Source organism: Microbacterium sp. SA156 (assembly GCF_049065455.1).
Lineage (GTDB): Bacteria > Actinomycetota > Actinomycetes > Actinomycetales > Microbacteriaceae > Microbacterium > Microbacterium barkeri.
Window position 1 is genome coordinate 1 of record NZ_JBAKGU010000016.1, and the last position, 55,153, is coordinate 55,153.

A 55,153-nucleotide genomic window follows, 5' to 3' on the forward strand; every position below is an offset into this window, starting at 1 on the left:
GGAAACGCCCGGCCACATTCCGAACCCGGAAGCTAAGCCTCTCAGCGCCGATGGTACTGCAAGGGGGACCTTGTGGGAGAGTAGGACACCGCCGGACTTAACCTGAACGAAAGGCCACCCAACGCCGGGTGGCCTTTCGTGCATCACACAGCACTCACCCGAACACCGCCTCGCGGCAGTCAGCCGCGCGGCGGGTCGAAGCTCAGCGGCGACCACTCGCCCGCGTGGGGCAGCTCGGCGTACCGCACGTCGGTCGTCTGCGCGGAGACCGATGCCACGCACGCCAGGAGAGACTGCGTCGGGTAGCCGTGTGGGCGGTTGTCGCGGATGATCGCGCGGTCGTCCTCCGGGCTGAGCTCGGCGCTCTGCGCGAGCACCTTCAGCCATGGCTCCCACCATCCGCTCGCATCGCCATCCGTCGACGCGGCCTCGAAGGCCGCGTGCCATGCCGCGATGCGCGGCGTGGCCGGGTCGTCCGCATCGGTGTGCGCGATCATGTGCGTGCCGGGGGACAGGCGTTCGCGTCGCAGCTCCTGCCCGTCCCACGAGACGACCGACGCGCTGTCTCCATCGACCTCGACGAGGTTGAAGCCCAGGGTGCGGAGCTCTCCCTGCGGGGTGGCGCCGCCGACCGCGTCGAGCACGATGCCCCCGCGCGAGGCGATCTGAGCGGCGGGGAGATCCGGTTCGCCGGCGCGGTTGAGCAGCACCGCGAGGCGGCCCGGCCGGGCTGCGAGCCATGCGCCTCCCGCGAGGCGATCCTGCACACCGACGACGTCCGGCAGCTGTGGCCACCACGAGCCGAGCGGGTTCCACGGGCGAGCCGGGTCCTCGTCGCGCACGGCGAGAAGGCGGATGGGCTCGGCGGTGGCGCCGGGCTCGGGAATGCGGATGACGACGGTGCACATAGCGATCCCGATCAGCCTACGGCCGCGCGGAGAGGTGCCGGGCGGCCAGACGGATGGGAGAATCGCACTCGATGAACATCGTCGTGGGAGTGTCCGGCGGCATCGCCGCGTACAAGGCCGTGCACCTCGTGCGGCTGCTCGTGAAGGACGGTCACGACGTGCACGTCGTGCCCACCGCTGACGCGCTGCGCTTCGTCGGTCTGCCGACCTGGGAGGCGATCAGCCGCCATCCGGTGACGACATCCGTGCATGAGGACGTCGCGAGCGTGCGCCATGTCGCGCTGGGCCAGGCGGCCGACCTCGTCGTCGTGGCGCCTGCCACCGCGAACACGCTCGCGCGGATGGCCGCGGGCATCGCGGACGACCTCCTCGGCACGACGCTGCTCGCGACGACGGCGCCGGTCATCGTCGCCCCGGCCATGCACACGGAGATGTGGCGGCATCCCGCCACGGAGGCGAACGTCGACACCCTGCGCCGCCGCGGCGTGCTCTTCGTCGGCCCGGAGTCGGGGCAGCTCACGGGGGACGACGTCGGGCCGGGTCGGATGGCCGAGCCCGAGCGGATCCACGAGGCTCTGCGCGCGATCCTCGCGCGACGCCAGGATGCCGCCGGGCTCCGTATCGCCGTCTCCGCGGGTGGGACGCGCGAGCCCATCGACCCCGTCCGCTTCCTCGGCAACCGCTCGAGCGGTCGCCAGGGCGCGGCCATCGCGATCGCGGCCGCCGATCGCGGGGCTGAGGTGACCGCGGTGCTCGCGCATGTGGACGAATCCGTCCGGAGCGCCCTCGAGGGCCACCCCGGCATCCGGGTGCGCGTCGCCGGCACGGCCGCCGAGCTCGCCGCGGAGATGCGCGAGGTGGCGCCCGGCGTCGATGTCGTGATCATGGCCGCGGCGGTCGCCGACTACCGCGTCGCGTCGGTGTCCGAGAGCAAGCTCACGAAGGAGGCGGCCGGCGGCGTGCCCCCGACGCTCGAGCTCGTCGAGAACGAGGACATCCTCGCGGGACTGGCCGCCGACCGGAGGCCGGGCCAGACGGTCGTCGGCTTCGCCGCCGAGACGCCCGCGGAGGGGGAGACCCTTCTCGAGCGCGGGGTGCGGAAGCGTCGACGGAAGGGCGTCGATCTCCTCGCGGTGAACGCGGTCGGATGGTCGGAGGGCTTCGAGCAGGCCGACAACGCGCTCACGATCATCGACGCGCAGGACCAGGTCGCGGCATCCGTCACCGGCTCCAAGCGCGAGGTCGCCGATGCGCTGATCGACGCCATCCTCGCCGTGCGGAGCTGACCCCCTCAGTCGTCGCTCGAGTGCAGTCCCCGTCGGACGGACAGGAGCGTCACCTCGGGGTGCTCCTCCGCGAGTACGCGCTCGGCGCGGTCGAGCACGTCGCGCACGTGCGCGAGGTCGGCGCCCACGACCGAGAGCCCGATCGCGGTCCGCCGGTGCAGGTCGTGCGCACCCACCTCCGCGGCGGCGGCCTCGGTGCGGCGGGAGAGGTTCGCGATGAGCGGCCGGATGACGCTCCGCTTCTCCTTGAGGGAGTGCACGTCACCCAGCAGGACGTCGAACTCGACCCAGCCGATCCACATGGCGCCAGTGTCGCATGGCCGCCTCGGCGCGCGTGAGCGCGCAGCGGATGGATCCACCCGAGATGTCCGGGATATCGCCAGCGACGCGGCGTAGGCTCCGCGCATGAGCAGCACCTGGATCGCGCAGCCCACGGTCGACGACGCCACGGTCACGGCGAGCACAGGGCGCGGATGGGACGAGTGGGTCGCCCTCATCGACGCCGGCCCGGGCCCCGAGGCCGGGCACACGGCGATCGCCCGCTGGCTCGTCGACGCGCACGCGGTCGACGCGTGGTGGGCGCAGTCCGTGACCGTCGGCTACGAGCGCATCCGAGGGCTGCGGCTGCCGGGGCAGATGCCCGACGGGACGTTCAGCGTCTCGCGCAGCCGGCGTCTCCGCGTGCAGGCCGACACCCTGCGCGACGCGCTGCTCGATGACGCGCTGCGGCGCGAGCTGCTCGGCGAGGTCGAGACCGAGCTGCTCTCGCGGCCCACGGCGAAGAACCTGCGCTTCCGCGTCACCCACGAGGGCATCGAGACGGGGATCGTGGCGTTCACCGCGGAGGACGCGGGTGACGGCACGCGCCTCACGGTCACGCACGAGAAGCTGCCCACGCCCGAGGAGGCGGAGTGGTGGAAGGCGCACTGGGCCGAGTGGCTCGACGGAGTCGGCTCGAACCCGTGAGCCTCAGTGCGCGGCGTGGTACGTCGCGCCGCTCTCGTCGGCCTTCCAGTAGCCCTTGACGACGATGCGCTCGGGGTCGAGCGACCAGCGGTCGACGGCGAGCGAGCGCCCGGCCTTGACGACCGCCTGCTCGGCGGCGATGAACGCGAAGACGTCGCCATCGGGCCGGTCGGCCTCGGTGAGCTGGTCGAGCCGGGAGATGAGCGCCGATGTCGGGCGGGCGCCGTCCCGATGCACGTACTCCACGGCGACCGGTGCATCGATCGGCACCTCATGCGCGGCATCCGCGACCTCCACGAGCACGCGGGCGCTCGCGCCATCCGGGATCGCCGCAGCGTAGCGGCGGATCTGCGGGATGGCGGTCTCGTCGCCCGCGAGGAGCCACGCGTCGGGCGCGCCGTCGATGCGCAGCGTGCCGCGCGGGCCCCCGACGCCGAGCAGCGAGCCCATCGGGGCGCCGGCAGCCCACACGCCCGCGACGCCCTCGTCGCCGTGCACGGCGAACTCGAGGTCGAGCCAGTCCTCGCCCCACCGCAGCGGGGTGAACTCGCGGCTCGGCGCCTCGCGCATCTCCTCGACGCTCGACGGGGCGCCGTCGGGGAAGAAGATGCGGATGTGGTCGTCGTGGCCGAGGCCCTCGCCGAAGCCCGCGAGGTCGTCGCCCTGAACGCGCACCCGGACGTAGTCCGGACCGATCCACTCGCGGGAGGCGAGCCGTGTGAACCGGAAGCGGAGGTCGACGCGCGAGCGCTCGAGTGCGAAGCGGGCGTCCGTGGAATTCGACAAGTGCATAAGACTTAGGTTAGCCTTCCTCCGATCCGGTTAGGTTCGGCTTACCTGAATCGAGCGTCCCGAGGATGAGCGGCGCTCCCGGCATCGTCCCCCACGAGACCGCGGATGACACCGCGCTCTCCGACCCAGGAGGCACCGCTATGTCCACGACCCGTCCGATCGCCGCGCTCTCGCTCGTCGCGGCATCCGCCCTCGCTCTCGCCGGCTGCGCTTCCGCTGCCGATGACAGCGCCGAGGCCGCTCCCGAGGAGTCGGCGGCCGCCGAGCCGACCTCGGTCGAGGTCGAGGACAACAACGGCACGCAGACGGTCGCCGTCCCGCCGACGTCGGTGGTCGCGACCGACAACCGCACGTTCGAGACGCTCAGCGACTGGGGCATCGAGCTCTCCGCCGCCGCCGTGTCGCTCATGCCCGAGACGATCCCGTACACGACCGACGACACGATCGTCGACCTCGGCACGCACAACGAGCCCGACCTCGAGGCCGTGGTCGCGGCCGAGCCCGACCTCATCGTGAACGGTCAGCGCTTCGCGCAGTACCACGACGACTTCGCGGCGCTCGCGCCGGACGCGACGATCCTCGAGCTCGACCCGCGCGAGGGCGAGCCCTTCGACGCGGAGCTCAAGCGCCAGGTCGCCGTGCTCGGCGAGGTCTTCGGCAAGCAGGCCGAGGCCGAGGAGCTCGCGGCCGACCTCGACGCCGCGATCGAGCGCGTGAAGGCCGCCTACGACCCGGCCGACTCGGTGATGGCGGTCATCACGTCGGGCGGGGAGATCGGGTACTCCGCGCCGGGCAACGGCCGCACGCTCGGCCCGGTGTTCGACATCCTCGGTCTCACCCCCGCGCTCGAGGTCCCGGAGTCGAGCGAGGACCACCAGGGCGACGACATCTCCGTCGAGGCGATCGCCGACTCGAACCCGGACTGGCTCCTCGTGATGGACCGTGACGCGGCCGTCGCCGCAGACGACCCGGAGTACACGCAGGCGGCCGAGGTGCTCGAGGACTCCGAGGCGCTCGCCGGCGTCACCGCCGTGCAGGAGGACCAGATCGTGTACATGCCCGCCGACACGTACACGAACGAGGGCATCCAGACGTACACGGAGTTCTTCAACGACTTCGCCGACGCCCTCGAAGCGGGCGCGTGATCCGACACGGCTGAACGGCGGCGGGCCCGCAGGATGCGGGCCCGCCGCCGACACAGAGGACCCCATGACTCAGGCCATCCCCACCGCGGCGCCCGCGCGCCGCAGCCGTCTCTTCGACGCTCGGCTGCTGATCGGCGTCGCCGTGGTCGCGGCGCTGCTCGTGCTCTCGCTCTTCGTCGGCGTCTACGACGTGCTCGGCGCCGACGACGGCGCCGAGATGTTCGCGATCACCCGGATCCCCCGGACGATCGCCCTCGTGCTCGCGGGCGCGGCGATGGCGATGTGCGGCCTCGTGATGCAGCTGCTCACGCAGAACCGCTTCGTCGAGCCCACGACGACGGGCACGACGGAGTGGGCGGGGCTCGGCCTCCTCGCGGTTATGGTGCTCATCCCCGACGCGAGCATCCTCACGCGGATGGTCGGCGCGGTCGTCGCTGCGTTCGTCGGCACGATGGTCTTCTTCCTCTTCCTGCGCAGGGTCTCGCTCCGGTCCTCGCTCATCGTGCCGATCGTCGGGATCATGCTCGGCGCCGTGGTCGGCTCGGTCTCCACGTTCTTCGCCCTGCAGACCGACATGCTGCAGAGCCTCGGCGTGTGGTTCGCGGGCAGCTTCACCTCCGTCCTGCGCGGTCAGTACGAGCCGCTGTGGGTCGTCCTGGCGGTGGGGATCGCGATCTTCATCGCCGCCGACCGCTTCACGGTGGCGGGCCTGGGCGAGGAGGTCGCGACCAACGTCGGCCTCGACTACAACCGCATCATGCTCCTCGGAACCGCCCTCATCGCGGTCGCCACGGGCGTCGTGACGGTGGTCGTCGGCAACCTTCCCTTCCTCGGGCTGATCGTTCCCAACGTCGTGTCGATGGTCCGCGGCGACGACCTGCGCAGCAACCTGCCGTGGGTCTGCCTGCTCGGCATCGCGATCGTCACGGTGTGCGATCTCGTCGGGCGGACGATCATCATGCCGTTCGAGGTGCCGGTGTCCCTGATCCTGGGTGTCGTCGGTGCCGCCGTCTTCATCCTCCTTCTCCTGAGGCAGCGTCGACGTGGCTGACACCCGAACCGTCCTCGCTCCCGCAGGCGCCGCGATCCGTCGCAGCGCCGCGCCGCTGCCGACCCTCCGCGCGCGGCGCCGCTACGCCATCCTGCTCGCGGTGCTCGCCGCCCTCGCGGCCGGCGCCGCGTTCGGACTGCTCGCGTGGGACAACCCGATGCCCGTCGGCTCCGAGGGGTTCTGGCGCATCGCGAACCTCCGCGCGACGAACCTCGTCGTGCTGACCGTCGTCGCGGTGTGCCAGGCGATCGCGACGGTGACGTTCCAGACGGTCACCGAGAACCGGATCATCACCCCGTCGATCATGGGCTTCGAGTCCCTCTACACGGCCGTGCAGACATCGGCGGTCTACGTCCTCGGCGCGGCCGGCGTGGTCGCGCTTCAGGGCGTGCCGCAGTTCCTCCTGCAGGTCGCCCTCATGGGCGGGCTCTCGCTGCTGCTCTACGGATGGCTGCTGTCGGGGCGGTACGGAAGCCTCCACATCATGCTCCTCGTCGGGATCGTCATCGGCGCGGGCCTCGGCTCGGTCTCGACCTTCATGCAGCGGCTGCTCACGCCGAGCGAGTTCGACGTGCTCGCGGCCCGGCTGTTCGGGAGCATCGCGAACGCCGACGCCTCCTACCTGCCCGTGGCCCTCCCGCTCGTGGGCCTCGCGGTGATCTTCATCCTCGCGAACGGCCGCCGGCTCAACGCGATCGCCCTCGGCCGCGACCTGAGCACGAGCCTCGGGATCGACCACCGACGCGAGGTCATGCGGATGCTGTTCTTCGTGTCCATCCTCATGGCGGTCTCGACGGCCCTGGTCGGTCCGATGACGTTCCTCGGCTTCCTCGTCGCGACGCTCGCCTACCAGTTCGCCGACACGTACGACCACCGTCTCGTGTTCCCGGTCGCCGCGCTGACCGGCTTCGTGGTCCTGGCCGGGGCGTACTTCGTCATGAAGAACGTCTTCGCCGCGCAGGGCGTCGTCTCGATCATCATCGAGCTCGTCGGCGGAACCGTCTTCCTCTTCGTCATCCTCAGAAAGGGCAGGCTGTGATCTCGCTCACCGGCGTCCGCAAGGACTACAGCACCGAGGTCGCGATCGGCCCCGTCGATCTGCAGATCCCCGAGGGCGGCATCACGGCCCTCGTCGGGCCGAATGGCGCGGGGAAGTCGACGCTCCTCACGATGATCGGCCGCCTGCTCGGCATCGACGAGGGCAGCATCGAGATCGCGGGCTGCGACGTCGCGAGCACGGCCTCGAAGGACCTCGCTCGCATCGTCTCGATCCTCCGCCAGGAGAACCACTTCATCACGCGACTGACCGTGCGCCAGCTCGTGTCGTTCGGGCGCTTCCCGTACTCCAAGGGGCGTCTGACGCGGGCGGACGAGGAGATCATCAGCCGGGCGATCGACTTCCTCGATCTCACGGCGCTCGAGAACCGCTATCTCGACCAGCTCTCGGGCGGTCAGCGGCAGCGCGCCTACGTGGCGATGGTGCTGTCGCAGGAGACCGAGTACGTGCTGCTCGACGAGCCGCTCAACAACCTCGACATGCGCCACTCCGTGCAGATGATGAAGCAGCTGCGGCGCGCGGCCGAGGAGCTCGGGCGGACGATCGTCATCGTGCTGCACGACATCAACTTCGCGGGCCACTACGCCGATCGCATCTGCGCGGTCAAGGACGGCAGGATCGTCGAGTTCGGCACGCCCGACGAGATCCTCACCGACGAGGTGCTGACGCGCGTCTTCGACACCCCGGTGCAGGTGGTGGCGGGCCCGAACGGGCCGCTCGCGGTCTACTACTGACCTACAGCTCGATGCCGTGATCCTCGTCGTTCACGCCCTGGTTGCGCCCGCGGCGCGACTCGAACGACATGAAGAGGATGAGCCCGACGACGAGGCCGAGCACGATGCCGAGGCCGACGTTGCCCAGGATCAGCCCGACGATGATGGCGAGCGCGAGCACGCCGAGGGCGATGAGCAGGGTGCGGCCGCGGGTCATGCCACCATCATGCCGCGCTCAGCGGTCGCGGTGGTCCTCCATGTGCAGGCGCGGCGCTCGCCGCGGCTCGCTCGCGCCGGACGCGAGGATGAGGCGGATGACCCGGTAGCGCTGCCCGCGCCAGGGTTCGAGCAGCTCGAGCATGCCGTCGTCGTCCGTCCGGCAGCCGGTGAGCGCATACCCGACCTGATGCGCGAGATGGAAGTCGCCCACGCTCACGGCGTCCGGATCTCCGAGCGCGCGAATGCGCGTCTCGGATGCGGTCCAGAGGCCGATCCCGCGGATGGCCGTGAGGGCGCGGTCGCGACCATCGCCATCCGCCGCGTCGAGCGCCGCCCGTACGAGCGAGGGTCCGCGTCGGGCCGCCTCGACGATGGTGCGCGCCTGCGGCGGCTCGAGCCCTGCTCTGTGCCATGCCCACGACGGGATGAGCCGCCAGCCGTCGATCGAGGGCGGCGCGAACAGGGGCCGCGGTGTCGGGCCGGGGACGCGTTCGCCGAACCACGTGACGAGGGAGCGCCAGGCGCCGAACGCCTGCCGCAGGGTCACCTTCTGCTCGGTGATGGACTGCGCGAGCGCGTCGAAGAGCAGGTCGCTGCGCGCGATGCGGAGGCCGGGGTGCCGCCGGTGCGCGTCCGCGATGAGCGGATGGGCGCGTGCGTCGAAGTCGCCGTCATCGTCGAGCGCGCCGCAGAGGGCGGGCACCTGGGCGATCGCCCACGCGCGCCCCGGGCCCCAGGCCGCGGCGCGCACCGCGCCATCCGCCGTCTGCCGCAGCGCCGTGCACGCGATGCCGTCGGGGGTGCGCGTCGCGCGCCAGACCACGCCGCGGTCGAAGGCCTGCGCCGGATCGCCCGGGCCGCGCTGCAGCACGGCGACCGTCGCGTAGAGGTCGAGAGGGCGCCGCGGGCGGTAGACCGTCTCGAGGCGCGGGCCGGGGTCGGGCCGCGGGTCGCGCTCGCGCGTCGCGAAGCGCGACTCGAGCGCGGCCTGAGGGATCATGCCGCCACGCTACGCCCCGCACCCGACAAAGCGGTGCGCGGCGCGGGTCAGAAGCGGTCGGGCGACGGGGCGCCGGCGCCGTACCGGATGGTGACGTCGGCGTGGCGGTCGAAGCGGTAGCCGACGCCGCGCACGGTGCGGACGATGTCCTCGTAGCGCCCGAGCTTCGCGCGCAGGCGGCGCACGTGCACGTCGATGGTGCGCTCGCCGGGCACGTCGTCCTCGCTCTGCGCCTGCCACAGCGACTCGACGAGCTCGGTGCGCTCGATCGTGCGGCCCTCGCGGAGGACGAGGTACTGCAGCAGCTCGAACTCCTTGAACGTGAGGGCGGCCGACTCGCCGTCGAGCAGGACGCGCTTGCGCGAGATGTCGACGACGACGCCCTCGGCCTGCTCGGGCTCGGTCGTCTCGGGCTGGACGCGGGCGACCGCACCCGGCTCCTTGAGGGCGAGGCGGACGACGTCGACGTCGCGGCCACCCGCGTTCTGCGGAGCGAGCGCGACGGCCGCGTAGGTCTCGGCGCTGGGGGAGAGCTCCGCGATGGTGCGGCGGAGCGCCTCGACGATCGTCGAGAGCGAGACGCCGTCGGCGACGGCCTTGGCCTCGTCGAGCCCGACGTAGAGCGCGAAGCCGCGGGGCGAGACGCCCGGCTGCGGGCCGGTCTGCGGCGCCTCGGCGGGGGAGGGGACGGCGCGGAGGTGGGTCGGACGGGCGGTGGAAGCGGCGGGGCGGACGGTCGCGGGGCGCTCGAGGAGGGAAGCAGACATGATGATGGAGTCCTTCTGCGGGGGAACCCGGTGGGTTCGGTCGTGCTGAGGTGCGGCCGGACCGGCGGTGATCGCCTGATCGTGAGCTCGGCCGGTGCCGGATGCGGCGGTGTCGAAGCTGCCGGGGTGATCGGAGCTCGGGGGCGTTGCGACCATGGGGGTCTCGCTGTGCCCTGGCGGTGCTGCTGAGGGGTTATCCGACGTCAGCTGCACATTCGACAGCACGTGACAACACAGCCGGCCATCATCATGCCGGCAGTCCCGTTCGCCTCCCAGGCGGACAAGGGCTGTGTGCTGTCAGTCATGTCGCCGATTATGTCCGGGCGTGTCGGGGTGTGTCAAACGGAGTCCGGATGTGACGGCCTGCGTGAAGAAATGTGACGGATGTGCGCGTCTGAGAGCCTCCCGGCAGGGCGATCTGCACGCGCCTTGATGTCGGTGGGCGGGCGTACTCTCGGAGGGTGACCGAGCTCCACTTCACCCACGCGCCCGAGGCGTCGCGCTACGAGCTGCGGCGGGGCGACGACCTCGTGAGCATCCTCGACTACCGCGACAACGGGCGCACGGTCGCGCTCACACGCGCGTACACGAATCCGCGCTTCCGAGGGCACGGCTACGCCGCGGTCGTGACCGAGCGCGCGGTCGCCGACATCGAGTCCCGCGGCGATCGGCGCGTGCTGCCGGTGTGCTGGTACGTGGCCGACTGGTTCGCGGAGCATCCCGAGCGCGCCGGCCTGCTCGCTTCGTGAGGCTCTGGACGCTGCACCCCTCGCTCCTCGATCGGCAGGGGCTCACCGCCGTCTGGCGTGAGGGGCTGCTCGCGCAGGCGGTGCTCCTGGGGCGGACGAAGGGGTACACCGCGCACCCGCAGCTCGACCGCTTCCGCGCCCACGCGGATCCGGAGGCGGCGATCGGCGCCTACCTCGCCGGCGTGCAGGAGGAGTCGACCCGCCGAGGCTATCGATACGACGCCGAGCGCATCGCGGTGCCGCCACACGGCGAGGTCGAGGCGATCCCCGCGACCGCGGGCCAGCTCGAGTTCGAATGGGGTCATCTGCTGCGCAAGCTGGCCATCCGCTCTCCTGAGCTCCATGAGGCGCATGCCGCGCGCCTCACGCGCGACAGCCATCCGCTCTTCGTGATCGTGCCCGGCGACGTCGAGCCCTGGGAGCGCGGGCGGGAGTAGCGTGGCGTCCATGCGCATCCTCCTCATCGGCGGCACCGGCAACATCAGCTCGTACGTGACGGAGGAGGCGCTCGCGCGCGGGCACGACGTCACCGTGCTGAACCGCGGGAAGAGCGAGGTGCCGGATGGCGTGCGCTCGCTCGTCGGCGACGCGGGTGACGCCGCATCGATCGAGCGCGCGGTCGGCGCTGAGACGTTCGACGTCGTCGCGAACTTCCGCAGCTTCTCTCCGCAGCAGGTGGCCGACGACATCCGGATCTTCGAGGGCCGGACGGCGCAGTACATCTACATCTCGAGTGCGTCGGCGTATCAGAAGCCGATTGCGCAGCTGCCGATCGTGGAGTCGACGCCGTTGCGGAACCCGTTCTGGCAGTACTCGCGCGACAAGATCGCGAGCGAGGACCTGCTCGTGGCGGCGTACCGCGCGTCGGGCTTCCCGATGACGATCGTGCGGCCGAGCCACACGTACGGTCCGTCGCTCATCCCGCTCGAGGGCAAGTGGACCGCGCTGCAGCGCATCCTCGACGGGCGGCCGATCGTCGTGCACGGCGACGGCACGAGCTGGTGGACGCTCACCCACTCGCGCGACTTCGCTCGGGCGTTCGTCGGGCTGTTCGGCAATCCGCACGCGCTCGGGCAGGCGGTGCACATCACGAGCGACGAGAGCCTCACGTGGGATGAGATCGCCCGGCTTCTCGGCCGCGCGCTCGGCCGCGAGCCGGAGATCGTGCACGTGGCGTCGGACGCGATCGCCCGCGAGCTTCCCGAGATGGGCCCCGGGCTCGTGGGCGACAAGGCGCACTCGGTGATCTTCGACAACACGCGGACCAAGCAGCTCGTGCCCGGATGGACGGCGACGACGCCGTTCGCGGAGGGTGCGCGCGAGATCGTCGAGTGGCATCGAGCGGATCTGTCGCGCCAGGAGGTGGACGCGGAGCTGGATGCCGCGTTCGATCGGCTCATCGCGAAGCACGGGGCGTAGGGGCGGGGTCGCCCGGCGGTTGAGCGATCGCTCCCTCCCGGTCGTTGAACGATGCCTCCCTTCCGGTCGTTGAGCGAGCGCCCTCCCGGTCGTTGAGCGAGCGGAGCGAGTCGAAACGCCGCAAGCCGACCTCATGACCTTCCTCACACTGGTCTCCGCGCGTCGAAACGGCGCAAGATGGTCCCGGAGAGGACTCCCATGACCCGCGTGAAGTCGACATTCTTGAAGGTGCTCAACCGCACCCTCAACCCGCTGACGCTGCGCGCGGCGCGGAGCGGGTGGGGTCCGTTCTCGCTCATCGAGCATGTCGGACGGCGCTCAGGCCGGACCTTCGAAGCACCGCTGATCCTCGCGCGCGTGCCCGAGGGCTTCGTCGCCGAGCTGACGTACGGCCCGCAGGTGAACTGGTACCGCAACGTGGTCGCCGGCGGCGGGCGCGTGCTCTACCGAGGAGAGTGGTTCGAGATCACGTCCGTCGAGCCCTGCGGCGTGGAGGAAGGGCTGAGGGCCTTCGGGGCGCCGGCGTCATGGCTGCTGAAGCTGCTGCGGAGGAGGGAGTTCCGGCGGCTGTGCGTGGAGCAATCGTGATTGGGAATGCCAAGTCGCGACACTCGTGCGACTTCCGATCTTTCCAACCCTTCACATAGCTAAACGATACTGTTGAACTATGGAAGTTCCGCGTGGCCCTCGAGCCAATAGGTCAACGTTTACTGCGGAACAAGAGGATCTGCTCAGAGCCGACGTGTTCCGGTGGCTGGACGAGCAGCTGCTGATCTCTGGGGGAGGCCCCCTGAGCCGGACGCTTCTGTCGTCATACCGGTTCCCCGGCATGAAGGGAACCCTGGTGGACAACTCGAAGGGAATTCGGAATCCCAGCGAATTGGACGCCACGCTGAGTATCCTGACCACCTACAAGACGCTCATCAGAGCTCGTTCGGGATTTGACTATCGCGACCAGATTGACAGCCAGGGACGCGTCACCTACTCGCTACAGAAGAAGGACGCGGGCGATAACGTCAAGCTCTTCAGGGCTTACCAGGCGAGAGTTCCACTGGTCTACTTTCATCCGGTCCGTGAAGGTCTCTATGACGCGCACTATCCGGTGTTTCTTGATCAGTTCGACTGGAACGAACGCGTTGTCCAGTTCTGGTTACCGGGCGTCCAGGACGATGAGCTCCACGGCATCGACCCTCTGTCGGAGATGCCTCAATATCGAAACTATAAGCAGCGGAAGATCTGGCAGCGCGCACACCAGGCGGGTTTTCGCCTCCGCGTGCTGAACGCCTATCGACACCGGTGTGCGGTGTGTGCTTTGTCTGAGACCGTTCTGCTCGAGGCCGCGCACATTTACCCCGACCTACATGAACGCGGAGAGCCGGTCGTAACGAACGGTCTATCGCTCTGCAAAATTCACCATGCGGCCTTCGATGGCCTGCTAATGGCAATCACTCCCAGCTACAGAGTGGAAGTGGCCGCGCGCGTCCGAAACAAGCCGGGTGACCTGATCCTCGGAGAGATACTCGGGAAGTCTCACGGGCGTGAGATCGCCCGTCCCGTCAAAAGGACGGACTGGCCGGATCCGCTTGCCCTCGAGTACAGGTTTGAACGGTTTCTCTCAAAGGCCAACGATGGTCTGAGCTAGGGCCTGTGCCGCGGGGATATCGGCTGGGGCCCACTCGAGTCCGTCGAGCTCCGAGGGGCGTAGCCACATCAGAGACGAGTGCTCGGACGCTTGAGGAGAGCCGTCCAGCAGTTCGCAGACGTAGGTAGAGAGCACGACCACGCCGAAGTCGTACTCATATCGTGTCGTGACGACATGCTCGTCCACCCGGATAACACAGGACAACTCTTCGTGAATCTCGCGCGCGAGGGCGTCGGCAGGGGCCTCGCCTGGCTCGATCTTCCCGCCCGGAAACTCCCACATGCCGCCGAGCGCGGCGCCGGGTCGGCGTTGCGCGCACAGCACGTGGCCATCACGAATGATCGCGGCAGCCACCACCGGGATCTCTCGGGCCACGGAAGCTTCCACGCGGCAAGCCTAGATCGGCCGGTCGGTCCTGCGCCCTCCTGACACCTGCCCGCCGCGTCGCCGCGGCAATGTCCGGCCCCCTCCTTACCGTTGAAGCATGCGGATCCTGCACACCTCGGACTGGCACATCGGGCGGACCTTCCACGGGTTCTCGACGCTCGATGCGCTGCGGGGCGTGTTCGATGCCCTTGTCGAGGAGGTGCGCGCCCGGAAGATCGACGTGGTCGTCGTCGCGGGCGATGTCTTCGACTCCGGTACGCCCGCCGCTGCCGCGTTCGAACTGCTCACCGACACGCTCCGGGCCATCCGCTCGGCAGGGGCTCAGCTCGTCGTCACGAGCGGCAACCACGACTCGGCAGCGCGGCTGGGCTTCCAGGCACCGCTGCTCGGAGCAGCCGGCGTGCACATCATCACCGATCCGCGCTCGGTCGGCACCCCCGTCACGATCGACGACGAGCACGGGCCCGTGCACTTCTACGGTCTTCCTTACCTCGAGCCCACGATCGTGCACAGCGTCTGGCCAGACGTCGACCTGCGCACGCAGGAGCAGGCCATCCGTCATGCGATGAGCCTCGTGAACGCCGATCGCTCCGAGCGCGGCGGGCGATCGATCGTCGCGTCCCACTGCTTCGCGGGCGACGTCGAGCCGACCGCGGGCGTCGAGCGCGAGATCCGGCAGGGGTCGCTCGACGTCGTGCCGCTCGTCGACTTCGACGGGCCCGACTACGTTGCGCTCGGGCACATCCACGGGCGGTCCCGTCTCGCGGAGAACGTCCGCTACTCGGGCGCGCCGCTGCACTACAGCTTCGGTGAGGGCGACAAGCCCCGCGGTGCCTGGATCGTCGATCTCGGCGCCGACGGTGTCGAGCGCATCGAATGGCTCGACCTCCCCATCCCGCGCCGGCTCGTCACTCTGCGCGGCACCCTCGACGAGCTGCTAGCCGACGAGCGCTACCGCGAGTACGAGGGCGACTGGGTCTGCGCCGTGCTGACCGACGTGAACCCGCCGCTCGAGCCGATGCGGAAGCTCCGCGCGCGCTTCGACGGATGCGCGACCATCCAGCTCGCACCCGCCGGAGGAGTCAAGGAGGAGCGTCGCACCTTCCGTGAGCGAGTCGAGAGCGCGCGCTCCGACCGCGAGCTCGTCGACGACTTCCTCGCGCACGTGCGCAACGGCGAGGGCGCGACCGATGTCGAGCGGGAGATCATCGGCGAGGTCGTCTCGACCCGCGAGGCCGCGGAGACGCGCGCATGAGAATCCACCGCGTCGAGATCGAGGGCTTCGGCCCCTTCCGCAGGCGCCAGGTCGTCGACCTCGACGCATACGCCGCCGACGGCCTCTTCCTCATCGGCGGGCGCACGGGCGCCGGCAAGTCGAGCATCCTCGACGCGATCACCTTCGCGATCTTCGGCTCGGTTCCGCGCTACGAGGGCGGAGAGAAGCGCCTCCGCAGCGACCACTGCGAGCCCGACGACCCGACGAGCGTCGCCGTCGAGTTCACGACCGGTGGCACCCGCTGGCGCATCGAGCGATCGCCCGAGTACGAGCGCCCGAAGAAGCGCGGCGACGGGATGACCACGGCTCCCGCACGCGCTCAGATGGGCGAGGTGGTCGGCGACTCCGTCGACTGGCGCGCCGCGAAGGACCGCGACGTCGCGAACCTCGTCGCCGAGGTCGTCGGACTCAACCAGCAGCAGTTCCTCCAGGTCATCCTGCTCGCGCAGGGGCGCTTCGCCCGCTTCCTGCTTGCCGACAACAACGATCGGCAGAAGCTCCTCCGCACCCTCTTCGGCTCGCGCCGCTTCGAGGACTACGAGAGGGAGCTCGATCAGCGGCGGGCATCGGCTGAGGCGACGGTCGCCGAGGGGCGTCAGCTCCTCTCGGTCGTGCTCGACCAGGCCGATGGCATCGCGGCGCGGCTTCCGTCCTCGTCCGAGGCTGCGGCGGATGGCGAGGGCGGCGCGATCGCGGATGCGGCGACAGCGGATGGCCCGGGCCGAGAGGTGACGGAGGCTGCGGTCGGGCGCGCCCCTGACGGCATGCGGATCGCCGAGCTCGAGCGCGCCGAGCAGCGCTCGCGCCACGAGGTGGAGATCGCGGAGGCCGCGGAGGCCGAGGCGCGTCGCCGCCGCGAGGCGGCCGCCGAGACCTTCGACCGGCTCCGCGGCGAACGGGAGAAGCAGGAGCAGCGTGACGGTCTGCGGCGCCGGCTCGACGAGCTCGAAGCGCGCATCGACGACATCGAGCGCGCGCGGGCGGAGCTCACCGCGGCGCGCCGGGCGGAGAGCGTGCGCGGCGCGCTCGATGGCGCCGGACGCGCCCTCGCCGCCGTCGCGACCGCTGTGAGCGCGGTCGAGGGCGCGGCGGAGCGGTGGTCCGAGTTCGCGTCGGGCGAGGGCCTCGAGCCCGCCGATCTCGAGCGGATCGCGACGGAGGCGCAGCAGCGGATCGGTGAATGGCGACCGGTTCTCGCCGTCGAGCAGAGTCTCGTCGCCGACGAGGAGACCCTCGCCGCCCTGCGCGACGAAGCCGCACGAGCGCAGGAGCGCGCAGATGAGGTCGCGGCGCGCCTCGCGGAGATCCCGCGTCGACGCGGGGAGCTCGACGCCGCGGCGAAGTCTGCCACGGAGACCGCGGGGCAGCGCCGCCACGCGGAGGACCGGCTGACCTCGGCGACGGCGCAGCTCGAGGCTGCGCGTGAGGTTGCACGACTCGCGTCCGCGTACGAGCGCGCCGCCGCGGCGGCCGAGGAGGCGCTGCGTGCGCGCGACGCCGCCGATCGCGAGCTCGCCGAGCTCCATCGGCGTCGCCTCAGCGGCTACGCCGCCGAACTCGCGGCGGAGCTGTCGGACGGCGTCGCTTGCGCGGTCTGCGGGTCCACAGCGCACCCCGCGCCGGCCGAGCGGGACGACGACCATGTATCCGCTGAGGAGATCGACGCCGCGGAGGAGCGGAAGGCGCATGCGAGCCGAACCGAGCTCGCGGCATCCGAGACCCGTCGAGAGGCGCAGCGCGCGCTCGCCGAAGCCGAGGCGAAGTCGGGCGGGCGGAGCGTCGAGCAGCTCGAGTCCGAACGCGACGCAGCGGCAGAGGAGCTCCGCGCGGCGACGGCCGCGGCAGAGGAGCTCAAGGCCATCGAGTCGGCCCAGCGCGAGCTCGCCGAGGAGGAGCAGCGTCTCGGGGCCGAGCGGACCGCGGTGGAGACCGAGAAGACCGAGCTGGCCTCGCGCATCCGCTCGGCGGAGGACGGGCTGGAGAAGAACCGCGCGACGGTCAAGGCAGCGAGAGGCGACGCCGAGTCGGTCGCCGATCGCATCGAGGCGGAGACCCGGCGCGCGGCGGCCGCAGAGGCCTACGCCGAAGCACAGAACGATGCGCTTCGTGCGGAGCGAGCCGCGACAGAGGCGGCCGAGGCGCTCGATCGGGCCGTCCGCGACGCGGGCTTCGCCGATGTCGAGAGCGCGCGCACGGCCATCCGCGACGTCGCCGCGCAGGAGCAGCTCGAGCAGCGGATCAGCACCCACGACGGCGATCTGCGCAGCACGAAGGCCGCGCTCATGGAGCTCGAGTTCCTCGTGCTGCCCGAGGAGCCGATCGACGTCGACGGCGCGCAGGCCGCGCTCGCCGCGGCCGACGACGCCCGCGACGCGGCTGTCGCGCACCTGTCGTCGATGCGTCAACTCGCTGCAGCGCTGCAGGACGCGCTCCGCCGGGCGCAGGAGGCGCATGAGAGCATCGCCGCCGCGGTGCGCGAGGCGACGATCATCCGCGACCTGGCCGACGCCGTCGCCGGGCGGAACATGAAGAAGATGGACCTCGAGACGTTCGTCCTCGCGGCCGAGCTCGAGGGCATCGTCGAAGCCGCCAACCGCCGCCTCGACGAGATGTCGGATGGCCGCTACGCGCTCCAGCACACCGACGCGCTCGCATACCGCAACGCGGCGAGCGGCCTCGGGCTCGAGGTGCTCGACCGCTTCACGGGGCAGCCGCGGTCACCTCGATCGCTCTCGGGCGGAGAGACGTTCCTCGCCTCCCTCGCTCTCGCGCTCGGCCTCGCCGAGGTCGTGACGAACCGCGCAGGGGGGATCACGCTCGACACCCTCTTCATCGACGAGGGCTTCGGATCACTTGACAGCGAGACGCTCGAGGTCGCGATGCGCACGCTCGACGGCCTCCGCGAGGGCGGCCGCACCGTGGGCGTGATCAGCCACGTCGAGGCGATGAAGGAGCAGATCCCCGCGCAGCTGCGCGTCGATCGCACGCCTCAGGGCTGGAGCACCGTGACCCAGGAGACCGTCAGTCCGCTCGGACGATGATCTGATCTCCGGACAGCTCGAACTGGAGAGCGGTTCCGACGGGGAAGATGTCGCGAAGCGGCGCCGGCGCGCTTTCGTCGATCATTGTCGCGATGGTCGCGGGGAATGGCCCGAACGCACAGGCCGCGAGCCCGAAGAAGTACCGCGCTCCGTCATCGGGGAGCGGAGCTGATGCCTGCATGCACCGTGTACCGCCTGCCGTGCGCCCCGAACCGCTGAGCGGGTAGGTCACGAAGCTGATGCTGTGGAACTCCTCGAAGACCGTGACATCTCCCGGCATATCGAGTTCCGGCGGCAGCTCGCCGTCCGGGTCGACGTGCAGCACGGCGACCCGGTGCACGTCGATGCTCGATACAGCGGCCACGCCCCCGAGGGTGACCGCGACGGCGAGGACGAGCGATGCAGCCCAGAGGGCGAGGAGTCTGATCGTGGGAAGCCCGCGCACGCGCGCCGCAAGCCGTTCGATCCATCGCCATCCCGACACGCCATCCGCCGGAGCGGACAGTGCTGGATCGCCCTCCGATGCCGCGCTCTGCGTGTCCGCTGCCGCACCGGGCCGCGCCGCGTCCGCCGCGAGCGAAGGGGAAGCAGCCGCGACGCCCTCGTCACCCGCGGTATCGACTTTCGCGGCCCGGGCCGCACCGTCGAGTTCCGCGAGGCGGGCGAGCGCGGCGGCGCGCGTCGCGCCGTCCGCCCCACGCCCGAAGGCCTGCTCGCGAAGGAGTCGCAGTTCGTCGTCGGTCGCGGGAGCCATCCCGCTCATCCTGCCATCGCGCGCGGGTGGCGCTGCGGGCCGCTAGGCGGACAGGCGGTCGAGTTCTGCGATCTCCTCCGGCGCGAGCTCGAGGCGTCCGGCGGCGAGGAGATCCGCCACCTGGTCGACGCGCGACGCCGACGCGATCGGGGCGACGACGGTGGGGCGCGACCGAAGCCACGCGAGCGAGATCGTCGCGATCGACACCCCGTGGGCCTGCGCGATCCGCTCGATGCCGTCGATGAGCGCGAGGTTCTTCTCGGAGATGTACTCCTTCGCAGCGCCCGCACGCGGAGAGCCGGCGTCGGCCGCCGAGCGGTACTTGCCCGCGAGGAAGCCCTTCGCAAGGGAGAAGTAGGGCAGGACGCCGAGGTGGAACTCCTCGGCGAGAGGGAGGATCGTCTGCTCGATGCCGCGCTCGACGAGGTTGTAGTGGGGCTGCACGGCGACCGGGTCAGGGGCGCCGATCTCGCGCGCGATGCGGATCCACTCGCGGATGCGCTCGGGCGTGTAGTTCGAGATCGCGGTGTACTGAACGAGGCCGTCCTGCACGAGCTCGCCGAACGCCGCGACGGTCTCCTCGAGCGGCGTCGACTCGTCGTCGAAGTGCGCGTAGTAGAGATCGATCGACTCGACGCCGAGGCGCTCGATGGACGCCTCCGCGGCGGCGCGGACGTTGGCGGCGGAGAGGCCGCGGAAGTCGGGGTGCTGGCTGACCTTCGTCGCGACGGTCACGCCCTGCGGCTTGCGATCGGCGAGCCAGGCTCCGATGATCCGCTCGCTGTCGCCGCCGCTGTTGCCGGGAACCCACGCGCTGTACGAATCGGCCGTGTCGATGAAGTCGCCGCCTCCTTCGACGAAGGCGTCGAGGATGCGGAACGACTCGTCGCGGTCTGCCGTCCACCCGAACACGTTTCCGCCGAGATTCAGGGGGAAGACGTCGAGCTCGCTCGTGCCGATCCGTGCCATGGTGCCTCCAGTCGTTCGTCGATCCGGCTTCCAGACTATGAGCGGTCGGATGGTCGGGGCGCGGATCACGGGGAGATCAGCGGATGCTGCGGCTGCGTTCGCGGGGGAGGGACGCGCGATCGTGTGCGACCAAACCCGAAGAAAACTTCTAAAAACTCTTGCGCGGCCAATCGAACAGAACTACTATGGAGTCATGTCGATGATGACATCAGCACTCAGCGAGAGCCTGGCGGCCCTGCGTGCCGACGTCGCTGACCTCGATGTGGATGGTCTCGCTCCGGACGAGCTGAGGGCGCTGACCGATGTGCTCGGCGCCCTCCGGCGGAGCGTCGACGCGTCGCTCGCCGCGGCCTCGGGAGAGATCGCCCGGCAGTCGCGCCGCGAGCTCGGCAAGGACGGGTTCGCGCGCAGGCAGGGGTACTCCTCGCCGGGCACCCTGCTCTCGGCCACGACGGGTGTGACGACGGGCGAGGCTGCTCGGCTCATGCGCGTCGGCGAGGCGATCGCGCCGCGGATGAGCCTCGTCGGGGAGCGGCTGCCCGCGAAGCACCCGCATGTCGCCGAGGCGCTTCGGTCCGGCGCCCTCGGCCTCGCCGCAGCGGAGGCCATCGTCGGCATGCTCGACCGGGTGGTCGTGCGCGCCGGCACGGCGGCCTGCGACGAGATGGAGTCGATCCTCGTCGCGCAGGCCCCCGGGCTCACGAGTGACGAGCTGCGGCGCCTGCTGCTCGATGCCGAGATGCGGCTCGATCCGGATGGCGCAGAAGACCGAGAGCAGGATCGCCGCGATCGGCGCATGCTCGCGTGGCGCACCGAGCGCGACGGCTCGGTGTCCTTCACGGGACGCGCCGACCCCGAGACGGCGGCGCCGATCGTCGCGCTGCTCGACGGCATGGTGACGCAGCGGATGCGCGCGAACGAACACGAGCCCGACGAGGCGCGCCGCGATCGTCGCACGCGGCTGCAGATGCAGATCGACATCCTCGCCGACGTCGCGCGGCATGCGCTCGGCTGCACCGCCATTCCGACCCGCCCCATCGCCACGATGGTCGTGCGGATGGACTACGACACCTTCCGCGCGGCACTCGATGAGCAGAACGGCGATGCGTCGGGCGGCGGCATGGCGACCATCGACGGAATCGAGCAGCCCGTGACCGCCAAGGCGGTGCGGCGCATGGCGGTCGATGCGCAGATCATCCCGTGCGTGCTCGGCGGCAAGAGCGAGATCCTCGACCTCGGACGCAGAGAGCGCCTCTTCACTCCGAAGCAGAAGCTCGCGATCTCCATCCGCGACGAGGAGTGCGCATTCTGCGGCGCCCCGCCCGGGCACGCTGTGGTGCACCACATCGAGTGGTGGTCGCGGGGAGGAAGGACCGATCTCGATAACGGGATCCTCCTGTGCGTGGCCTGTCATCATCGGATCCACGACGACGGATGGGATATCCGCATCGATGGCGCCGGGGTCGACGCGGTGCCGTGGTTCATCCCGCCGCCCTGGCTCGACCACACGCGCACGCCGCGTCGTGGCGGGCCGACCCGGTACCGGGTGGCCTGCTGATCGGCGGGCCCTAGGCTGGAGTCATGAACAAGAGCACCATCTGGACAGTCCTGGGCGTCATCGCCGCGGTCGTCATCGCGTGGTGGCTCGTGAACATCCTGTTCTCGGTGATGTTCTGGATCTTCAAGCTCGCGGTCGTCGCCGTCGTGGCCGTGGTCGTCTTCTTCGTGCTGCGGTCGCTCGTGAGCTCGCGGCGCGACTGAGCACCGCCGAGCCCGGAACGCTCAGCGCGGGAAGAGCGCGCGCAGCGAGAACCAGCGCTCGTCCGCGCTGATCGAGAGCGAGCCGCCGTACCGCTCGACGGCCGCCTCGATGTTCCGCAGACCGTAGCCGTGGCCGGCCTCGCGCTTGCGTGAGACGATCCGGCCATCCGAGCGCTTCACGATGCCGTCGAAGGTGTTCTCGACGCGCAGCATCACGAAGTCGTCCTGCGCGAAGAGGGCGACCCGCACGAGGCGCTCATCGGCGTCCGCGATGCGCTTCGTCGCCTCGATGGCGTTGTCGAGGGCGTTCCCCAGCACCGCCGTCACGTCGAGCGGGCTCATGAAGTCGAGCAGCCGGCCATCTGCCACGTACGAGACGTCGACTCCGTCCTCGTTGGCGCGCAGGCGCTTGCCGGTGAGGACCACGTCGACCACGCGGTTGCCCGTGCGCACCTGTGCCCCGTAGTCGCGGATGGACTCCTCGAGGTCGTCGAGCATCCGCTCGCGCAGCCCCGGATCGGTCTCGGCCCGCAGCGCATCGAGGTGGTGCTTCATGTCGTGGTACTTGCGGCTCACCTCGTCGATCGCGCGTCGCGAGAGCTCGTACTGGTCGTGCTGGCTCCGGAGCAGCTGCGACATCGCCTCCGCGTCGCGCCGGGTCTGCATCTCGCGGCGCACCTCGTGCTGCACGTAGAGCGCGATGTAGCCGCAGAGGTCCACGAGCGTGCGGATGTAGAAGATCTCGGGGCCGAGCCGGCTGCTGAACGGGGTGTTGGCGTTGGCGAAGCTGAGGTTCGAGATCCCGAAGGTCGCTGCGGCGATCGCCAGCGCGCTCACGAGCTCGCGCCATCCGACCTCGATCTCCGCGCCGCGCGTGAGATGCCGGCGCTCGGCGAGCCAGGCGAGCACGAGCACGCCGCCGTAGACGAGGGCGAGGAACGCCGCCCGCGCGACGCCCTCGGCGTCGGGCAGGTAGAAGCGCTCGAGCTGCCAGTGCAGCGACGCGACGAACTCGGCGAGCACGAACGCCCGCGCTGTCAGGTACCCCGCCGTCACCGCGGTGATCCGCAGCGACGCGAAGAGGAGCGCGAACATCGTGAGCGCGGCGCCGAGCATGCCGGGGATCCACAGCGCGAGAGGGAGGGTGTCTGCCCACAGCTGCAGGCCGACGAGAGCCGCGAGCCCGGCCAGGGCGACGCCGACGGTCGGGAGCCACCGCATGCGCCGGCGGACGATCGCGATGAACACCACGCAGGCGCCCCACTCGGCGAGAGCGGTGAACAGGCGGGGGATCTCGGCGAGCTCGCTCGTGACGACGTCGCTCATGCCGTGATCCCGCGCGAGCCGATGTAGCTCGCGAGCGCCGCGAGGAAGTCCTTCTTGCGCGGACGGCTGATCTGCAGCCGCGCGCCGCCGCGCATCCGGCAGTCGCTGCCCTCGACGCCCGTGACGTGGCGCAGATTGACGAGGTATCCGCTGTTGCACCGGTGGAAGCCCTCGTCCGCGAGCTCGGCCTCCATGGCCTTGAGCGTCGCGACCACCGTGTGGTCGGTCTCGAGCGTGTGGATCAGCACGTTGTGCTTCGCGCTCTCGAGGTAGACGATGTCGGCGACGTCGACGCGGTGGCGCGCCCCGTCGGTGGTCGAGAAGAGGAGGTGACGGCGCTCGCGCCGCCGCAGGCGGACGAGGCACCGCTCCATCTCCTGCTCGAAGGCGGCGTAGGACACCGGCTTGAGGAGGTAGCTGAGCGCGTCGACCTCGTATCCGCTGATCGCGTACTGAGGCGAGCTCGTCACGAACACGATGATGACCTCGCCGTCCACCTCGCGGATGCGGCGGGCGGCGGTCATGCCGTCCACGCGCTCCATCTGGATGTCGAGGAGGAGGACATCCCAGTCGGGCCGGTAGTCGTCGAGGATGTCCGCGCCGTCATGGAACGCGCCGATGTGGAACCGCTCGTCGTGCTCGCGCTGGAACCGGTCGAGGTGCGAGAGGAGACGGTCGATGCTCCCCGGGTCGTCCTCGACGACGGCGATGCGGATCATCTCTCTCCCTCCTCGGATCAGCTGAAACCGACGACCCGGCGCGCGACGCTGTACGCGAGCGAGGTCACGCGGCGCCCGGCATGACCGGGCAGGTTGCTGCTTGCGCCCATGAAGCTCCGTCGGAGCCTCGTGTAGACCCACGGGCTCTCCGCCTTGACCTCGCGCCAGAAGGCGTCGCGCTGAGCGAGGTGCGCACGCGTTCCTCCTCGCGCGAGAGTGGCGGAGGTGACCGCGCAGATAGCCTCGATGTAGTGCAGCAGCGCGGCGTACAGGGGCGCCGGCACCTCTCCGGTCGCGACCTCGGCGGGAGAGGGGAGCGCGCGCAGGGCGAGGCGGTTCACCCGCAGCTGCTGGTCGACGCGGCGCAGCATCGTGTCGGCCTCGACCGACTGCCCCTCGCGGCCGATGACGTAGTGGTAGAGCTTCACCGGCAGGTAGTACATGCTCCGCACGCGCGCGAGGGGCACGACGACGTAGAGGTTGTCGACGTAGAAGGTGTTCTCGGGCAGCCGGAGGCCGGATGCCCGCACCATCTCGGTGCGGTAGATGATCGCGTGCATCATGAGGTACTGGCGACGGCTGAACCGCTCGGTGTCGCCCCATTCGAAGACCCGTCCCGCGGGGAAGACGCTGTCGAACCGGGAGACGCGGTTCGACTTGCCGACGCGGTCGTGCACGTAGTCGGTGAACACGGCGTCGACGCCGCCGCACTCCTCGAGGGTGCGCAGGATCTGCAGCACCTGCTCGAGAGCGGGGATGCTGAGCCAGTCGTCGGCGTCGAGCACCTTGAGGTACGTGCCGCGGGCCTCGGCGAGACCGGTGTTGATCGCCCCGCCGTGCCCCCGGTTCGGCTGATGGATGGCCCGGAACACGTCGGGGCGCCGACGCGCGTAGTCGTCGGCGATCTCGGCGGTGGCGTCGGTCGATCCGTCGTCGACGACGATCACCTCGATGTCGTGCCGCATCCGCAGAAGGGGGACGAGGGCACGGTGAAGGTGGTCAGCCGCGTTGTAGGCGGGGACCACGATCGAGAGGAGGGGCATGGCTCTAGTCTGCCTGGGCGGTGGGCGCGGCCACGGCGGCGGCGTCGGGCGTCTGGCGGAAGATCAGCTTGAAGATCGGGTAGAAGACCCAGAACGAGATCGCCGAGTTGATGATCATCGTCGCGACGTCGGCCACGACCTCGCCCGTGCCGCCCCACATCCCGATGAGGAGGTCGTAGATCGGGGCCTTGTAGAACCCCTGCGCGGCAGCCGCGACGAACGTGATGACGACATAGGCGAGCGCGTACCATCCTGCCGCGACCCACGGTGAGGTGTTCGACTTGAACGTGATGTTGCGCTGGAGGAAGAAGTTGATGACCTGCGCGATGAGCAGCGTGATCTGGACGGCCAGGAAGTAGGCGAGACCGCCGCCCCCTTCAGGGAGGGCGCCGGCCGCGTAGTCGAACATGAAGTACGTCGAGCCGTCGACGTTCGAGCCGACCGGGAGCACCTGGAAGTCGACCCCGACGAGACCCGTGAAGCTGTCGAACGCCCATCGGAAGATCGGCATGAGCGCGAGCTGCAGCACCGTCACGCCGTTCGAGAGCACGAAGAACATGAGGAACTTCGACAGCTCGGGGTGCCGGTCCTGGAAGCCTCGCCACCAGTCCTTGATCGCGGTGAACATCATGCGCTCCTGTTCGAGGTGGGTGCGTCGGCGGCGGAGAGGAAGGCGTCGCGGGTGCGCCTCTCCTCCCGGCGTCCGCGGAAGAAGGCGGCCACGACGCGGCCCAGACCGCGGATCGTCTGCCCGTTGACGAGGGTGAGCAGCGCGTCGGTGAGCCGGCTCGTCGCGAGGCCGCCGCTCATCTTCGAGATGACGCGGAACGGCCCGTTGAAGAGGAAGAGGATGTTGAGGTCGGGCTCCCCGGACGCCTCGGCCTTGCGCCGACGACCGTCGACGATCCGGAACACAAGGCGCGCGAGGGGGCTGCGGGCGACGCGGAGCCGATCGATCGGATCGTTCACCCCGAGCGGGCCGTCGCCCCATTCCGAGTCCGGGCGCGGGCGGCCGAGCAGCGCGGTGAAGTCCGCGTCGGAGACGTCGTGCACGCGTCCCGTGGCATAGACGGCGAGTGCTGCCTCCGGCGCCCGCTGCGGCACGGTGCCCCCGATGGGCACGACGGCCTCGAGCGGCAGATCGCGCACATTCGGGCCCACCTGCACGAGGTAGTCGCCCTCCTCGATCTGCCAGGCGCCCGTGCGGACGTCGAAGAACCGGAAGGCGCGCGCGCCGAGCGGCACGGTGATCCGCGCGGACTCGCCGGCCGCGAGCCGCACCTTGCGGAAGCCCTTGAGCTCGCGCACCGCGCGCGGGACGCCGCCCGTGCCGCGGCGGCCGACGTAGACCTGCGCCACGTCGGCGCCTGCGACGCCGCCCGTGTTCGTCACGGTGAACGAGACCGCGTCGTCGCCCACCTGCAGGTCGGAGTACGCGAACGTCGTGTAGCTCAGTCCGAATCCGAAGGGGAACGCGACATCGACGCCCGCGGTCTCGTAGTAGCGGTAGCCGACGAAGGGGCCCTCGCGGTACTCGGCGGTGCGGTCGACGCTCGGGAAGCGTCCGGCGGTCGGCGTGTCGGCGAGGCGGTACGGGACGGTCTCGGCGAGGCGACCGCCGGGGTTGACGGCTCCGGTCAGCACGTCGGCGAGCCCCTCCGCACCGGCCTGTCCGCCGAGGTATGCGTGCACGAGAGCCGCCGCGTCATCCGCCCACGGCGTCTCGACGACGCCGCCCGCGCTCAGCACGACCACCGTGCGCGGATTCGCGGCCGCGACAGCGCGCAGCACGTCGACCTGCGCCGCGGGCAGCGCGAGGGAGCCGCGGTCGAGCCCCTCCGACTCGGAGATCTCGGGGAGGCCGAGCGCGAGGACCGCGACCTCGGCCTCGCGCGCCGCGGCGACGGCGCCTGCGAGGAGCGCGGCGTCGGGGAGGCCGTCCCGGCGGAACCCCGGCGAGAACGAGAGCACCTCGAGGTCGCTGTCGGCGAGCGCATCCCGCAGGTTCGTCACGCGGGTGGCGTTGACCGCCGACGATCCCGCGCCCTGGTAGCGCGGGGTCTCGGCGAAGTCGCCGATGAGCGCGACGCGCGTGCCGGACGAGAGGGGGAGGAGCCCGCCCTCATTGCGCAGGAGGACGGCCGACTCGGCCGCCGCGCGTCGGGCGAGGGCGTGGTGCGCGTCGGCGTCGAAGCGCGATCGGGCGCGCGTCGTCCGCGTCGTGACGCGCCGCACGAGGTCGAGGATCTCGGCGACCCGCGCATCGAGGTCCGCCTCGGCGAGCTCGCCGCGCTCGACGGCGGCGACGATCTGACGGGCCGAGTCGAACCCGGGCGAGGGCATCTCGATCGAGCCGCCCGCGCGCACGGCGGCGACGGCGTCGTTGCCGCCACCCCAGTCGGAGACGACCGCGCCGTCGAAGCCCCACTCCTCGCGGAGGATCTCGGCGAGAAGATGCGCGTTCTCGTGCGCGTAGGCGCCGTTCACGAGGTTGTACGACGACATGATCGCCCACGGCGCCGCGTCCTCGACGACGATCTCGAACGCGGTCAGGTAGATCTCGCGCAGGGTCCGCTCGTCGACGACCGAGTCGCTCACCATCCGGCGCAGCTCCTGGCTGTTGACGGCGAAGTGCTTGGGCGTCGCGGCGACGCCCTGCTCCTGGATGCCGCGCACGTACGCGGCGGCGAGGCGCCCCGCGAGCTCGGGGTCCTCGGAGAAGTACTCGAAGCTGCGCCCGCCGAGCGGGCTGCGCTTGATGTTGAGACCCGGCCCGAGCAGCACGTGCACGCCCTGGGCGGACGCCTCCGCACCGAGCGCTCGGCCGATCTCGGCGGCGAGCTCCTCGTCCCAGCTGTTGGCGATCGTGGCCGCGGTCGGGAAGCAGGTCGCCGGCTCGGAGGCGTTGAGACCGAGGTGGTCCGCGGAGCCGACTTGCTTGCGCACACCGTGCGGGCCATCCGACATCCAGATCGCGGGGATGCCGAGACGCGCGATCGCGCGCGTCTGCCAGGTGTTCTGACCGCTCAGCAGGGCGGCCTTCTCGAGGAGGGTGAGCTGGGCGAGGAGCGCCGGTGTGTCGTTCACGATGAGGTCTTCCTGTGCGGGGCCGGGAGGTCGCCCTCCCGGCCCCGGTTCATGGCTGGGTCAGTACGTCGCCGCGTCGGCCGGGGCGACGGTCGGGCGAGCGCGGTGACGGCGCACGCGCACGACCATCCAGACCACGCCGGCCACGACGAGCAGCGCGAGCAGGATCGTCCCGACGATGACGCCGATCTCCCAGCCCGCCAGCTGGTACGTGAGCGTCGCACCCGAGGCCATGCCGTTCACCGCGTTGGAGTTCGCCACGGTGTAGAGCACGTTGTGGATGGCGTACCGCAGGTTGTCCTGCGCGGCCGCGCTCGTCGAGTCCGCGATCGTCTTCGAGCCCTCGAACGTCAGCATGTGATCCGTTCCCCTGGCGTTCCACGCCTGGTCGGGGTACATGAAGTCGTACAGGTTGAAGTCGGTGATCGCGAAGCCGCGGAAGCCCCACTCCTCGCGCAGGACGTCGTGCATGAGCGCGGACGACCCGCCGGCCCACGTCGCGCCGATGCGGTTGAACGAGCTCATGATCGCGGTCGAGCCGATCTCGCTCGTCTGCAGCTCGCCATCCGCGTCGTAGTACTCGACCTCGCCGCGCGCGTCCTTCACGACCATCTCGAACGGCTTGAGGTACAGCTCGCGGATGGTCTGCTCGGTCGCCCAGGTCGAGAGCCCGCCGCCGTTCACGCGGTTGGTCTCCTGGTCGTTCATGGCGAAGTGCTTCGTGAACGAGTACACGCCCTTCGTGAGCGCGCCGTCGACGACCTGCGTCGCGAGGGCGCCCGAGAGCACCGGGTCCTCCGAGTAGTACTCGAAGTTGCGGCCCGCGAACGGCGAGCGGTGCAGGTTCACCGCGGGGGCGTACCAGCCGTTCGCGCCCATGTGCAGCGCCTCGTTGCCCACGGCCACGCCCATGGCGTTCGCGAGGTCGCGGCTCCACGTCTGGCCGATGAGGTACTCCGAGGGGAACGCGGTCCCGGTCCAGAGGTCGGGGTTGATGAACGACGAGAAGCCCGCGGGGCCGTCGAGGTCGTTCGTGCGGATCTTGCCGATCTCCGGCAGCCCTGCCGTGTTGTACGCGCCCGACGTGAGGAGCGTGAGCACCTCGTCGGGGTCGAGCTGGTCGAGGAGCTCCTCCCACGCGGGGTCCTCGTACGGCAGGCCGCGCAGATCGACGAGGGACAGGTCGTTGTCGGCGTTCCACGTCGGAGCCTCGGCGCCCTCGGCGTCGGACGCGGCGGCTGCGGCGTCGAACGGCTCGTACGCGGCGATCGTCGCCTCGCTCGCCTCGAGGTCGGCGCCCTCGGGAGCGGTCGGGAAGGTGCCCGCGAAATCCGCGCGCGAGAACGCCGTGCGGGTGCCGTCCTCGAAGGCGGCCGTCACGTCGTCGAAGCGGTTGGTCGCGGGGACCTCGTCGCTCGCGCGTCCGTCCGTGTAGACGACGGTCTCGTCGACCGTGTAGACGAGCGGCTCGATGCCGTCCTTGAGGCTGTGCGAGTCGGTCTGCAGCTTCAGCTCGTAGTCGCCCTGCTCGAGCACGTAGGCCGCCGCATCTGCCGCGTCGTACGAGGCCATGTCCTCGACGGCGAGCGTGAGCGTGACGGTCTCCGTCGCGCCGGGCTCGAGGAGCCCCGTCTTCGCGAAGTCGCCGAGCACCACGTGGGCCTTCTCGATGCCGCCCGGGGTGTAGGGAGCGGTGTAGTAGAGCTGGACGACGTCCTTGCCGGCGACGTCGCCCGTGTTCGTCACGTCGACGTCGATCGAGATCTCGCCGTCGACCTCGCCCAGGCGCGCGTCCGCGACGCTCCAGTCGAAGGTCGTGTAGCTCAGCCCGTAGCCGAACGGGTACACGACGGCCTCGTCGTAGTCGATGAAGCCCTCGACCGCGGCGGTCTCGTAGTAGCGGTACCCGCTGTAGATGCCCTCCTCGTAGTCCACGAAGTACGCGTCCTCGAGGTTCGAGTAGGCGAAGTCCCCGAAGTTGACGAACGTCGGGTCGGCCGTGAAGTCGGCCGAGAAGACGTCGACGGTGTGACCGGACGGGTTGACCGCGCCGCTCAGGATGCTGCCGAGGGCGTTGAAGCCCGAGACACCCGGCGAGCCGGCGAACACGATGCCGTCGACTGCGGGGTCGTCCTCGAGGATGCCGAGCTCCATCGACGTCGACGCGTTGACGACGACCACGACGGTCTCGAAGTTCTCCTCGGCGAGGGCGACGAGGTCCTTCTCGTCCTGGTTGAGCTCGAGCTGGTGCTGCCCCGGCTCGGCGGTCTCGTCCCAGGGGGTCATGTCGGTGGCGAGGTCTCCGCCCTCGCCGCCGGCGCGTCCGATGACGACGATCGCCGCGTCGCCGTACTCCGCGAAGCTGTCGAGCGCGTCCTGCGAGTACTCGTCGACCGGCATCTCGCCGATGTTGTAGTTCGACTCCTCGGGCTTGTCCATGACGATGTTCGTCCGGCCGCCCTCCGCTGCGGGGTTCGCCTCGGCGAAGGCCGCGAGCTCGTCGAAGACCGTGTCGTTGACCGTGAAGCCGGCGTTCTCGATGCCCTGGCGGATGTTCACGGCCGTGCGCGTGTCGGCGGTTCCCGATCCGGAGCCGCCGTACACGGGGTCGGCGGCGCCACGCCCGAGGAGCGTCACGGCGCCCGTCTCGAGCGGCAGCGCGCCGCTGTTCTTGAGGAGCGTCATGCCCTCGTCGGCGATGTCCTCGACGAGCTCGGCCGACGCCGCCTTGGCGTCGTCCTGCGTCGCGTGATCGCTCTCGTAGTAGGTCGTGTCGAGCTCAGCGCCCTCGGCGGTGTTGCTGACGACGTACGTGCCGGTGCCCATGAACGATTCGATCGCCCCGCGGAACATCCCGATCGCGATGTTCGCGCCGACGGCCAGGACGGCCACGAACGCGACGATCGGGATCCAGATCGCGAGGAACCTCCTGTTCGACATCGGCGCCTTGGCCTTCGTTGAACCCACGTGTTCTCTCCTCTTGATGCGGGCCTCCCTCGGCGGAGGCCGGCGTCCCGCCTCGGTGCGCAGACGCCGCCACCCATTCCACCGATGTTCATGCACGGGCATGGGCGCTGCCGCACAATCTGTCGTTTCCGGCGGATGAACTGTCGGCCGCCCGCGGTCCGTCACACGGCCGACACATGCGTGGAGCATGCTGGCGTCATGGAGTTCCCACCCCTCGCCACCTCGTACACGATCTCCCTTCCCGCCTGGATCGCGGAGGAGCTCGCCGACGTTCCCGATGTCATCCCGACCCTCGAGGAGCGCATGGCCCTCGTCAACCGGCTCGCCGACCGCAACTGGCGCGAGGGCAACGGCGGCCCGTTCGCGGCCCTCGTCGCCGAGGCCGACACGGGCCGGATCGTGTCGGTCGGCGTGAACGTCGTGCTGTCCACGGGCATCACGTCGGGGCACGCCGAGGTGACGGCGCTCGGGATGGCTCAGGCGCGGGTCGGCTCGTGGGACCTCGGCGCATCGGACCAGCCTCGGCACGAGCTCGTCGTGAACTGGCGCCCGTGCGTGCAGTGCTACGGCGCAGCGATGTGGTCGGGCATCACGACCCTCGCGATCGCCGGATCGGGGCCCGAGTGCGAGGAGATCACGACGTTCGACGAGGGCCCGATGGTCGCCAACTGGGCGGAGGCCTTCGAAGCCCGTGGCATCGCCGTGATCGACGGCGTCGCGAAGGACGACGCGGTCGCGGTCTTCCGCGCGTACCGTGCGGCGGTCGACGCCGGCGCGATCACGGTCTACAACGCGCGCGGGTGATCGTCAGCGGCGCGTGGCCGCGAGTGCGCATCCGCCCGCCGCGATCGCGAGCGCGCCCAGGACGATGACGACCGCGGGCCATCCGGACGCCGCCCACGCGGCGCTGCAGAGCCATCCGAACAGGCTCGATCCGCCGTAGTAGAAGACGTTGTACATCGACCCCGCGCTCGCGCGGTCGGCGCCCGCGAAGCCCGCCACGGCCGAGCTCGCGACGGAGTGCGCGAGGAACATCCCCGTCGTGAGCAGAACGACGCCCGTGATCACGAGCGGCAGCGGGGTCGTGCCCGTGAGCAGGGCGCCCGCGAGCATGAGCGCGCATCCCGCGAGCAGGGGCGTGCGCAGGCCGAAGCGGAGCGAGAGGCGCCCGGAGAGCTGCGCGGCGGCCGTCCCGCCGAGATAGGCGAGGAACACGAAGGAGACGACCGCAGCCGGCAGGGCGTAGGGCGGGGCCTCGAGGCGGAACGTGATCGCGTTGTACATGCCGATCATCGCCCCGAGCAGCATGCCGCCCATGAGGAACAGCGCGCGCAGGCGCGCATCGCGCAGCTGCCGCAGGAACACCCGGAGCGTGCGCCCGGCGGGGGCTCTGGATGGCGCCGTGCGCGGCAGCAGGACGGCCATCGTGATCGTGATCGCGGCGCCGACGAGATCGAGGAGGAGCAGGCCGAGGCGCCATCCGCCGATCTCGGCGAGGAGCGGCGCGACGAGCCGCCCGGACAGCCCGCCGATCGAGGCCGCCGCGATGTAGCCGCCCGCCACGACCGCGGCCCGGCGCCCCGAGATCACCTCGTGCACGAGGGCGACGGCCAGCGCCGGGATCCCGCCCAGCGCCGCGCCCTGCAGGAACCGCCCCGCCACGAGGAGCTCGAGGCTGGGCGCGAGCGGGAGGAGCAGCGCGATGAGCGCCGACGTCGTCGCCGAGACGCGCATCGACCACGCCACCCCGCGTCGTGCCGCGAGCACCGCCCACAGCGGAAGCGAGAGGGCGAGGCCGAGCGTCGCGCCCGAGATGATCCAGGCCACGGCGGCGGCGGAGCGGCCGAGGTCGGCGGCGACGAACGTGAGGAGCCCCTGCGGGGCGTGGAGGAGCGCGAAGCTCGCGATGCCCGCGCACCACATCGCGATCGAGAGGCGCCGCGCGGTCGGCACGGCGGACTCCCTCGCTGTCGGGAGGGAGGCGGTCGCCGTCATGCCCTCGACGCTAGCCCGCCAGATGCATGCGGATCCAATACCGGATCGGCTTGATGCATACCATGAGGGCATGGAACCGGATCGCATCCGCGGCGTCCTCCCGCTCGTGCCGGTGCTCGTCGCTCTCGGCGAGACCGAGCACGTCACGGCCGCCGCCGAGCGCCTCGGCATGCCGCAGCCCAACGTGAGCCGCGCCATCCGCACCCTCGAGCAGCGCCTCGGCGTCGCGCTCGTCGAGAGGGAGGGCCGCGGCATCCGCCTGACCGCCGCGGCGCGCACGCTCCTGCCCGCGTTCCGACGTGCGATCGAGCTCATCGAGGACGGCGTCGGCGCCGTCACGGGCGCGGCCTCGTCGACGGTGTCGCTCGCCTTCCAGACCTCGCTCGGGGAGCGCTTCATCCCCGAGGTCGTGAGCGCCGTGCGCCGCGACCGCCCCGATCTGCGCTTCGAGCTGCACCAGGGCGCGCGCTCGCTCCTCATCGATCAGCTGCACGCGGGTCGCGTCGCCATGGCCCTCGTCGTCGACACCCCGGCGATCGGCGGCGACATCGAGGTCGTGCCCCTGTTCGAGCAGCCGCTCGTCGCGCTCCTGCCCGATGACCATCCGCTCGCGCGGCGCGCGTCGGTCTCGGTGCCCGAGATCGCGGAGTGGCCGATCGTCACGCTCGCGCGCGGCTTCGGGCTGCGGGACTCGCTCGACGCCCTCTTCGCGCGCAGCGAGCGGACGCCCCGCATCGCCTTCGAGGGCGAGGACCTCATCACGGTGCGCGGTCTCGTGACGGCCGGGCTCGGCCTCGCGGTCGTGCCCGAGCAGCCGGTCGTCCCCGCAGGCTGCGTGTCCGTGCCGATCCGCAGCCGCCTCGCGTCGCGGCGGATGTGCGCGGTGACGGCCGCGGGGGAGTCGCGCCCTGCGGTGCTGCTCGTGCGCGACGCGGTCGTCCGCGTCGCGCACGAGCGGCGGATCTGGGCGGAGAGCTGATCAGGCGTCACGCGACGTCGTGCAGCGACACGGGCTGCACGAGCGTCCTGCGCCGGTCGCGCACCCACACGTCTCCGCTCTCGCGCTTCTCGGCGCGCGAGGCGAAGCGGTAGCGGTAGGTCACGACGCGGACGAAGCGGGGCGGCTGGCCGTGGAACGGGTCGCGCGCGAGGAGCCGGAGCGTCGGACGGTCGGCTTCGAGCAGCCGCACGAGGAACACGAGGAACCAGTCGTCGATGCGGTAGCCGAGCGGGAGGAACCACATCAGCCAGTCGAGCCGCAGATGGTACGGAGCGACCTGAGGGGGCCTGCGACGCACGTCGCCGGGCTTCCCGCGGAAGCCGTACTCGTGCCACTGCGCGTGCTCGGGATTCGCGTCGAGCGTGCCCTCGACGACGAACTCGATGCGCTCCTTCGTGACCGTGCCGAAGGCGCCGTACGCGTTGGCGAGGTTCCAGCGGTTGAAGCTCGCGTTCATGAGCTGCCGATGCGCGAAGAGGTTGCGCAGCGGCTGCCCGCTCAGCACGACGCAGAGCACCGCGACGGCCGAGGTGACCACGAGCCAGGGCAGGGGGAGCTCGCCGCGCTCCTCGCCCGCGGGGATGCCCACGGCCGAGAAGGCGAGGACGATCGTCGCCGCGTTCAGCCATGCGAAGTTGCCCGTGAGGACGAGCCAGAGCTGCGTCGCGATGATCACGACCGCCGCGCACGCGCCGATGAGGAGCGGGATCGCGTCGGGCAGCCACAGCCCGAGGAGCGGCGCGAACGCGAGCCACGGCACGGCGAGCTGCGCGATGTGATTGCCCACGACCTCGAGCCTGTGGAACCAGCGCGGCAGCAGATGCGCCTGGCGGCTGAGGGGCCCCGGCATCGGCTGCGTCTCGTGGTGGTAGGTCAGGGCCGTGAGGTCTCGCCACTCGCGTCCGCCGCGGATCTTGATCATGCCGGCGCCGAACTCGAGCCGGAACAGCAGCCACCAGAACAGGACGATGATCGCCGTCGCGGGCGGCTGGTCGTGCGAGCCGAGGAACGCGGCGAGGAAGCCCGACTCGAGGAGCAGCATCTCCCATCCGAAGCCGTAGAAGGTCTGACCGATCGAGACGATCGACATGTAGCCGAACCAGATCGCGAGGAAGCACAGCATCGGCAGCCAGGGCGGACCGAGCTGGGGGAGGCCTGCCGCGATCAGCGCGCTGACGGCCATCCCGCCGATGCAGAGCGCGACGAGACGGCGATCCGTGTACCGGATCCATCGGAACAGGGTGGGCCGCAGCGCCCGGGCGGCGCGGTCGGAGGAGCGCGCCCACGCGAGCAGCTCGGGCGCCGGGAGCAGGCCGTGCTCGCCGAGGAGCGCGCGGAACTGGTTGAGCGTCGAGAGGAACGCGACGAGGTACAGCGCCGCGATGCCGCGCTGGAGCACCTCGCGCGCGAACGCGAAGTCGACCGCCGCGAAGCCGTCCATGCCGCCACGATACGACCGTCGCGCCCGGCTCTCACGGGGTTGACGGAGGGGTCTGGCCTCGCATCCGGATCCCGGCATATATTGAGGCATGGAAGGTACGACCGGAACCATCGTCGCCGTCGTCGGCCCCGGTGCCGACGACGTGCTCGCCTCCGTCGATGCGCTCGACGGCGTCTCCGCGCTCTCGCTGCGCGGTTCCGAGCCGTCTCTCGCGGCGCATCGCATCTCGGCGTCCGGCACCCCCTGGGTGGTGCACGACGCCGACCCGCTCGAGCACGTGGCCTCCGCGTGGATCGAGCTCTTCGAGGAGCGCGCGACCCTCGGCGTGCTCGAGGCGGAGATCGGCGACACGCTCCGCCAGTTCGAGCGCGGCGACGCGCTCATGCCCGACTACTACCTCGTGCTCGAACCCGACGAGGCCCCCGAGATCTGGCGGCACTGGTGGTGCGGCGCGCTCGGCCACCGGGCGCCGCGGCGCATCGTGCCCGTGCACGCGCCCGAGGCCGAGCGCCGCGAGCAGGCGGCGCGGATGCTCCGAAGCCTGCCGACGTCGCGCCCGTGGCCGGATCCCGCGACGTGGCTCCCGGGCCTCGCGATGCAGATCCCGGATCGCGTCGGCCTGCGCGACCGCGACCCCGAGTGACTACTCGACGAGGTCGGGCAGCGCGGCCTTGAGCTCGGCGAGCCAGGCCCTCGCATTCCCGTCGGACGGCGCACGCCAGTCTCCGCGTGGCGAGAGCGAGCCGGCGGGCGACACCTTCGGCCCGTTCGGGATGGCCGACCGCTTGAACTGCGAGAACCCGAAGAAGCGCTTGAGGAAGACCTGCTCCCACTTCACGATGGTCGCGAGGTCGTAGGCGTAGTGATCCTCCGCGGGGAACCCGGGGGGCCACGCGCCCGCCTCGGCGTCGCCCCACGCCCGCTCGGCGAGGAAGGCGATCTTCGACGGCCGCATGCCGTAGCGCAGGATGTGGAACAGCGTGAAGTCGTGGAGGGCGTACGGACCGATCGTGCTCTCGGTCGACTGCACCTTGCCGTCCTGGCCGGCCGGCACGAGCTCGGGGCTGATCTCGGTGTCGAGCACCGACTGCAGCACCTTCCGCTCCGCCTCCGACACGCCCTCGCCGTGTGCGATGACCCAGCGGATGAGGTGCTGCATGAGGGTCTTCGGGACGCCGGGGTTGACCGAGTAGTGGCTCATCTGGTCGCCCACGCCGTAGGTCGCCCAGCCGAGGGCGATCTCGGACAGGTCGCCGGTGCCGACGACGATGCCGCCGTGGTGGTTCGCGAGCCGGAAGAGGTAGTCGGTCCGCAGGCCCGCCTGCACGTTCTCGAACGTCACGTCGTAGACCGGCTCGCCCTGGCCGAACGGATGGCCCATGCGGGTGAGCATCTCGGTCGCGGCCGGGCGGATGTCGATGGTCTCGATGGTCGCGCCGACCGACTCCGCGAGGGCGATCGCGTTCGATTTCGTGTGCTCGCTCGTCGCGAATCCCGGCATCGTGTAGGCGAGGATGTCGCTGCGCGGGCGGCCCATCCGGTCCATCGCGCGGGCGATGACGAGCAGCGCGTGCGTCGAGTCGAGACCGCCGCTCACGCCGATGACGGGCTTCGGGCTGCCGATCGCCGACAGGCGCTGCACGAGCCCCGACACCTGGATGTTGAACGCCTCGTAGCAGTCCTGCGCGAGACGAGCGGGGTCGTCGGGCACGAAGGGGAACCGGTCGAGCGCTCGCCGCAGGCCGACGTCGCCGCGCGGCGGATCCACCTCGAAGCGGACGGTCCGGAAGTGCGTCTGCTCGGCGAAGGTGCGGCGGTTGTCGTCGAACGTCCCCTGGCGCAGGCGGTCCTGCCGGATGCGGTCGAGGTCGACGTCCGCGACGGAGTGGCGCGCGCCATCCGGGAAGCGCTCGGTCTCGGCGAGGAGGGTGCCGACCTCGTAGACCATCGTCTGGCCGTCCCACGAGACGTCGTTCGTCGACTCGCCCTGCCCGGCCGCGGCGTACGCGTAGGCCGCGATGCATCGGGCCGAGGCCGACTTGCAGAGCAGGTGGCGATCGTCGGCGCGCGCGATGGTGATCGGGCTGCCGGAGAGATTGAGGAGCACGGTGGCGCCCGCGAGCGCCGCGAGCGACGAGGGCGGAACGGGCACCCACATGTCCTCGCACACCTCGACGTGCACGACGAGGCCGGGCACATCCGCCGCCTCGAAGAGGAGGTCGGGGCCGAACGGCACCTCGCGACCCGCGACCGCGATCGTGCCGCGCTGGTCGTCGCCCGGGGCGTACCAGCGGCGCTCGTAGAACTCGCGGTAGGTCGGCAGATACGACTTCGGCGCGACGCCGAGGATCTCGCCGCGGTGGATGACGACGGCCGTGTTGAAGACGCGGCTGCCGCGCTGGAGGGGCGCGCCCACGACGAGCACGGGGAAGAGATCGGCCGAGGCCGCGACGATCGTCGCGATCGCGTCGTCGACCGCGTCGAGGAGCGGGTCCTGCAGCACGAGGTCGTCGATCGCGTAGCCCGAGAGGCACAGCTCGGGGTACACCGCGACCGCGACGGCGTCGTCGCTCAGCTCGCGGGCGGTCTCGATGACCGCCTGGGCGTTCGTGGCCGGGTCCGCGACCGCGAGCGGGATGGTCGCCGCCGCGATGCGGGCGAAGCCGTGGCCGTATGCGCTGCCGAAGTCGAAGTCGCTCACGTCGTCCAGTCTGTCACCGGAGGCGGTGGGCCGCCCCGATCGCGGCTAGAGCAGCCGTCGCGCCGACGCCCACGCCGTGAGCTCGTGCCGCGACGAGAGCTGGAGCTTGCGGAGCACGGCCGACACGTGCGTCTCGACGGTCTTCACCGAGATGAAGAGCTCGGCGGCGACCTCCTTGTAGGCGTAGCCGCGGGCGATGAGCCGCATGACCTCCTGCTCGCGCGCGGAGAGGCGGTCGAGCTCGTCGTCGGCGACCGCGGTCTCGCCCGAGGCCGCGCCGAAGGCGTCGATGACGAATCCGGCCAGGCGCGGGGAGAAGACCGCGTCGCCGGACGCGACGACCCGCACCGCGCGGGAGACCTCGGCTCCCGACGCGCCCTTCGTGATGTACCCGCGGGCGCCCGCGCGGATGACCCGCACGACGTCCTCCGCCGCGTCGGAGACGCTCAGGGCGAGGAAGCGGGTTCCGGGTGAGAGCGGCGACGCCTGCCGCAGGACGTCCTCGCCGCCCGCGCTGCCGGCCGCGCCGCCGGGCAGGTGCACGTCGAGGAGCACGACGTCGGGTGCGGTCTCGGCGATCACGGCGACTGCGGACGGCACGTCGGCGGCCTCGCCGACGACCCGGAGCGCGCCGTCGAGGTCGGCGCGCAGCCCCGAGCGGAAGATGGAGTGGTCGTCGACGATCACGACGGTGAGCTCAGGCACGGGCACCTGCCGAAGGGTAGCGGATGTGCACCTGCGTGCCGACGCCTCCCGCGCCGCGCGTGACCGAGGCCATCCCGCCCGTGCGCCGCATGCGGCCGACGATCGACTCGCGCACGCCGAAGCGGTCCTCGGGAACGGCGTCGAGGTCGAACCCGGCACCGCGGTCGCGGACGAAGACGTCGACGGCTCCCGGGGCGCCCTCGATGTAGACCGAGACCTCGCCGCCCGCGTGGCGCGCCGCGTTGAGCATCGCCTCGCGGGCCGCGGCGGCGACCTCGCCGCTCGCCCGCTCGGTCGACGACCCGGCCGAGACGACCGAGATCGCCACCTCGTAGTCGAGCTCGAGCGCTGTCGCGTAGTCGCGCAGATCGGTCGCGAGGTCGCTGTCGGCGGGCGCGTCGTCGTCGTAGAGCCATGCCCGCAGCTCGCGCTCCTGGGCGCGGGCGATCCGGCCGACCTCGCTCGAGGCGCCCGCGCGGTTCTGGATGAGCGCGAGCGTCTGCAGCACGGAGTCGTGCAGGTGCGCGGCCATCTCGGCGCGCTGCTCCTCGCGGATGCCCTGGATGCGCGCGGCCTGGAGCTCGCGGAACCTCGCGATCCAGGTCGACGACCACACGACGGCGATGCCGAGCGCTGCCGCGAGCGCGATGAGGAGCATGACCGGCGCGAGCTGGGCCGCGACCGAGCCCGTGCGGGTGAGGATGAGGATGGCCACGGCCGCGAGCACGGCCGACGCGATGCTGCGGACGAGGAGGTCCTGCTGGGGGCCGCGGGCCGGGTCGACCCGGTCGAGGACGGCCGACCACACGCCCCCGGCGGTCGCGAGCGCGATCGCGAAGACCGCGGGGAGCAGGCTCGCGGGCGGGAGGACGCCCTGAGTGAGGCTCCAGTAGTTCATCTGGAGCGCGACGAGGAGGAACAGCGCCGCCCCCGCGAGGAGGATCCACGCGACGGGAGCCCGCCGCGTGACGCGCGCATCGCCATCCTGCAGGGGCGTGAAGGCCCAGAGCCACAGATAGAGGAGCGCGCCCGCGCCCCAGATGCCCGCCGTCGCGGCGAACAGGAGCCGCGTGACCGGCACGCGCCATCCGAGGTGCCGCGCGACGCCCTCGGCGACGCCCGCGACGACCGCGCTGCGCGAGCGCGCGAGGCGCGAGGCGGGAGGCGCGGCGGTCATGCCCCCATGCAACCACGCGCGGGCCGCCCTGAGCGGGCGAATCAGGGGAGGACCGGGGTGATCCCTCATGGCGGCGCCGGCGCGCAGCGCGCGAGGATCGGACCATGACCGAGAGCGAACCGCGGGGAACCGAGATGACGAGCGCCGTGGGGGCGGATGGCGGCGCTCCCGCCGTCGAGGCGCCGTCGCGTCGTCCGGGAGGAGGGTTCTTCGACTGGGTGCGATCGCTCGGCCTCGTGCGCACGGAGGGCTGGATCGGCGGCGTGTGCGCCGCGATCGCGCGTCGCACGGGCGCCGACCCCGTCATCGTGCGGGGCATCTTCGTCGTCGCCGCGGTGCTCGGGTTCCCCGCGCTGTGGCTGTACGCCCTCGGATGGGCGCTGCTCCCGGATGAGCGGGGCGACATCGCGATCCGGCTGCGGACCGGCTCGGGCCCGGCGCTCGTCGGCATCGCGATCATGATCGGCTTCGGCGCACTCGCCAGCTGGGCGAGCGCGACGCTCATGGAGGACTTCCTCGCCCTGGCGTACCCGGGCCGGATCGTCTGGACCGCCATCGAGGCCTCGTTCTGGATCGCGGTCGTCGCGGCGGTCGCCGCGTTTGCGCTCTGGCTCGTCCGGCGCGAGCGGCCCGTGGGCGGCGTGGCCGCGCTCGGTCCGGGGCGGACGGCGCTCATCGTCCTCGTCTGCGTCGCCGCCGCCATCCCGATCCTGGGGATCGGCTTCGGCGTCGTCGTGCCCGCGATCTTCGGGTACGGATCGCCCGTCGCGCTCCTCGTCGGGCTCGCGGCGGTCGCGGCCATCGCCGCGCTCGGCATCTGGGCCGGCCGGCGCATCGCGTCCCCCGTGTCGGGCGGGGGCCTCGGCGGGGTGCAGGGAACCCCCGCCGCGCGCGGGACGGCCGGGGGGCCGGCCGTCCCGCCCTTCGAGCCGGCTCCGTCGCCCGAGCCGCCCGCCGACGGCGACTTCGACGCCTGGCGTCGCCAGCACGAGGAGTGGCGCGAGCAGCACGACGCGTGGCGCGCGCAGCAGACCGACGCGGAGCGCCTCGCCCGCGAGGAGGAGCGCGCCCGCCGCCAGCAGGCCGCGCGCGCGTTCGCGGAGGAGGCGGCGCGCGTGCGCGCGGCCCGCAGGGCGAGTCGTCCGAGGATCTCCCTCGCCTTCGGCGCGTCGACCCTCGGGCTCGCCCTCGTCGCGGGATCGGCCGCAGCCCTCGTCGTCCTCGGCGGAGGGACCTGGCCGATCGAGCCCGAGCGCGCCTCGGCCGCGCTCGCGGCCGCCGCCTTCGCGATGTCGGCGGTCGCGGCCGGCGGGATGGTCATCGCGGGGGCCCTGCGCCGCCGCAGCGGGGCGCTCGCGGCCCTCGCCGCGATCGCGCTCGCCGCAGGGGCCGGCACGGCGCTCGGCGCGAACAACGTGATCGGCGCGAACAGCTGGCAGACGATCGCCGTCGACGGCTCGTCGTACGAGGTGACGCGCGCCTACGGCTCCCTCGAGCTGTGGCTGATGGCCGACGGCAGCGGGGAGGGCAGCGCCACGGTCGTCCGCCGTGCCGGCTTCACGCAGGTGACCGTCCCTCCGGATGTCGCGGCGGACATCCGGATCCACGCCGACGACGACACGCGCGTCATGGTGACCCGGATGAGCGACGCGGGCGTCTACGAGTCGGAGGACCTGCCGGTGCCGCGCGACGGGATCGTCGAGTGGGCGCAGGACGGCGCCGAGGCGGATGCGCCCCTGCGCACGGTGGACATCACGCAGACCGAGGGCGGTGAGGTGTCGATCTGGGTGCTCGACGAGGCCGAGTTCGGCGCGGTCGAGCCGACGCCGTCCGCTGACGAGGAGAGTGCACGATGAGCGAAGAGCAGCGCGTCCCCGAGGGCGCCCCGGCCGCGGGCCCCGAGCCTGCCGAGCGGCCCCGCATCCGCTGGGCGGCGATCATCTGGGGTGCGCTCATGCTCGTCGTCTCCCTCGTCGGGCTGGGGCAGGTGCTCGACGCGACGCGATACGCCGCGCTCCAGGCGGCGGTGGCCGACTGGATCCTCACGGCCGACCCCGTGTCGACCGCGGTGACCGTCGTCCTGGCCGCGGGCGCGGTCATCCTCGTCGCGGGTCTCGCCGGCCTCGCGCGCGGCGTGCAGAAGCGGTCAGCGCGGCGCTGAGCCGGGCCGCGGCGCCCGCGCCGCCTGACCGGGCTCAGGCCTCGAGCACGTCGGCGATCGCGGCGGCGAACGTGTGCCCGTCGAACGGGCCCGGCTCGTCCATCCCCTGCGCGGCGCTCGTCACGATGACGCGGCCGTCCGGCGTCGTGAGGACGCTCGTGGGGTGCTCGGCCGGGACCTCGATGCGCGCGAGCCGCGCGCCATCCGCTCGGTACACGTCGAGGCGCCCGCCGTCGTACACGGCGCTCCAGATGCGTCCCTGCGCGTCGACGTGCAGGCCGTCGGGCGATCCGTCGACCGCGGCGAACACGTCGAGGCGGTCGGGCGCCGCGATCGGCGCGCGCAGGATGCGGCCGCCCACGGTGTCGGCGATGAGCACGGTCTCGCCGTCGGGATGGAAGGCCGGGCCGTTCGGGATGTCGATGCCGGTCGCGAGGCGCGCCACCTCGCCGGTGCCCGCGTCCCAGCGCCAGACCGCGCCATCGGGGTCGGAGTCGTCCCGGACCATCGTCCCGAACCACAGCGATCCGTCGGGCGCGATGGTCCCGTCGTTGACGCGATGCCGGGCGGGGTCGAGACCGGTGTCGGCGAGAGCGGTGTGGCGCCCGAAGATGTCGAGCTCGACGATGCCCGTCCCCGCCGCGGCGAGCAGGCGTCCGTCCGGCGCCTTCTCGGCGAAGCCGACCGGGCGGTCGAGCCGATGGGTCGCGGCGTCACCGCCCTCGGGGGTCCAGGCGTGCAGAACGCCGCCTTCGAGGTCGACCCAGTGCACGACGCCGTCGATGAGCCGCGACCCCTCGCCGAGGGGATGGGCCGCGGCGCTCAGCCGGGTCCACGGGCCGGTTCGCTCGTCCATGCCGTCTCCTCCGCTCGCGGGCATCAGAGCCATCGTGTCATGCCGGCGGACGGGGATGTCCGAGACCCGGGCTACCGTCGGAGTGTGAGATTCATCCCGACAGAGCAGCGCCTCGTGTGGAGCGCGAGCGACCTCAAGGCCGCCGCCGAGTGCGAGTTCGCGTGGCTGCGGGCGATCGACGCGAAGCTCGGCCGCGTCGCCGCCGTCGAGGATCCGGAGGACGCCATGCTCGAGCGCGCGGCCCGGCTCGGCGATCGCCACGAGGAGCGCGTCCTCGAGCGCTACCGCCAGGAGTTCGGCGCCGGGGTGGTCGAGCTCGAGCGGGTGTCGTCGGCCGACTCCGCGGCGCTCGCCGACGTGGCGGCCCAGACGGTCGACGCGCTGCGGTCGGATGCGCGGGTGCTGTTCCAGGCGGCCTTCACCACGGACGAGTTCGTCGGATTCGCCGACTTCCTCGTGCAGGAGGCGGATGGCCGCTGGCGCGTGCAGGACAGCAAGCTCGCCCGCACGGCCCGCGTGACGGCGCTCATGCAGCTCGCGGCATACGTCGATCAGCTGCGCCGTCTCGGCATCCCGACCTCCGACGAGGTCGACCTCCTGCTCGGCGACGGCTCGGTGTCGACGCACCGGGTGGACGACCTGCTTCCGATGTTCGACGTGCGCCGTCGCCGCCTGCGGGCGCTCATCGCGGATCGCGGGATCGAGCGGGGCGCGTCGGCCGAGGCGATCGCGTGGGGCGACGAGCGCGGCGAGCTCGAGGTGTCCGCGTGCGGGCGCTGCGCGACCTGCGAGCTCGAGGTCGTCGCGCATCGCGACCTGCTGCTCGTCGCGGGCATGCGCCCGTCGCAGCGCGCTCGCCTGCGCGACATCGGCATCCGCACGATCGACGACCTCGCGGCGGCCGAGACCGGGCCCGCGCGGATGAACTCCGACGTCTTCGCGTCGCTGCGCACGCAGGCGCGCCTCCAGCTGCAGAGCCCCGCCGGCGTGCCGGGCGACGAGCCGGCCGATGCGCACCCGGTTCCCGCGTACGAGGTCGTGCAGCCGCTCGCGCTCGGCGCGATGCCCCGCCCGAGCCAGGGCGACGTGTTCTTCGACTTCGAGGGCGATCCGCTCTACAGCGAGCAGGTCGGCTCGGCCGCCGTCTGGGGCATCGACTACCTCTTCGGATGGGTCGACCTGCGCGAGCAGTACTCCGCGCTCTGGGCGCACACCCTCGCGGAGGAGAAGGCCGCCCTCGAGCGCTTCTGCGACTTCGTCGCGGCGCGCAGGGCCGCGCATCCCGACATGCACATCTACCACTACGCGCCGTATGAGCCCACGCACCTGGCGGCGATGGCCGCTCGGCACGGTGTGCGCGAGGCCGACGTCGACCGGATGCTGCGCGACGAGCTGTTCGTCGACCTCTACCCGATCGTGCGCCGGGCCCTGCGCGTCGGCTCGCGGTCGTACTCGATCAAGAAGCTCGAGCCGCTCTACATGGGCGACGAGGTGCGCACGCAGGACGTGCAGAAGGGCGACGACTCGATCGTCCGCTACGTCGAGGCGCGCGCCCTGCAGGCCGATGGGCAGGAGGCGGCCGCGCGGGCCATCCTCGACGACCTCGCCGACTACAACCGCTACGACTGCGTCTCGACCCGGCGCCTGCGCGACTGGCTCGTCGAGCGTGCACGGGAGACCGGCGTGACCCCTGCCCCGCCCGAGGTGCCCGACGAGCTCGCGTACGCGCCGTCTCCGCTCGCGCTCGCGCTCGACGCGCATGCCGCTGCGCGCCGCGATGCCCGCGTGGCGGCAGAACCGCTGTCGGCACCGAGCGCCGACGAGGACGCGCTGCGTCTCGCGGCGGCCGCGATCGACTACTACCCGCGCGAGGCGAAGAGCTTCTGGCACGGGCACTTCCAGCGGCTGCGGGAGCCGCTCGGCCTCTGGCTCGACACCCGCGATGTCCTCGCCGTCGACGCCTCGCGCTGCCGCGTCGTCGAGGACTGGGGGATGCCCGAGGGCGCGCGATCCGTCCGCCGCGTGGTCGAGCTCCGCGGCGAGCTCGCGCCGGGAACGCGACTGAGCGAGGGCGTCGAGCCGTACCTGCTCTATCCGCGACCCGCTCCGTTCCCGAACCAGGCCTCCCCGCGCTGGGTGCACGTGCCCCGCCAGGCACGCGTCATCGAGGTCCTCGACGACGGTGCCGTCATCGAGGAGCGCGCGGCCGACGGCGAGACGTGGCAGGAGCTTCCCGTCGCCCTCACCCCCTCACCCCCGCCGCGTGCCGGCAACCAGCAGGGGGCCATCGACGCATGGGCCGAGACGGTCGTGCGCGCGGCCGACGCGGGGGAGCTCCCGGCCGACCCGGCCACCGACATCCTGCGCCGCATCCCGCCGCGCGGTGCCGGGATCGCGCCGTCCGACGGCGACGACGTGTCCGCGATCGTCCGGACGGTGCGCGGCCTCGACCGCTCCTACGTCGCCGTCCAGGGGCCTCCCGGCACCGGCAAGACGTATGTCGGCTCGCACGTCATCGCGCGCCTCGTCATGGAGCACGGCTACCGGGTCGGCGTCGTCGCGCAGTCGCACGCCGTGGTCGAGAACATGCTCGACCGCGTCGTCGCGGCGGGGGTGCCCGGCTCGCGCGTCGCGAAGGCGCCGAAGTCCGGAGCCGAGCCGCGCGACCCCGCCTTCACGCTGATCCCCAAGAACGGCGTGACCCGCTTCGTCTCCGAGCAGCAGGGCGGCTACGTCGTCGGCGGCACCGCGTGGGACTTCACGCACACCGGCCGCATCGCGCGCGGCGGGCTCGACCTGCTCGTCATCGACGAGGCGGGCCAGTTCTCGCTCGCGTCGACCATCGCGGTCTCGACGGCGGCGCGCAGCCTGCTGCTGCTCGGCGATCCGCAGCAGCTTCCGCAGGTGAGCCAGGGGATGCATCCCGAGCCCGTCGACACGTCGGCCCTCGGCTGGGTGATGGATGGCCAGCAGGTGCTCCCGGAGACGCACGGCTACTTCCTCGCGCGGTCGTGGCGCATGCATCCGGAGGTGTCCGAGGCCGTCTCGCACCTGTCCTACGCCGGGCGCCTCGCGTCGCGCGCCGGCGCGGAGCGCCGGTCGGTCGAGGGCGTCGCGCCGGGCCTGCACGCGGTGCCCGTGCATCATCGGGGCGATGCGACCGAGTCCCAGGCCGAGGCCGACGAGGTCGTGCGGATCGTCGGCGAGGTCCTCGGGCGGGCGTTCACCGACATCCGCATCGACGACGACGGCGTCGCCCACGCGTGCCCGCCGCGCCCGCTCACGGAGGACGACATCATCGTCGTCGCGCCGTACAACGCCCAGCAGCAGCTCGTCGAGCAGACCCTGCAGCGTGCCGGATGGCCGCGCGTGCGCGTCGGGACCGTCGACCGGTTCCAGGGGCAGGAGGCCGCGCTCTCGATCGTGACGCTCGCGGCCTCCTCGGGCAGAGACGCCCCGCGCGGGACGGAGTTCCTGCTGCTCCAGAACCGGCTCAACGTCGCGATCTCGCGCGCGATGGTCGCGGCGTACCTCGTGCACTCGCCCGCCCTGCTCGACGACCTGCCTCACACGCCCGCCGGCGTCGCGCGCATGAGCGCGTTCGCCCGCCTCGTGGCCCAGGAGGAGAGCGCATGACCGACGCCGACGCCATCCGCCGCGCAGCCGCCGAGTGGGTCTGGCTGCCGCGCGACTCCGATCACGTCGTCGACGGGATGGTCGCCGTGCGCTATCCCGCGCGCTTCGGCGGCGGGGTGCGGGTCTCGGCGTTCGACCGCGAGGGCACAGCCGATGAGGCGGTGGACGCCGCGCTCGAGCGCGCCCGCGACTGGGGCGAGCGGCGCACGACCTTCTGGGTCGGCGCATCCGACCGCCCGGCAGGGCTCGCGGACGCGCTGCTCCGGCGCGGCGCGGTGCACGAGGACACCGTCACGGTCTTCGCGCTCGCCCTCGACGAGGCGACGCCGGGGGAGTCCCCGGGCGTCGCGGTCGAGACGGTGCGCACACGAGAGCAGCTGCGCGACGTCGACGCGGTCAACGTGCCGGTCTGGGAGCAGGCGCCGCTCGACGAGGCGGGGCTCGACGCCGAGCTGCGCGAGCTCGAGGCGGATTGGAGCGCGGGGCGCGGGTTCCGCGTGCTCGCGCGCATCGACGGCCGCCCCGTGAGCACGGGCGGCGCGACGATCGTCGGGGAGTTCGCGCGCCTCTGGGGTGCGGCCACCCTCGCCTCCGACCGCGGGCGCGGCGCGTATCGGGCCGTGCTCGCGGAGCGGCTCCGCCTCGCCCGCGCGTTCGGCGCGTCGACCGCGCTCGTCAAGGGGCGCGTGTCGACCTCGGCGCCGATCCTCGCGCGCGCCGGCTTCCGGACGTACGGCGAGGAACGGGCCTACCGGCTCGACGTGGACTGAGGCGCGGCCCGAGCCGCCCCGGCTCAGACCGTGCCGTACAGGCGGTCGCCCGCGTCGCCGAGCCCCGGCACGATGTACCCGTGCTCGTTGAGGCCCTCGTCGAGCGCGCCGAGCACGAGCGTGATGTCGCGGTCGCCCACGAGGCTCTCGATCGCGTGGACGCCCTCCGGGGTGCCGAGAAGGCACACGGCGGTGACCTCGGTCGCGCCGCGGTCGAAGAGGTACTTGATCGCCGCGGCGAGCGAGCCGCCGGTCGCGAGCATCGGGTCGAGCACGAAGCACTGGCGGTCGCTGAGGTCGTCGGGCAGGCGCTCGGCGTACGTGGTCGGAAGGAGGGTCTCCTCGTTCCGCACGATGCCGAGGAAGCCGACCTCCGCGGTCGGGACGAGCTTGGTCATCCCCTCGAGCATGCCGAGCCCTGCGCGCAGGATCGGCACGACGAGCGGCTTCGGGTCGGCGATCCGGACGCCCTTCGTCTGCGTGACGGGGGTGTCGATCGTGACCGGCTCGACGCGCACGTTGCGCGTGGCCTCGTAGGCGAGGAGCGTCATGAGCTCCTCGGTCAGCTGACGGAAGACCGGCGACGGCGTTGCCTTGTCGCGGAGCACCGTGAGCTTGTGCGTGATGAGCGGGTGGTCGGCGACGTGCAGGCGCATAGGGCAAGGCTACCGGGACGCGGTTGCGCGGATGCAGAGAGCCTGGGCCGTTCTAGGCTCGGAGGGTGAATTCCTCGCCATCCGACGTGTCCGCGATGCGCCGCGCGCTCGCGCTGGCCGACGCGGCGGGGGAGCGCGGGGACATCCCGGTCGGAGCCGTGGTGCTCGGGGCGGATGGCGCGGTGCTCGGCGAGGGGCGGAACCTCCGTGAGGAGACGCACGACCCCGCGGCGCACGCCGAGATCGTCGCCATGCGCCGCGCGGCCGAGGCCATCGGATCCTGGAACCTCGAGGGATGCACGCTCGTCGTGACGCTCGAGCCGTGCGTCATGTGCGCGGGAGCGGTCCTGCAGGCCCGCATCGGCCGGCTCGTCTTCGGGGCGTGGGACGAGAAGGCAGGGGCCGCGGGATCGATGTACGACGTCGTGCGGGACCGGCGCCTTCCCCACCGCGCGGAGGTCGTCGGCGGCGTGCTCGAGGACGAGGCCGTGGCGCTCCTGCGCGCCTTCTTCGCCGAGCGCCGCTGAACGCAGAGAGTCCCCGCGGCCGCGCCGCGGGGACTCTCGAGCGATGGGCTCAGATGCCGAGGCCGCCGAGGAGGCCGAGGAGCGTCTCGAGGAGTCCGGAGAGGAGGCCGAGGAGATCTGCCATGGTCGTTTCCTTTGTTCTGCGGGCCGGAGCCCAGGTGGGAGAGGTGCGCCGGTCGGGCGCAGTCCCTAGCCTCGCCTACTGAAATATCGGAATGCAAGACCCTGACGGCGATTCGCTCAGCGCAGGCGCGGCAGCACCTCCTCGCCGAGATACGCCACGTGATCGAGGTCGCCCATGTCCATCAGCTGGAAGTACAGCCGAGACGCGCCGAGCTCCTTCAGCCGGGTCGCCTTGGCGACGATGTCGTCGGCGGAGCCGGCGAAGCCGTCTCCCGCGCGGAACGCCGCGAGGTCGGTCTGGGTCGCTGCTGCGCGCCGCTCGAGGTCGGCCTCGCTGCCGCCCGCGAGGGTCGTGAGCGCGACGCTGAGCTTCAGCGTCTCGGGGTCCCGTCCGATCCGCTCGCACGCCGCGCGCACGCGGGCGAAGCGGTCGGCGATGACGTCCTCGGGCTGGAAGGCGATGTTGAACTCGGTCGCGTGCTGCGCCGCGAGCTCCGGCGTCCGGGTGAGGCCTGCGCCGCCCACGATGACGGGCACCCGATCCTGCACGGGCTTCGGCAGGGCGGGGGAGTCGACGAGCCGGTAGTGCTCTCCCTCGAAGCCGTAGCGCTCGCCGACCGGGGTGGACCACAGGCCGTTCACGATCTCGAGCTGCTCGGCGAGCATCCCGAACCGCTTCCGGGGGAAGGGGATCGCGTACGCGAGATGCTCCGCCTCGAACCAGCCGGTCCCGAGCCCGAGCTCGGCACGGCCATCCGACATCGCGTCGACCTGCGCGACCTGGATCGCGAGGATCCCGGGCCAGCGGTAGGTGACCGACGAGACGAGGGTGCCGAGCCTGAGGCGGGTCGTCTCGCGCGCCAGGCCGGCGAGCGTCGTCCAGGCGTCTGTCGGCCCCGGCAGCCCCTCGCCGCCCATCGTCAGATAGTGGTCCGAGCGGAAGAAGCCGTCGAATCCGACGCGCTCGGCCTGCTGCGCGAACGCGAGCTGGGTGTCGTAGCTGGCCCCCATCTGGGGCTCGGTGAAGACGCAGAACTCCATGCGCCCCAGTCTGTCAGCGCAGGGAGCCGTCAGTCGGAGGACTTGAGGATGAAGGCCTCCGTCGGAGGACCGGGCTCGTGGGGAGCGCGATAGACGTCGGTCTCGAGGTAGATGATCCGCGCGGCCGGCACGGCCTCGCGGATGCGCGCCTCGACCGCATCGATGTCGCGCGCCGCATCGGCCACGGAGATGTCCTGCGGGAGGCCGACCTTGCCGGCCACCATGAGCTCCTCGGGCCCGACGTAGAGCGTCTTGACGTGGATGAGCTTCTCGACCTCGGGCCCTGCCTCGATCGCGGCGACGATCCGCTCGAAGTCGGCCTCCGATGCGCCTTCGCCGACGAGCAGGCTCTTCGTCTCGATGCCGAGCACGATCGCCACGAGGATGAGGAGCACGCCGATGCAGATGGTGCCGAGCGCGTCGAAGACGGCGTCGCCGGTGAGCACCGTGAGGCCCACGCCGAGGAGCGCGAGGGTGAGGCCGATCAGCGCCGCGAAGTCCTCGAGGAGGACGACGGGCAGCTCTGGCGCCTTCGCGCGGCGGATGAACGACGCCCAGGACTGCCCGCGCTCGCGCACCGCGTTGCTCTCCTTGACGGCGGTCCGCAGCGAGAAGCTCTCGAGCCCGATCGCGATGACGAGGATGGCGATCGGCAGCCAGGCGTTCTCGACCGCGTGCGGGTGGGTGAGCTTCTCAACTCCCTCGTAGAGCGAGAAGACCCCGCCGACCGAGAAGAGGATGATCGCGACGACGAACGCGTACACGTAGCGCTCGCGGCCGTGTCCGAAGGGGTGCTCGCGGTCGGCGGCTCGCCGCGCGCGGCGTCCGCCGAGCAGGAGGAGGAGCTGGTTGCCGGAGTCGGCGACCGAGTGGATGGCCTCCGCGAGCATCGATGCGGAGCCCGAGATGATCCATCCGATGAACTTCGCGATCGCGATCCCGATGTTCGCCGCGAAGGCCGCCAGGATCGCCTTGCCACCGCCGTGTGCGCTCATGCTCGCAGTCTAAGGCGGGCGCTCGCGCCTCGCCCGCCCGTCGGCGCGCCGCACGCGATCCCTAGGATTGACGCATGACTGACTCGCTCCCCTCCGTCGCGTTCCTCGGTGCCGGCTCGATGGGCGGTGCGATCCTGCGGGGCCTCGTCGCGAGCGGACTCGATGTCGACGGCGGCGTCTTCGCGACCAACCGCTCGGCGCAGAAGGCGGCCGAGCTCGCCGCGCTCCCCGGGGTCACGAGCATCGCGCTCGAGGACGAGCCCGACGGCAACGCGCGTGCCGCGTCGGAGGCGCGCATCGTGCTCGTCGGCGTGAAGCCCGCGATGGTGCCCGACCTCCTCCGCGAGATCGGGCCCGCTCTCCGGGACGACGCGATCGTCGTGAGCCTCGCGGCGGGCGTAACGCTCGACACCTTCCAGAGCATCCTCGGCTCCGAGACCGCGGTGCTCCGCTCGATGCCGAACACCCCCGCGCGCGTCGGCAAGGGCGTCACGGGCCTCGCTCGGGGCGCCGCCGCGAGCGACGAGGATGTGCGCGTCGTGCGCCGCCTCTTCGAGACGGTGGGCACCGTGATCGAGGTGCCCGAGGAGCGCATCGACGCGCTCTCGGCGATCTCGGGTTCGGGGCCCGCCTACGTCTTCCTCCTCGTCGAGGAGCTCACGCGCGCGGCCCTCGCGCAGGGGTTCGCGGATGCGGATGCGCGCGCGATGGCCGAGGGCACGTTCATCGGCGCGACGGCGCTCCTCGACGCGACGGGGGAGGACCCCGCCGAGCTGCGTCGGCAGGTGACGAGCCCCAAGGGCACGACCGAGCGGGCGATCGCGGTGCTGCAGGAGGCTCGCCTGAGCGAGCTCTTCCGGACGGCGACGGATGCCGCGATCGCGCGGGCGAAGGAGCTCGCCGCGGGCGCGTGACGCGTCAGCGGCCGATGCGCTCGGGGCGCACGCCCATCCCGACGAACCTCCCGGTGAGGTGGGTCAGCCGCGGGTGATCCCGCAGCAGGCGGAGCATCAGGGGCAGGGGCGCACCGGGCGCGCGCTCGGCCAGGAGGGGCGCCTGCATCCGGCGCTGGATGGCCTGGGTCACGATCGTCGGGAACGCGCGTCGCCGCTGCACGCGGCGGAGGACGCTGCCGGGCACAGCACCGCCCGCGTGGAGGGTCGGGGTGAGGATCCGCGCGGCCGCGATCGCATCCTGCAGCGCGAGGTTGATGCCGACGCCGCCCGCCGGCGACATGGCGTGCGCGGCGTCGCCGATGCAGAGCAGCCCCTCCGACCACCACCGGCGCAGGCGCTCGATCCGCACGCGCAGGAGGTGCACGTCGGAGGGTGTCAGCCGGGAGACCGCCTCTGACAGGCGAGGGGAGATGCGCGCGATGCGGTCGCGCATGCGCGCGAGATCCGCCGCGCTGCCCTGCCAGCCGCCCGCGGGGATGACGTGGGCGACCTGGAGGAAGTCGCCGCGGTCGATCGCGATGATCATGCCCGCTCCCGCCTGCACGAAGGGGTGGCGCTCGCCGGCGCGCTTCGGCAGGCGGAACCACAGCACGTCCATGCCCGCGGCCTTCCCGCGCGGCACGAGGCCCGCGCGCTCGCGGACGCGCGAGTCGCGGCCATCCGCCCCGACGACGAGCCGCGCGCGGACCTCGAGCGGGCCATCCGGCCCGACGGCCCGCACGCCGGTCACGCGATCGGCGTCGCGAAGCAGACCCTCGACGCGCGTCGACCGGAGCAGCCGGTAGGGCGCCTCCTGCTCGCCCGCGCGGGCGAGCAGGTCGAGGAAATCCCACTGGGGCATGAAGGTGATGACGCGACGACGCAGCGGCAGACGCGAGAAGTCTGCGATGACGCCCTCCTCGCCGTGCCAGGTCACGGTGATCCGCTCCGTGTCGGCGTGGGGGAGGGCGAGGAACTCGTCGAGCAGGCCCAGCTCGTGCAGCGCCTCCTGCGTCGACGGATGGATGGTGTCGCCGCGGAAATCGCGGAGGAAGTCGGCGTGCTTCTCCAGCACGACGACGTCGACGCCTGCCCGCGCGAGCAGCAGGCCCAGCATGAGGCCCGCCGGCCCGCCGCCCGCGATGACGCAGTCGGCGTCGATCCGGCTCGGGGCTCTGCGCGGGGCGGGCACGGAGCCATCATGCGGCGACCGGCCGATGACGGCAAGGGCGTCCACGGGAGCGGGGGAGTGCGCGTCGTCCGTGCGCCGCGCGAAGCAGGAGTATCGTGCTTCCTCGTGCTCTTCTCAGCGACGTCGTCGCGGCGACACCGCGCACGGCTCCGGCACCTCGCTCCCGCGCAGGCGATCGCCACCGGTTTCGGGCTCGCGCTCGCGGTCGGCACCTCGCTCCTCTGGCTTCCGATCTCGAACGCAGAGGGGGAGTTCACGGATCCCGTCGACGCGGTGTTCACCGCGACGTCCGCGCTCTGCGTGACCGGCCTCACGGTCGTCGACACGGCGGCTCACTGGAGCCCCTTCGGACTCGTCGTCATCCTGGTGCTCATCCACCTCGGCGGACTCGGCATCATGCTGTTCGCGTCGCTCGTCGGCATCGTCCTCGCCCGCAAGCTCAGCGTGCGCTCACGGCTCAACGCCGTCGCGGAGGCGAAAGCCGACGGCATGGGCGATGTCCGGCGGCTCGCGTGGGGCATCTTCGTGACGTCGATCGCGATCGAGGGCGTCGTGGCCGTGCTGCTGTTCGTCCGGTTCGTCGTGGGCTACGGGTCCTCGGCGGGCGAGGCGGCGTGGCTCGCGGTGTTCCATGCGGTGTCGTCGTTCAACAACGCCGGCTTCGCGCTGTACAGCGACAACCTCATGTCCTTCGTCGGCGACCCGTGGATCTGCCTCCCGCTCTGCGCCGCGATCATCCTCGGCGGGCTCGGCTTCCCCGTGCTCCGGCAGCTGCGGCGCGAGATCGGGCGGCCCCTGCACTGGACGATGAACACGAGGATCGTGCTCGCCGGCACGGTCGTGCTGCTCGTCCTCGGCACGGTGTACATCACGGTGATCGAGTGGGAGAACCCCGGCACGCTGGGCGCCTTCGACCCCGCGACGCGCATCCTGGCCGGGTTCTTCCACGCGGTGCAGGTGCGGACGGCTGGATTCAACTCGCTCGACATCGGCCAGATGCACGACGAGACGTGGCTCGGGATGGATGTGCTCATGTTCATCGGCGCCGGGCCGGCCGGAACCGCGGGCGGCATCAAGATCACGACCTTCGCTGTGCTCCTCTTCATCCTCTGGACCGAGCTGCGCGGCGGCACGGCCGTCAACGTCTTCGGCAAGCGCCTGTCCCGCGCGGTGCACCGCGAGGCGATCTCCGTCGTCCTCATGGCGATCGCCGCCGTGATGGCCGGCGTCATCGCGATCCTCACGATGACGGAGCTCGATCTCGACGCGGTCCTCTTCGAAGCCGTGTCGGCGTTCGCGACCGTCGGGCTGTCGACCGGGATCACGGCCGATCTGCCCGACGCGGCGAAGCTCATCCTCGCCGCGCTGATGTTCCTGGGCCGCATCGGCCCCCTCACGCTCGGCTCGGCTCTCGCACTGCGCGAGCGCCGCGTCTCATACGAGCTCCCGAAGGAGCGGCCGGCGATCGGCTGATGCCGCCGGCGGAAAGGACCGAATCCATGGGCAGGTTCCTCTCATTCGGCGAGACGTCTCGCCGCATCGCCGAGGCCGACTCGGTCGCCGTCATCGGGCTCGGCCGGTTCGGCAGCTCCCTCGCGCTCGAGCTGATGGCGTCGGGCACCGAGGTCCTCGGGATCGACGGCTCGGAGGAGGTGGTGCAGGACCACAACGCGCAGCTCACCCAGGTGGTGCGCGCGGACGCGACGAAGGAGGAGGTCCTCCGTCAGCTCGCCGTCGACGAGTTCGACCGCGTCGTGCTCGCGATCGGCACCGACATCAAGGCGTCGATCCTCGTCGCCTCGCTCCTGCTGCAGCTGAACGTCCCGGTGATCTGGGCGAAGGCGGTCGACGAGCAGCACGGCCGCATCCTCGAGCAGCTGGGCGTGCACCACGTCATCTATCCCGAGAAGGACATGGGGCGCCGTGTCGCGCATCTCGTCCGTGGCGCCGCCTCGGACTACCTCGAGATCGATCGCGGCTACGCGATCGTCAAGACGGCGGCTCCCGCCGAGGTGCAGGGGGTGCCGCTCGGCGAGACCGACCTGCGCCGGCGACACGGCGTGACGATCGCAGCGTTCCGCGGCGCGTCGAACGAATGGGCCAACGCCGACGCCGACACGGTCCTGCATGAGGGCGACGTCGTGCTCGTCGTCGGGCCGACCCGGCGCGTCGAGTCGTTCGCGCAGCTGCGCTGAGGG

51 protein-coding genes and 1 rRNA gene are annotated in these 55,153 nt (G+C 71.6%); 27 read left to right on the forward strand and 25 right to left on the reverse strand.

Translation table 11 applies throughout. From position 1 onward, the window contains the following. Nucleotides 1–97 (forward strand): 5S ribosomal RNA (gene rrf / locus ACOWU6_RS13970); the annotation flags it as partial. A gap of 82 nt (nucleotides 98–179) precedes the next feature. Here rrf and ACOWU6_RS13975 read toward each other — a convergent pair. Continuing rightward, complete coding sequence (locus tag ACOWU6_RS13975) at nucleotides 180–908, reverse strand: NRDE family protein (protein WP_421076057.1); 729 nt, start codon at nucleotides 906–908, stop codon at nucleotides 180–182. Nucleotides 909–979: 71 nt separating this feature from the next. On the opposite strand from ACOWU6_RS13975, the gene coaBC reads away from it, so the two are divergent. Further along, nucleotides 980–2,194, forward strand: coding sequence for a bifunctional phosphopantothenoylcysteine decarboxylase/phosphopantothenate--cysteine ligase CoaBC (gene coaBC, locus ACOWU6_RS13980; protein ID WP_271174359.1), 1,215 nt, complete (start codon nucleotides 980–982; stop codon nucleotides 2,192–2,194). A gap of 5 nt (nucleotides 2,195–2,199) precedes the next feature. Here coaBC and ACOWU6_RS13985 read toward each other — a convergent pair whose 3' ends face one another. Next, nucleotides 2,200–2,496, reverse strand: a complete 297-nt coding sequence (locus ACOWU6_RS13985; RefSeq protein ID WP_282980125.1) for a DUF503 domain-containing protein — start codon at nucleotides 2,494–2,496, stop codon at nucleotides 2,200–2,202. A 103-nt stretch (nucleotides 2,497–2,599) separates the two neighbouring features. Here ACOWU6_RS13985 and ACOWU6_RS13990 point away from each other — a divergent pair, with 103 nt between their 5' ends. Next, nucleotides 2,600–3,160 carry a hypothetical protein gene (locus tag ACOWU6_RS13990; RefSeq protein WP_271174361.1) on the forward strand — a complete coding sequence of 187 codons (561 nt, stop codon included), beginning with the start codon at nucleotides 2,600–2,602 and terminating at the stop codon, nucleotides 3,158–3,160. A gap of 3 nt (nucleotides 3,161–3,163) precedes the next feature. On the opposite strand, the gene ACOWU6_RS13995 is transcribed toward ACOWU6_RS13990, so the two are convergent. After that, nucleotides 3,164–3,946: a siderophore-interacting protein gene (locus ACOWU6_RS13995; RefSeq protein WP_421076058.1), complete on the reverse strand. Its 783-nt coding sequence runs from the start codon at nucleotides 3,944–3,946 to the stop codon at nucleotides 3,164–3,166. A 146-nt stretch (nucleotides 3,947–4,092) separates the two neighbouring features. Here ACOWU6_RS13995 and ACOWU6_RS14000 point away from each other — a divergent pair, with 146 nt between their 5' ends. The 4 genes from ACOWU6_RS14000 to ACOWU6_RS14015 all read left to right on the forward strand — a co-directional run bounded on the left by ACOWU6_RS14000 (nucleotide 4,093) and on the right by ACOWU6_RS14015 (nucleotide 7,939). Continuing rightward, nucleotides 4,093–5,097 (forward strand): siderophore ABC transporter substrate-binding protein, encoded by a 1,005-nt coding sequence (locus ACOWU6_RS14000; protein ID WP_421076059.1) that lies wholly within the window; start codon nucleotides 4,093–4,095, stop codon nucleotides 5,095–5,097. Between the two features lie 64 nt (nucleotides 5,098–5,161). Next, nucleotides 5,162–6,148 carry an ABC transporter permease gene (locus tag ACOWU6_RS14005; protein ID WP_421076060.1) on the forward strand — a complete coding sequence of 329 codons (987 nt, stop codon included), beginning with the start codon at nucleotides 5,162–5,164 and terminating at the stop codon, nucleotides 6,146–6,148. Beyond that, entirely contained in the window at nucleotides 6,141–7,187 is a 1,047-nt protein-coding gene (locus ACOWU6_RS14010) for an iron chelate uptake ABC transporter family permease subunit (protein ID WP_421076061.1), read from the forward strand. Before ACOWU6_RS14005 ends, ACOWU6_RS14010 begins: the two co-directional genes overlap by 8 nt. Continuing rightward, nucleotides 7,184–7,939 (forward strand): ABC transporter ATP-binding protein, encoded by a 756-nt coding sequence (locus ACOWU6_RS14015; RefSeq protein ID WP_421076062.1) that lies wholly within the window; start codon nucleotides 7,184–7,186, stop codon nucleotides 7,937–7,939. Before ACOWU6_RS14010 ends, ACOWU6_RS14015 begins: the two co-directional genes overlap by 4 nt. 1 nt (nucleotide 7,940) lies before the next feature. Here ACOWU6_RS14015 and ACOWU6_RS14020 read toward each other — a convergent pair whose 3' ends face one another. The 3 genes from ACOWU6_RS14020 to ACOWU6_RS14030 are packed head-to-tail and all read right to left on the reverse strand — an operon-like array spanning nucleotide 7,941 to nucleotide 9,904. Next, on the reverse strand, nucleotides 7,941–8,135 hold the full coding sequence (locus ACOWU6_RS14020; RefSeq protein WP_271174366.1) for a hypothetical protein: 195 nt from the start codon (nucleotides 8,133–8,135) through the stop codon (nucleotides 7,941–7,943). Between the two features lie 18 nt (nucleotides 8,136–8,153). Next, nucleotides 8,154–9,137, reverse strand: a complete 984-nt coding sequence (locus ACOWU6_RS14025; RefSeq protein ID WP_421076063.1) for a DNA-3-methyladenine glycosylase family protein — start codon at nucleotides 9,135–9,137, stop codon at nucleotides 8,154–8,156. Nucleotides 9,138–9,184: 47 nt separating this feature from the next. Continuing rightward, on the reverse strand, nucleotides 9,185–9,904 hold the full coding sequence (locus ACOWU6_RS14030) for a winged helix-turn-helix domain-containing protein (protein ID WP_421076064.1): 720 nt from the start codon (nucleotides 9,902–9,904) through the stop codon (nucleotides 9,185–9,187). 461 nt (nucleotides 9,905–10,365) lie between these two features. Here ACOWU6_RS14030 and ACOWU6_RS14035 point away from each other — a divergent pair, with 461 nt between their 5' ends. From ACOWU6_RS14035 to ACOWU6_RS14055, 5 genes are all read left to right on the forward strand, one after another. Further along, nucleotides 10,366–10,653, forward strand: coding sequence for a GNAT family N-acetyltransferase (locus ACOWU6_RS14035; RefSeq protein ID WP_282980131.1), 288 nt, complete (start codon nucleotides 10,366–10,368; stop codon nucleotides 10,651–10,653). After that, entirely contained in the window at nucleotides 10,650–11,090 is a 441-nt protein-coding gene (locus tag ACOWU6_RS14040) for a pyrimidine dimer DNA glycosylase/endonuclease V (protein WP_421076065.1), read from the forward strand. The genes ACOWU6_RS14035 and ACOWU6_RS14040 overlap by 4 nt, the downstream gene beginning before the upstream one ends. Nucleotides 11,091–11,100: 10 nt before the next feature. Beyond that, complete coding sequence (locus ACOWU6_RS14045; protein ID WP_421076066.1) at nucleotides 11,101–12,072, forward strand: SDR family oxidoreductase; 972 nt, start codon at nucleotides 11,101–11,103, stop codon at nucleotides 12,070–12,072. Between the two features lie 198 nt (nucleotides 12,073–12,270). Then, nucleotides 12,271–12,660: a nitroreductase family deazaflavin-dependent oxidoreductase gene (locus ACOWU6_RS14050; RefSeq protein WP_421076067.1), complete on the forward strand. Its 390-nt coding sequence runs from the start codon at nucleotides 12,271–12,273 to the stop codon at nucleotides 12,658–12,660. Nucleotides 12,661–12,916: 256 nt separating this feature from the next. Next, nucleotides 12,917–13,714 (forward strand): HNH endonuclease, encoded by a 798-nt coding sequence (locus tag ACOWU6_RS14055; RefSeq protein WP_421076068.1) that lies wholly within the window; start codon nucleotides 12,917–12,919, stop codon nucleotides 13,712–13,714. Here the strand turns inward: ACOWU6_RS14055 and ACOWU6_RS14060 are convergent. Next, nucleotides 13,688–14,101 (reverse strand): (deoxy)nucleoside triphosphate pyrophosphohydrolase, encoded by a 414-nt coding sequence (locus ACOWU6_RS14060; RefSeq protein WP_421076069.1) that lies wholly within the window; start codon nucleotides 14,099–14,101, stop codon nucleotides 13,688–13,690. The genes ACOWU6_RS14055 and ACOWU6_RS14060 overlap by 27 nt on opposite strands. Before the next feature lie 97 nt (nucleotides 14,102–14,198). Between ACOWU6_RS14060 and ACOWU6_RS14065 the strand changes: the two genes are divergently transcribed. Further along, nucleotides 14,199–15,356, forward strand: a complete 1,158-nt coding sequence (locus ACOWU6_RS14065; protein WP_421076070.1) for an exonuclease SbcCD subunit D — start codon at nucleotides 14,199–14,201, stop codon at nucleotides 15,354–15,356. Next, nucleotides 15,353–18,418, forward strand: coding sequence for an AAA family ATPase (locus ACOWU6_RS14070; protein WP_421076071.1), 3,066 nt, complete (start codon nucleotides 15,353–15,355; stop codon nucleotides 18,416–18,418). Before ACOWU6_RS14065 ends, ACOWU6_RS14070 begins: the two co-directional genes overlap by 4 nt. Here the strand turns inward: ACOWU6_RS14070 and ACOWU6_RS14075 are convergent. Further along, nucleotides 18,399–19,172, reverse strand: coding sequence for a hypothetical protein (locus tag ACOWU6_RS14075; protein ID WP_421076072.1), 774 nt, complete (start codon nucleotides 19,170–19,172; stop codon nucleotides 18,399–18,401). The two genes, ACOWU6_RS14070 and ACOWU6_RS14075, sit on opposite strands and share 20 nt — an antisense overlap. Before the next feature lie 42 nt (nucleotides 19,173–19,214). Next, nucleotides 19,215–20,141, reverse strand: coding sequence for an aldo/keto reductase (locus ACOWU6_RS14080; RefSeq protein ID WP_421076073.1), 927 nt, complete (start codon nucleotides 20,139–20,141; stop codon nucleotides 19,215–19,217). Between the two features lie 193 nt (nucleotides 20,142–20,334). Here ACOWU6_RS14080 and ACOWU6_RS14085 point away from each other — a divergent pair, with 193 nt between their 5' ends. Then, nucleotides 20,335–21,699: a DUF222 domain-containing protein gene (locus ACOWU6_RS14085; protein WP_421076074.1), complete on the forward strand. Its 1,365-nt coding sequence runs from the start codon at nucleotides 20,335–20,337 to the stop codon at nucleotides 21,697–21,699. 23 nt (nucleotides 21,700–21,722) lie between these two features. Further along, nucleotides 21,723–21,902, forward strand: a complete 180-nt coding sequence (locus ACOWU6_RS14090) for a hypothetical protein (RefSeq protein WP_324013943.1) — start codon at nucleotides 21,723–21,725, stop codon at nucleotides 21,900–21,902. 21 nt (nucleotides 21,903–21,923) lie between these two features. Here ACOWU6_RS14090 and ACOWU6_RS14095 read toward each other — a convergent pair whose 3' ends face one another. From ACOWU6_RS14095 to ACOWU6_RS14120, 6 genes are read right to left on the reverse strand one after another with little or no spacing between them, the layout of a single operon-like run. Further along, complete coding sequence (locus tag ACOWU6_RS14095) at nucleotides 21,924–23,228, reverse strand: sensor histidine kinase (RefSeq protein WP_271174387.1); 1,305 nt, start codon at nucleotides 23,226–23,228, stop codon at nucleotides 21,924–21,926. Beyond that, the gene (locus ACOWU6_RS14100; RefSeq protein WP_282980144.1) at nucleotides 23,225–23,947 is read right to left on the reverse strand and encodes a LytR/AlgR family response regulator transcription factor; all 723 of its coding nucleotides are present in this window, start codon (nucleotides 23,945–23,947) and stop codon (nucleotides 23,225–23,227) included. The genes ACOWU6_RS14095 and ACOWU6_RS14100 overlap by 4 nt, the downstream gene beginning before the upstream one ends. Before the next feature lie 17 nt (nucleotides 23,948–23,964). Beyond that, the gene (locus ACOWU6_RS14105; RefSeq protein ID WP_271174389.1) at nucleotides 23,965–24,990 is read right to left on the reverse strand and encodes a glycosyltransferase family 2 protein; all 1,026 of its coding nucleotides are present in this window, start codon (nucleotides 24,988–24,990) and stop codon (nucleotides 23,965–23,967) included. 4 nt (nucleotides 24,991–24,994) lie between these two features. Next, entirely contained in the window at nucleotides 24,995–25,621 is a 627-nt protein-coding gene (locus ACOWU6_RS14110) for a hypothetical protein (RefSeq protein WP_271174390.1), read from the reverse strand. After that, a complete protein-coding gene (locus ACOWU6_RS14115) occupies nucleotides 25,618–28,077 on the reverse strand; it encodes a glycoside hydrolase family 3 C-terminal domain-containing protein (protein ID WP_282980147.1) in 2,460 nt (819 codons plus the stop codon). Before ACOWU6_RS14115 ends, ACOWU6_RS14110 begins: the two co-directional genes overlap by 4 nt. 60 nt (nucleotides 28,078–28,137) lie before the next feature. Next, the gene (locus ACOWU6_RS14120) at nucleotides 28,138–31,044 is read right to left on the reverse strand and encodes a glycoside hydrolase family 3 N-terminal domain-containing protein (RefSeq protein ID WP_421076075.1); all 2,907 of its coding nucleotides are present in this window, start codon (nucleotides 31,042–31,044) and stop codon (nucleotides 28,138–28,140) included. Nucleotides 31,045–31,242: 198 nt separating this feature from the next. Here ACOWU6_RS14120 and ACOWU6_RS14125 point away from each other — a divergent pair, with 198 nt between their 5' ends. Beyond that, complete coding sequence (locus ACOWU6_RS14125; RefSeq protein WP_421076076.1) at nucleotides 31,243–31,848, forward strand: hypothetical protein; 606 nt, start codon at nucleotides 31,243–31,245, stop codon at nucleotides 31,846–31,848. Between the two features lie 3 nt (nucleotides 31,849–31,851). Here ACOWU6_RS14125 and ACOWU6_RS14130 read toward each other — a convergent pair whose 3' ends face one another. Next, entirely contained in the window at nucleotides 31,852–33,039 is a 1,188-nt protein-coding gene (locus ACOWU6_RS14130) for an MFS transporter (RefSeq protein WP_421076077.1), read from the reverse strand. A 70-nt stretch (nucleotides 33,040–33,109) separates the two neighbouring features. Between ACOWU6_RS14130 and ACOWU6_RS14135 the strand changes: the two genes are divergently transcribed. Beyond that, nucleotides 33,110–34,018: a LysR family transcriptional regulator gene (locus tag ACOWU6_RS14135; RefSeq protein ID WP_421076078.1), complete on the forward strand. Its 909-nt coding sequence runs from the start codon at nucleotides 33,110–33,112 to the stop codon at nucleotides 34,016–34,018. Nucleotides 34,019–34,025: 7 nt separating this feature from the next. Here ACOWU6_RS14135 and ACOWU6_RS14140 read toward each other — a convergent pair whose 3' ends face one another. Continuing rightward, entirely contained in the window at nucleotides 34,026–35,480 is a 1,455-nt protein-coding gene (locus tag ACOWU6_RS14140; protein WP_421076079.1) for a lipase maturation factor family protein, read from the reverse strand. Nucleotides 35,481–35,568: 88 nt separating this feature from the next. Between ACOWU6_RS14140 and ACOWU6_RS14145 the strand changes: the two genes are divergently transcribed. Next, complete coding sequence (locus ACOWU6_RS14145; RefSeq protein ID WP_271174397.1) at nucleotides 35,569–36,123, forward strand: hypothetical protein; 555 nt, start codon at nucleotides 35,569–35,571, stop codon at nucleotides 36,121–36,123. Here the strand turns inward: ACOWU6_RS14145 and ACOWU6_RS14150 are convergent, their stop codons facing one another. The 3 genes from ACOWU6_RS14150 to ACOWU6_RS14160 are packed head-to-tail and all read right to left on the reverse strand — an operon-like array spanning nucleotide 36,124 to nucleotide 40,063. After that, nucleotides 36,124–38,181: an NAD(+) synthase gene (locus tag ACOWU6_RS14150; RefSeq protein WP_421076080.1), complete on the reverse strand. Its 2,058-nt coding sequence runs from the start codon at nucleotides 38,179–38,181 to the stop codon at nucleotides 36,124–36,126. It abuts the gene before it with no gap. Nucleotides 38,182–38,226: 45 nt separating this feature from the next. Beyond that, a complete protein-coding gene (locus tag ACOWU6_RS14155) occupies nucleotides 38,227–38,892 on the reverse strand; it encodes a LuxR C-terminal-related transcriptional regulator (RefSeq protein ID WP_271174399.1) in 666 nt (221 codons plus the stop codon). Then, the gene (locus tag ACOWU6_RS14160; protein ID WP_421076081.1) at nucleotides 38,879–40,063 is read right to left on the reverse strand and encodes a PspC domain-containing protein; all 1,185 of its coding nucleotides are present in this window, start codon (nucleotides 40,061–40,063) and stop codon (nucleotides 38,879–38,881) included. Before ACOWU6_RS14160 ends, ACOWU6_RS14155 begins: the two co-directional genes overlap by 14 nt. Before the next feature lie 104 nt (nucleotides 40,064–40,167). Between ACOWU6_RS14160 and ACOWU6_RS14165 the strand changes: the two genes are divergently transcribed. Both ACOWU6_RS14165 and ACOWU6_RS14170 read left to right on the forward strand, forming a co-directional pair. Next, a complete protein-coding gene (locus ACOWU6_RS14165) occupies nucleotides 40,168–41,919 on the forward strand; it encodes a PspC domain-containing protein (protein ID WP_421076082.1) in 1,752 nt (583 codons plus the stop codon). Beyond that, on the forward strand, nucleotides 41,916–42,224 hold the full coding sequence (locus ACOWU6_RS14170) for a hypothetical protein (RefSeq protein WP_271174402.1): 309 nt from the start codon (nucleotides 41,916–41,918) through the stop codon (nucleotides 42,222–42,224). The genes ACOWU6_RS14165 and ACOWU6_RS14170 overlap by 4 nt, the downstream gene beginning before the upstream one ends. Nucleotides 42,225–42,258: 34 nt before the next feature. Here ACOWU6_RS14170 and ACOWU6_RS14175 read toward each other — a convergent pair whose 3' ends face one another. Continuing rightward, nucleotides 42,259–43,080, reverse strand: coding sequence for an SMP-30/gluconolactonase/LRE family protein (locus ACOWU6_RS14175; RefSeq protein WP_421076083.1), 822 nt, complete (start codon nucleotides 43,078–43,080; stop codon nucleotides 42,259–42,261). An 84-nt stretch (nucleotides 43,081–43,164) separates the two neighbouring features. Here ACOWU6_RS14175 and ACOWU6_RS14180 point away from each other — a divergent pair, with 84 nt between their 5' ends. Then, nucleotides 43,165–46,716 (forward strand): TM0106 family RecB-like putative nuclease, encoded by a 3,552-nt coding sequence (locus tag ACOWU6_RS14180; protein WP_421076084.1) that lies wholly within the window; start codon nucleotides 43,165–43,167, stop codon nucleotides 46,714–46,716. Beyond that, nucleotides 46,713–47,486, forward strand: a complete 774-nt coding sequence (locus ACOWU6_RS14185) for a hypothetical protein (RefSeq protein ID WP_421076085.1) — start codon at nucleotides 46,713–46,715, stop codon at nucleotides 47,484–47,486. Before ACOWU6_RS14180 ends, ACOWU6_RS14185 begins: the two co-directional genes overlap by 4 nt. Before the next feature lie 23 nt (nucleotides 47,487–47,509). Here the strand turns inward: ACOWU6_RS14185 and upp are convergent, their stop codons facing one another. After that, complete coding sequence (gene upp, locus ACOWU6_RS14190; RefSeq protein ID WP_271174406.1) at nucleotides 47,510–48,142, reverse strand: uracil phosphoribosyltransferase; 633 nt, start codon at nucleotides 48,140–48,142, stop codon at nucleotides 47,510–47,512. A 65-nt stretch (nucleotides 48,143–48,207) separates the two neighbouring features. Here upp and tadA point away from each other — a divergent pair, with 65 nt between their 5' ends. Continuing rightward, a complete protein-coding gene (gene tadA / locus ACOWU6_RS14195) occupies nucleotides 48,208–48,669 on the forward strand; it encodes a tRNA adenosine(34) deaminase TadA (protein WP_421076086.1) in 462 nt (153 codons plus the stop codon). A gap of 240 nt (nucleotides 48,670–48,909) precedes the next feature. Here tadA and ACOWU6_RS14200 read toward each other — a convergent pair whose 3' ends face one another. Continuing rightward, entirely contained in the window at nucleotides 48,910–49,833 is a 924-nt protein-coding gene (locus ACOWU6_RS14200; RefSeq protein WP_324013963.1) for an LLM class F420-dependent oxidoreductase, read from the reverse strand. Nucleotides 49,834–49,862: 29 nt separating this feature from the next. Continuing rightward, on the reverse strand, nucleotides 49,863–50,828 hold the full coding sequence (locus ACOWU6_RS14205) for a cation diffusion facilitator family transporter (protein WP_421076087.1): 966 nt from the start codon (nucleotides 50,826–50,828) through the stop codon (nucleotides 49,863–49,865). Between the two features lie 74 nt (nucleotides 50,829–50,902). Between ACOWU6_RS14205 and proC the strand changes: the two genes are divergently transcribed. Beyond that, nucleotides 50,903–51,742: a pyrroline-5-carboxylate reductase gene (gene proC / locus ACOWU6_RS14210; protein WP_421076088.1), complete on the forward strand. Its 840-nt coding sequence runs from the start codon at nucleotides 50,903–50,905 to the stop codon at nucleotides 51,740–51,742. A gap of 4 nt (nucleotides 51,743–51,746) precedes the next feature. Here proC and ACOWU6_RS14215 read toward each other — a convergent pair whose 3' ends face one another. Then, entirely contained in the window at nucleotides 51,747–52,955 is a 1,209-nt protein-coding gene (locus tag ACOWU6_RS14215) for an FAD-dependent oxidoreductase (protein ID WP_421076089.1), read from the reverse strand. 9 nt (nucleotides 52,956–52,964) lie between these two features. Here ACOWU6_RS14215 and ACOWU6_RS14220 point away from each other — a divergent pair, with 9 nt between their 5' ends. Together ACOWU6_RS14220 and ACOWU6_RS14225 are read left to right on the forward strand one after the other, a co-directional pair. Beyond that, nucleotides 52,965–54,428, forward strand: coding sequence for a TrkH family potassium uptake protein (locus ACOWU6_RS14220; protein WP_421076090.1), 1,464 nt, complete (start codon nucleotides 52,965–52,967; stop codon nucleotides 54,426–54,428). A 26-nt stretch (nucleotides 54,429–54,454) separates the two neighbouring features. Beyond that, nucleotides 54,455–55,150 (forward strand): potassium channel family protein, encoded by a 696-nt coding sequence (locus tag ACOWU6_RS14225; protein ID WP_421076091.1) that lies wholly within the window; start codon nucleotides 54,455–54,457, stop codon nucleotides 55,148–55,150. The last annotated feature ends 3 nt before the right edge of the window (nucleotides 55,151–55,153 follow it).

Excerpts from the sequence above, each read along its gene's own strand:
- ACOWU6_RS14095 (WP_271174387.1), bottom strand. The coding sequence starts at position 23,228 with ATGAGCGACGTCGTCACGAGCGAGCTCGCCGAGATCCCCCGCCTGTTC.
- ACOWU6_RS14165 (WP_421076082.1), top strand. The coding sequence starts at position 40,168 with ATGACCGAGAGCGAACCGCGGGGAACCGAGATGACGAGCGCCGTGGGG.
- ACOWU6_RS13975 (WP_421076057.1), bottom strand. The coding sequence starts at position 908 with ATGTGCACCGTCGTCATCCGCATTCCCGAGCCCGGCGCCACCGCCGAG.
- ACOWU6_RS14070 (WP_421076071.1), top strand. The coding sequence starts at position 15,353 with ATGAGAATCCACCGCGTCGAGATCGAGGGCTTCGGCCCCTTCCGCAGG.
- coaBC (WP_271174359.1), top strand. The coding sequence starts at position 980 with ATGAACATCGTCGTGGGAGTGTCCGGCGGCATCGCCGCGTACAAGGCC.
- ACOWU6_RS14200 (WP_324013963.1), bottom strand. The coding sequence starts at position 49,833 with ATGGAGTTCTGCGTCTTCACCGAGCCCCAGATGGGGGCCAGCTACGAC.
- ACOWU6_RS14225 (WP_421076091.1), top strand. The coding sequence starts at position 54,455 with ATGGGCAGGTTCCTCTCATTCGGCGAGACGTCTCGCCGCATCGCCGAG.
- ACOWU6_RS14105 (WP_271174389.1), bottom strand. The coding sequence starts at position 24,990 with ATGCCCCTCCTCTCGATCGTGGTCCCCGCCTACAACGCGGCTGACCAC.
- ACOWU6_RS14140 (WP_421076079.1), bottom strand. The coding sequence starts at position 35,480 with ATGGACGGCTTCGCGGCGGTCGACTTCGCGTTCGCGCGCGAGGTGCTC.
- ACOWU6_RS14110 (WP_271174390.1), bottom strand. The coding sequence starts at position 25,621 with ATGATGTTCACCGCGATCAAGGACTGGTGGCGAGGCTTCCAGGACCGG.
- ACOWU6_RS14100 (WP_282980144.1), bottom strand. The coding sequence starts at position 23,947 with ATGATCCGCATCGCCGTCGTCGAGGACGACCCGGGGAGCATCGACCGT.
- ACOWU6_RS14185 (WP_421076085.1), top strand. The coding sequence starts at position 46,713 with ATGACCGACGCCGACGCCATCCGCCGCGCAGCCGCCGAGTGGGTCTGG.
- ACOWU6_RS14075 (WP_421076072.1), bottom strand. The coding sequence starts at position 19,172 with ATGGCTCCCGCGACCGACGACGAACTGCGACTCCTTCGCGAGCAGGCC.
- ACOWU6_RS14065 (WP_421076070.1), top strand. The coding sequence starts at position 14,199 with ATGCGGATCCTGCACACCTCGGACTGGCACATCGGGCGGACCTTCCAC.
- ACOWU6_RS14125 (WP_421076076.1), top strand. The coding sequence starts at position 31,243 with ATGGAGTTCCCACCCCTCGCCACCTCGTACACGATCTCCCTTCCCGCC.
- ACOWU6_RS14030 (WP_421076064.1), bottom strand. The coding sequence starts at position 9,904 with ATGTCTGCTTCCCTCCTCGAGCGCCCCGCGACCGTCCGCCCCGCCGCT.
- ACOWU6_RS14205 (WP_421076087.1), bottom strand. The coding sequence starts at position 50,828 with ATGAGCGCACACGGCGGTGGCAAGGCGATCCTGGCGGCCTTCGCGGCG.
- ACOWU6_RS14025 (WP_421076063.1), bottom strand. The coding sequence starts at position 9,137 with ATGATCCCTCAGGCCGCGCTCGAGTCGCGCTTCGCGACGCGCGAGCGC.
- ACOWU6_RS14090 (WP_324013943.1), top strand. The coding sequence starts at position 21,723 with ATGAACAAGAGCACCATCTGGACAGTCCTGGGCGTCATCGCCGCGGTC.
- ACOWU6_RS13990 (WP_271174361.1), top strand. The coding sequence starts at position 2,600 with ATGAGCAGCACCTGGATCGCGCAGCCCACGGTCGACGACGCCACGGTC.
- ACOWU6_RS14220 (WP_421076090.1), top strand. The coding sequence starts at position 52,965 with ATGCGGCGACCGGCCGATGACGGCAAGGGCGTCCACGGGAGCGGGGGA.
- ACOWU6_RS14135 (WP_421076078.1), top strand. The coding sequence starts at position 33,110 with ATGGAACCGGATCGCATCCGCGGCGTCCTCCCGCTCGTGCCGGTGCTC.
- ACOWU6_RS13985 (WP_282980125.1), bottom strand. The coding sequence starts at position 2,496 with ATGTGGATCGGCTGGGTCGAGTTCGACGTCCTGCTGGGTGACGTGCAC.
- ACOWU6_RS14005 (WP_421076060.1), top strand. The coding sequence starts at position 5,162 with ATGACTCAGGCCATCCCCACCGCGGCGCCCGCGCGCCGCAGCCGTCTC.
- ACOWU6_RS14045 (WP_421076066.1), top strand. The coding sequence starts at position 11,101 with ATGCGCATCCTCCTCATCGGCGGCACCGGCAACATCAGCTCGTACGTG.
- ACOWU6_RS14160 (WP_421076081.1), bottom strand. The coding sequence starts at position 40,063 with ATGACCGCCGCGCCTCCCGCCTCGCGCCTCGCGCGCTCGCGCAGCGCG.
- ACOWU6_RS14085 (WP_421076074.1), top strand. The coding sequence starts at position 20,335 with ATGTCGATGATGACATCAGCACTCAGCGAGAGCCTGGCGGCCCTGCGT.
- ACOWU6_RS14050 (WP_421076067.1), top strand. The coding sequence starts at position 12,271 with ATGACCCGCGTGAAGTCGACATTCTTGAAGGTGCTCAACCGCACCCTC.
- ACOWU6_RS14000 (WP_421076059.1), top strand. The coding sequence starts at position 4,093 with ATGTCCACGACCCGTCCGATCGCCGCGCTCTCGCTCGTCGCGGCATCC.
- ACOWU6_RS14175 (WP_421076083.1), bottom strand. The coding sequence starts at position 43,080 with ATGGACGAGCGAACCGGCCCGTGGACCCGGCTGAGCGCCGCGGCCCAT.
- upp (WP_271174406.1), bottom strand. The coding sequence starts at position 48,142 with ATGCGCCTGCACGTCGCCGACCACCCGCTCATCACGCACAAGCTCACG.
- proC (WP_421076088.1), top strand. The coding sequence starts at position 50,903 with ATGACTGACTCGCTCCCCTCCGTCGCGTTCCTCGGTGCCGGCTCGATG.
- ACOWU6_RS14145 (WP_271174397.1), top strand. The coding sequence starts at position 35,569 with ATGGAAGGTACGACCGGAACCATCGTCGCCGTCGTCGGCCCCGGTGCC.
- ACOWU6_RS14020 (WP_271174366.1), bottom strand. The coding sequence starts at position 8,135 with ATGACCCGCGGCCGCACCCTGCTCATCGCCCTCGGCGTGCTCGCGCTC.
- ACOWU6_RS14130 (WP_421076077.1), bottom strand. The coding sequence starts at position 33,039 with ATGACGGCGACCGCCTCCCTCCCGACAGCGAGGGAGTCCGCCGTGCCG.
- ACOWU6_RS14170 (WP_271174402.1), top strand. The coding sequence starts at position 41,916 with ATGAGCGAAGAGCAGCGCGTCCCCGAGGGCGCCCCGGCCGCGGGCCCC.
- ACOWU6_RS14080 (WP_421076073.1), bottom strand. The coding sequence starts at position 20,141 with ATGGCACGGATCGGCACGAGCGAGCTCGACGTCTTCCCCCTGAATCTC.